The sequence below is a fragment of the Streptococcus sp. HMSC10A01 genome (assembly GCF_001807785.1).
GTDB lineage: Bacteria > Bacillota > Bacilli > Lactobacillales > Streptococcaceae > Streptococcus > Streptococcus gordonii.
The window spans coordinates 1-57671 of the sequence record NZ_KV790969.1 but is presented as its reverse complement, the minus strand read 5'-3'; the positions used below and the strand labels follow the sequence as shown (position 1 = coordinate 57671).

58 protein-coding genes, 2 pseudogenes and 1 riboswitch (1 of these 61 running past the window's edge) are annotated in these 57671 nt (G+C 39.3%); of the genes and pseudogenes, 11 read left to right on the top strand and 49 right to left on the bottom strand.

Translation table 11 applies throughout. The features are described from left to right. The 6 genes from ffh to xerS all read left to right on the top strand — a co-directional run. Window positions 1-1158: the 3' portion of a signal recognition particle protein gene (gene ffh / locus HMPREF3108_RS04945; RefSeq protein WP_070493549.1), read on the top strand. The gene continues 417 nt to the left of window position 1, outside the view; 1158 of the gene's 1575 nt are visible here — the last part of the coding sequence; the start codon falls outside the window, past its left edge; the stop codon is at window positions 1156-1158. 86 nt (window positions 1159-1244) lie between these two features. Then, complete coding sequence (locus HMPREF3108_RS04940) at window positions 1245-2549, top strand: PTS transporter subunit EIIC (RefSeq protein ID WP_070493546.1); 1305 nt, start codon at window positions 1245-1247, stop codon at window positions 2547-2549. Further along, the gene (locus HMPREF3108_RS04935) at window positions 2533-3381 is read left to right on the top strand and encodes an alpha/beta hydrolase (protein ID WP_070493543.1); all 849 of its coding nucleotides are present in this window, start codon (window positions 2533-2535) and stop codon (window positions 3379-3381) included. Before HMPREF3108_RS04940 ends, HMPREF3108_RS04935 begins: the two co-directional genes overlap by 17 nt. 21 nt (window positions 3382-3402) lie before the next feature. Next, window positions 3403-4218 carry an alpha/beta hydrolase gene (locus HMPREF3108_RS04930; RefSeq protein ID WP_070493540.1) on the top strand — a complete coding sequence of 272 codons (816 nt, stop codon included), beginning with the start codon at window positions 3403-3405 and terminating at the stop codon, window positions 4216-4218. Window positions 4219-4313: 95 nt separating this feature from the next. Then, window positions 4314-4757 carry a MepB family protein gene (locus tag HMPREF3108_RS04925; RefSeq protein ID WP_070493537.1) on the top strand — a complete coding sequence of 148 codons (444 nt, stop codon included), beginning with the start codon at window positions 4314-4316 and terminating at the stop codon, window positions 4755-4757. Between the two features lie 176 nt (window positions 4758-4933). Then, the gene (gene xerS, locus HMPREF3108_RS04920; RefSeq protein ID WP_070493534.1) at window positions 4934-6004 is read left to right on the top strand and encodes a tyrosine recombinase XerS; all 1071 of its coding nucleotides are present in this window, start codon (window positions 4934-4936) and stop codon (window positions 6002-6004) included. Window positions 6005-6091: 87 nt separating this feature from the next. On the opposite strand, the pseudogene HMPREF3108_RS10660 reads toward xerS, so the two are convergent. Continuing rightward, window positions 6092-6382, bottom strand: a pseudogene (locus HMPREF3108_RS10660) (hypothetical protein); the annotation flags it as partial. Between the two features lies 1 nt (window position 6383). On the opposite strand from HMPREF3108_RS10660, the pseudogene HMPREF3108_RS10475 reads away from it, so the two are divergent. Further along, window positions 6384-6850, top strand: a pseudogene (locus tag HMPREF3108_RS10475) (transposase); the annotation flags it as partial. A 100-nt stretch (window positions 6851-6950) separates the two neighbouring features. Here the strand turns inward: HMPREF3108_RS10475 and HMPREF3108_RS04910 are convergent. The 26 genes from HMPREF3108_RS04910 to HMPREF3108_RS04785 all read right to left on the bottom strand — a co-directional run bounded on the left by HMPREF3108_RS04910 (window position 6951) and on the right by HMPREF3108_RS04785 (window position 32186). Next, complete coding sequence (locus HMPREF3108_RS04910; RefSeq protein ID WP_070493531.1) at window positions 6951-7802, bottom strand: alpha/beta fold hydrolase; 852 nt, start codon at window positions 7800-7802, stop codon at window positions 6951-6953. Window positions 7803-8097: 295 nt separating this feature from the next. Beyond that, on the bottom strand, window positions 8098-8277 hold the full coding sequence (locus HMPREF3108_RS04905) for a hypothetical protein (RefSeq protein ID WP_176744516.1): 180 nt from the start codon (window positions 8275-8277) through the stop codon (window positions 8098-8100). Window positions 8278-8458: 181 nt separating this feature from the next. Further along, complete coding sequence (locus HMPREF3108_RS04900) at window positions 8459-9448, bottom strand: lipoate--protein ligase (RefSeq protein ID WP_070493525.1); 990 nt, start codon at window positions 9446-9448, stop codon at window positions 8459-8461. Between the two features lie 66 nt (window positions 9449-9514). Beyond that, entirely contained in the window at window positions 9515-11218 is a 1704-nt protein-coding gene (gene lpdA / locus HMPREF3108_RS04895; protein WP_061595747.1) for a dihydrolipoyl dehydrogenase, read from the bottom strand. 78 nt (window positions 11219-11296) lie between these two features. Beyond that, a complete protein-coding gene (locus tag HMPREF3108_RS04890) occupies window positions 11297-12340 on the bottom strand; it encodes a dihydrolipoamide acetyltransferase (protein WP_061595748.1) in 1044 nt (347 codons plus the stop codon). Window positions 12341-13011: 671 nt separating this feature from the next. Beyond that, window positions 13012-14004 (bottom strand): alpha-ketoacid dehydrogenase subunit beta, encoded by a 993-nt coding sequence (locus HMPREF3108_RS04885; RefSeq protein ID WP_000448714.1) that lies wholly within the window; start codon window positions 14002-14004, stop codon window positions 13012-13014. A gap of 16 nt (window positions 14005-14020) precedes the next feature. Next, complete coding sequence (locus HMPREF3108_RS04880) at window positions 14021-14989, bottom strand: thiamine pyrophosphate-dependent dehydrogenase E1 component subunit alpha (RefSeq protein WP_070493521.1); 969 nt, start codon at window positions 14987-14989, stop codon at window positions 14021-14023. A 216-nt stretch (window positions 14990-15205) separates the two neighbouring features. Then, entirely contained in the window at window positions 15206-16372 is a 1167-nt protein-coding gene (locus HMPREF3108_RS04875; protein WP_070493518.1) for an ATP-grasp domain-containing protein, read from the bottom strand. A gap of 12 nt (window positions 16373-16384) precedes the next feature. Further along, window positions 16385-17125: an esterase family protein gene (locus tag HMPREF3108_RS04870; RefSeq protein WP_070493701.1), complete on the bottom strand. Its 741-nt coding sequence runs from the start codon at window positions 17123-17125 to the stop codon at window positions 16385-16387. 49 nt (window positions 17126-17174) lie between these two features. Then, a complete protein-coding gene (locus tag HMPREF3108_RS04865) occupies window positions 17175-17999 on the bottom strand; it encodes an alpha/beta hydrolase (RefSeq protein ID WP_060553604.1) in 825 nt (274 codons plus the stop codon). Window positions 18000-18092: 93 nt separating this feature from the next. Next, on the bottom strand, window positions 18093-18890 hold the full coding sequence (locus HMPREF3108_RS04860) for a formate/nitrite transporter family protein (RefSeq protein ID WP_070493515.1): 798 nt from the start codon (window positions 18888-18890) through the stop codon (window positions 18093-18095). Window positions 18891-19017: 127 nt separating this feature from the next. Further along, window positions 19018-19707, bottom strand: coding sequence for a glucosaminidase domain-containing protein (locus HMPREF3108_RS04855; RefSeq protein ID WP_061600435.1), 690 nt, complete (start codon window positions 19705-19707; stop codon window positions 19018-19020). Between the two features lie 133 nt (window positions 19708-19840). Next, window positions 19841-20434 carry a ribosome biogenesis GTP-binding protein YihA/YsxC gene (gene yihA / locus HMPREF3108_RS04850; RefSeq protein WP_061600437.1) on the bottom strand — a complete coding sequence of 198 codons (594 nt, stop codon included), beginning with the start codon at window positions 20432-20434 and terminating at the stop codon, window positions 19841-19843. Window positions 20435-20443: 9 nt separating this feature from the next. Beyond that, window positions 20444-21673, bottom strand: coding sequence for an ATP-dependent Clp protease ATP-binding subunit ClpX (gene clpX, locus HMPREF3108_RS04845; protein WP_008808666.1), 1230 nt, complete (start codon window positions 21671-21673; stop codon window positions 20444-20446). A gap of 208 nt (window positions 21674-21881) precedes the next feature. Next, window positions 21882-22394, bottom strand: a complete 513-nt coding sequence (locus HMPREF3108_RS04840) for a dihydrofolate reductase (RefSeq protein ID WP_045774031.1) — start codon at window positions 22392-22394, stop codon at window positions 21882-21884. A gap of 145 nt (window positions 22395-22539) precedes the next feature. Beyond that, window positions 22540-23040 carry a hypothetical protein gene (locus tag HMPREF3108_RS04835; RefSeq protein WP_045774032.1) on the bottom strand — a complete coding sequence of 167 codons (501 nt, stop codon included), beginning with the start codon at window positions 23038-23040 and terminating at the stop codon, window positions 22540-22542. 130 nt (window positions 23041-23170) lie between these two features. Then, window positions 23171-24010 (bottom strand): thymidylate synthase, encoded by an 840-nt coding sequence (locus tag HMPREF3108_RS04830; protein ID WP_045774033.1) that lies wholly within the window; start codon window positions 24008-24010, stop codon window positions 23171-23173. Between the two features lie 95 nt (window positions 24011-24105). Beyond that, window positions 24106-25065: an ROK family glucokinase gene (locus HMPREF3108_RS04825; RefSeq protein ID WP_061600439.1), complete on the bottom strand. Its 960-nt coding sequence runs from the start codon at window positions 25063-25065 to the stop codon at window positions 24106-24108. Window positions 25066-25240: 175 nt separating this feature from the next. Then, window positions 25241-26086: an alpha/beta hydrolase gene (locus tag HMPREF3108_RS04820; protein ID WP_048779989.1), complete on the bottom strand. Its 846-nt coding sequence runs from the start codon at window positions 26084-26086 to the stop codon at window positions 25241-25243. A 111-nt stretch (window positions 26087-26197) separates the two neighbouring features. Beyond that, window positions 26198-26800 carry a lysozyme family protein gene (locus tag HMPREF3108_RS04815; protein ID WP_048779992.1) on the bottom strand — a complete coding sequence of 201 codons (603 nt, stop codon included), beginning with the start codon at window positions 26798-26800 and terminating at the stop codon, window positions 26198-26200. Beyond that, complete coding sequence (locus HMPREF3108_RS04810) at window positions 26800-27774, bottom strand: nucleoid-associated protein (RefSeq protein WP_048779994.1); 975 nt, start codon at window positions 27772-27774, stop codon at window positions 26800-26802. The genes HMPREF3108_RS04815 and HMPREF3108_RS04810 overlap by 1 nt, the downstream gene beginning before the upstream one ends. A gap of 1 nt (window position 27775) precedes the next feature. Then, complete coding sequence (gene glyA, locus HMPREF3108_RS04805; RefSeq protein WP_048779997.1) at window positions 27776-29038, bottom strand: serine hydroxymethyltransferase; 1263 nt, start codon at window positions 29036-29038, stop codon at window positions 27776-27778. Window positions 29039-29085: 47 nt separating this feature from the next. After that, window positions 29086-29676 (bottom strand): L-threonylcarbamoyladenylate synthase, encoded by a 591-nt coding sequence (locus HMPREF3108_RS04800; RefSeq protein WP_048780000.1) that lies wholly within the window; start codon window positions 29674-29676, stop codon window positions 29086-29088. Then, window positions 29669-30499: a peptide chain release factor N(5)-glutamine methyltransferase gene (gene prmC, locus HMPREF3108_RS04795; RefSeq protein WP_048780003.1), complete on the bottom strand. Its 831-nt coding sequence runs from the start codon at window positions 30497-30499 to the stop codon at window positions 29669-29671. Before prmC ends, HMPREF3108_RS04800 begins: the two co-directional genes overlap by 8 nt. Continuing rightward, window positions 30499-31578, bottom strand: coding sequence for a peptide chain release factor 1 (gene prfA / locus HMPREF3108_RS04790; RefSeq protein ID WP_048780006.1), 1080 nt, complete (start codon window positions 31576-31578; stop codon window positions 30499-30501). Before prfA ends, prmC begins: the two co-directional genes overlap by 1 nt. A 32-nt stretch (window positions 31579-31610) precedes the next feature. Then, window positions 31611-32186 (bottom strand): thymidine kinase, encoded by a 576-nt coding sequence (locus HMPREF3108_RS04785; RefSeq protein ID WP_070493512.1) that lies wholly within the window; start codon window positions 32184-32186, stop codon window positions 31611-31613. A 121-nt stretch (window positions 32187-32307) separates the two neighbouring features. Between HMPREF3108_RS04785 and HMPREF3108_RS04780 the strand changes: the two genes are divergently transcribed. Continuing rightward, complete coding sequence (locus HMPREF3108_RS04780; RefSeq protein ID WP_001117401.1) at window positions 32308-32490, top strand: 4-oxalocrotonate tautomerase; 183 nt, start codon at window positions 32308-32310, stop codon at window positions 32488-32490. A 112-nt stretch (window positions 32491-32602) separates the two neighbouring features. Here HMPREF3108_RS04780 and HMPREF3108_RS04775 read toward each other — a convergent pair whose 3' ends face one another. The 11 genes from HMPREF3108_RS04775 to nox form a co-directional block, all read right to left on the bottom strand. Beyond that, on the bottom strand, window positions 32603-33868 hold the full coding sequence (locus tag HMPREF3108_RS04775; RefSeq protein ID WP_037622361.1) for a nucleobase:cation symporter-2 family protein: 1266 nt from the start codon (window positions 33866-33868) through the stop codon (window positions 32603-32605). Between the two features lies 1 nt (window position 33869). Beyond that, a complete protein-coding gene (locus tag HMPREF3108_RS04770; RefSeq protein WP_012000562.1) occupies window positions 33870-34451 on the bottom strand; it encodes a xanthine phosphoribosyltransferase in 582 nt (193 codons plus the stop codon). 84 nt (window positions 34452-34535) lie between these two features. Next, window positions 34536-34633, bottom strand: a riboswitch (purine riboswitch). Continuing rightward, window positions 34632-35615, bottom strand: a complete 984-nt coding sequence (locus HMPREF3108_RS04765; protein WP_048780009.1) for a GMP reductase — start codon at window positions 35613-35615, stop codon at window positions 34632-34634. Its footprint overlaps the riboswitch before it by 2 nt. A 184-nt stretch (window positions 35616-35799) precedes the next feature. Beyond that, entirely contained in the window at window positions 35800-37137 is a 1338-nt protein-coding gene (locus tag HMPREF3108_RS04760; protein WP_048780011.1) for an MATE family efflux transporter, read from the bottom strand. A 70-nt stretch (window positions 37138-37207) separates the two neighbouring features. Then, window positions 37208-37399 (bottom strand): twin-arginine translocase TatA/TatE family subunit, encoded by a 192-nt coding sequence (locus tag HMPREF3108_RS04755; protein WP_008808649.1) that lies wholly within the window; start codon window positions 37397-37399, stop codon window positions 37208-37210. Continuing rightward, window positions 37399-38115, bottom strand: a complete 717-nt coding sequence (gene tatC, locus HMPREF3108_RS04750; RefSeq protein WP_070493509.1) for a twin-arginine translocase subunit TatC — start codon at window positions 38113-38115, stop codon at window positions 37399-37401. The genes HMPREF3108_RS04755 and tatC overlap by 1 nt, the downstream gene beginning before the upstream one ends. Continuing rightward, window positions 38105-39799: an FTR1 family iron permease gene (locus HMPREF3108_RS04745; protein ID WP_070493507.1), complete on the bottom strand. Its 1695-nt coding sequence runs from the start codon at window positions 39797-39799 to the stop codon at window positions 38105-38107. The genes tatC and HMPREF3108_RS04745 overlap by 11 nt, the downstream gene beginning before the upstream one ends. Then, the gene (gene efeB, locus HMPREF3108_RS04740) at window positions 39777-40985 is read right to left on the bottom strand and encodes an iron uptake transporter deferrochelatase/peroxidase subunit (RefSeq protein ID WP_070493505.1); all 1209 of its coding nucleotides are present in this window, start codon (window positions 40983-40985) and stop codon (window positions 39777-39779) included. The genes HMPREF3108_RS04745 and efeB overlap by 23 nt, the downstream gene beginning before the upstream one ends. Before the next feature lie 4 nt (window positions 40986-40989). After that, window positions 40990-41865 (bottom strand): iron uptake system protein EfeO, encoded by an 876-nt coding sequence (gene efeO / locus HMPREF3108_RS04735; protein WP_070493503.1) that lies wholly within the window; start codon window positions 41863-41865, stop codon window positions 40990-40992. Between the two features lie 134 nt (window positions 41866-41999). Beyond that, complete coding sequence (locus HMPREF3108_RS04730; protein WP_061596668.1) at window positions 42000-43550, bottom strand: ClC family H(+)/Cl(-) exchange transporter; 1551 nt, start codon at window positions 43548-43550, stop codon at window positions 42000-42002. 114 nt (window positions 43551-43664) lie between these two features. Beyond that, window positions 43665-45041 (bottom strand): H2O-forming NADH oxidase, encoded by a 1377-nt coding sequence (nox, locus tag HMPREF3108_RS04725; RefSeq protein ID WP_008808643.1) that lies wholly within the window; start codon window positions 45039-45041, stop codon window positions 43665-43667. A 277-nt stretch (window positions 45042-45318) separates the two neighbouring features. Here nox and HMPREF3108_RS04720 point away from each other — a divergent pair, with 277 nt between their 5' ends. The 3 genes from HMPREF3108_RS04720 to HMPREF3108_RS04710 are packed head-to-tail and all read left to right on the top strand — an operon-like array spanning window position 45319 to window position 48132. Next, window positions 45319-46248 carry an FAD:protein FMN transferase gene (locus HMPREF3108_RS04720; RefSeq protein WP_176744517.1) on the top strand — a complete coding sequence of 310 codons (930 nt, stop codon included), beginning with the start codon at window positions 45319-45321 and terminating at the stop codon, window positions 46246-46248. A 19-nt stretch (window positions 46249-46267) separates the two neighbouring features. Beyond that, window positions 46268-46873 (top strand): NADPH-dependent FMN reductase, encoded by a 606-nt coding sequence (locus HMPREF3108_RS04715; RefSeq protein ID WP_008808641.1) that lies wholly within the window; start codon window positions 46268-46270, stop codon window positions 46871-46873. 17 nt (window positions 46874-46890) lie between these two features. Then, entirely contained in the window at window positions 46891-48132 is a 1242-nt protein-coding gene (locus HMPREF3108_RS04710) for an NAD(P)H-dependent oxidoreductase (RefSeq protein WP_045774054.1), read from the top strand. A 45-nt stretch (window positions 48133-48177) separates the two neighbouring features. Here HMPREF3108_RS04710 and sdbB read toward each other — a convergent pair whose 3' ends face one another. The 11 genes from sdbB to HMPREF3108_RS04655 all read right to left on the bottom strand — a co-directional run. Beyond that, window positions 48178-48735: a thiol-disulfide oxidoreductase-associated lipoprotein SdbB gene (gene sdbB, locus HMPREF3108_RS04705; protein WP_045774055.1), complete on the bottom strand. Its 558-nt coding sequence runs from the start codon at window positions 48733-48735 to the stop codon at window positions 48178-48180. Between the two features lie 77 nt (window positions 48736-48812). Further along, window positions 48813-49523, bottom strand: coding sequence for a thiol-disulfide oxidoreductase-associated membrane protein CcdA2 (gene ccdA2, locus HMPREF3108_RS04700; RefSeq protein ID WP_012000576.1), 711 nt, complete (start codon window positions 49521-49523; stop codon window positions 48813-48815). Window positions 49524-49802: 279 nt separating this feature from the next. Continuing rightward, the gene (locus HMPREF3108_RS04695) at window positions 49803-51506 is read right to left on the bottom strand and encodes a cache domain-containing sensor histidine kinase (RefSeq protein WP_070493494.1); all 1704 of its coding nucleotides are present in this window, start codon (window positions 51504-51506) and stop codon (window positions 49803-49805) included. Continuing rightward, a complete protein-coding gene (locus HMPREF3108_RS04690) occupies window positions 51503-52237 on the bottom strand; it encodes a response regulator transcription factor (protein WP_070493491.1) in 735 nt (244 codons plus the stop codon). The genes HMPREF3108_RS04695 and HMPREF3108_RS04690 overlap by 4 nt, the downstream gene beginning before the upstream one ends. A gap of 59 nt (window positions 52238-52296) precedes the next feature. Beyond that, window positions 52297-53403 carry a peptide-methionine (R)-S-oxide reductase MsrB gene (msrB, locus tag HMPREF3108_RS04685; protein WP_061596676.1) on the bottom strand — a complete coding sequence of 369 codons (1107 nt, stop codon included), beginning with the start codon at window positions 53401-53403 and terminating at the stop codon, window positions 52297-52299. Window positions 53404-53418: 15 nt separating this feature from the next. Further along, window positions 53419-53982 carry a TlpA family protein disulfide reductase gene (locus tag HMPREF3108_RS04680; protein WP_048780030.1) on the bottom strand — a complete coding sequence of 188 codons (564 nt, stop codon included), beginning with the start codon at window positions 53980-53982 and terminating at the stop codon, window positions 53419-53421. 68 nt (window positions 53983-54050) lie between these two features. Continuing rightward, window positions 54051-54374 (bottom strand): hypothetical protein, encoded by a 324-nt coding sequence (locus tag HMPREF3108_RS04675; RefSeq protein WP_045635336.1) that lies wholly within the window; start codon window positions 54372-54374, stop codon window positions 54051-54053. Window positions 54375-54401: 27 nt separating this feature from the next. Further along, the gene (ccdA2, locus tag HMPREF3108_RS04670) at window positions 54402-55112 is read right to left on the bottom strand and encodes a thiol-disulfide oxidoreductase-associated membrane protein CcdA2 (protein ID WP_012000582.1); all 711 of its coding nucleotides are present in this window, start codon (window positions 55110-55112) and stop codon (window positions 54402-54404) included. Between the two features lie 142 nt (window positions 55113-55254). Further along, complete coding sequence (locus HMPREF3108_RS04665) at window positions 55255-56289, bottom strand: sensor histidine kinase (protein ID WP_048780033.1); 1035 nt, start codon at window positions 56287-56289, stop codon at window positions 55255-55257. Continuing rightward, window positions 56286-56984 carry a response regulator transcription factor gene (locus tag HMPREF3108_RS04660; RefSeq protein WP_048780035.1) on the bottom strand — a complete coding sequence of 233 codons (699 nt, stop codon included), beginning with the start codon at window positions 56982-56984 and terminating at the stop codon, window positions 56286-56288. Before HMPREF3108_RS04660 ends, HMPREF3108_RS04665 begins: the two co-directional genes overlap by 4 nt. An 80-nt stretch (window positions 56985-57064) precedes the next feature. Then, window positions 57065-57671: SSURE domain-containing protein (locus HMPREF3108_RS04655; RefSeq protein WP_141738449.1), on the bottom strand; the 607-nt coding region annotated here is incomplete at its 5' end.

Here is a 57671-nt window from a genome sequence, read left to right as displayed (position 1 = left end):
ATTTACCGGCCAGCGGCTATTGATCAGCTAAAAACACTGGGAGAGCAAATTGATGTACCTGTTTTTGCTTTGGGTACAGAAGTTCCAGCTGTTGAGATTGTCCGTCAAGGTTTGGAGCAAGCCAAGGCCAACCACAACGACTATGTCCTGATTGATACGGCTGGTCGCCTTCAGATTGACGAAAAACTCATGCAGGAGCTGTCAGATGTCAAAGCGCTGGCTAATCCCAATGAAATCCTCTTGGTTGTTGATGCCATGATTGGTCAGGAAGCAGCTAATGTCGCTCGTGAATTTAACAGCCAACTGGAAGTGACTGGGGTTATCCTGACTAAGATTGATGGTGATACCCGTGGTGGTGCAGCTCTATCTGTCCGTCAGATTACTGGTAAACCTATTAAATTTACTGGTACTGGTGAAAAAATCACTGATATCGAAACCTTCCATCCAGACCGCATGTCCAGCCGGATTTTGGGCATGGGAGACATGCTGACTCTGATCGAAAAGGCCTCTCAAGAATACGATGAGAAAAAATCGCTTGAAATGGCTGAAAAGATGCGGGAAAATACCTTTGATTTCAATGATTTCATTGATCAATTAGACCAAGTGCAAGGCATGGGTCCCATGGAAGATTTGATCAAAATGCTACCTGGTATGGCTAGTAACCCTGCTCTTAAAAACTTTAAGGTCGATGAAAGAGAAATTGCCCGCAAGCGTGCCATTGTATCTTCAATGACACCTGAAGAACGTGAAAATCCTGATTTATTGACACCTAGCCGTCGTCGTCGAATTGCCAATGGCTCAGGAAACAGCTTTGTAGACGTCAATAAATTTATCAAAGATTTCAATCAGTCTAAACAATTGATGCAAGGTGTTCTCTCTGGTGACATGAGCAAGATGATGAAGCAAATGGGACTCAATCCAAACAATATGCCTAAAAACATGCCAGGAGGCGGTGCAATGCCAGATATGTCAGCACTTCAAGATATGATGGGTCAAGGCGGCATGCCGGATATGTCAGCTTTGGGAGGAGCTGGTATGCCAGATATGAGCCAAATGTTTGGTGGTGGCCTAAAAGGGAAGGCCGGAGAGTTTCTGATGCGTCGAAGTATGAACAAAATGGCTAAGCAAATGAAAAAGAATAAGAAGAAGCGGAAATAAAGCGATAATATTAAGGCTAAGGGGATTCATGTTTATTGTCAATTCTATCTTAGCCTTTTGTTTTCGGATGAAAGGCAACATATTTTATGAAAAATCATATCATTAATAATATCATTCGCTTTCGTAGAATGGGTATTGTTCAAATAGGGCAGAAAACTCTTGTTTCTTTATTTCCCTTCATTATCCTTGGATCCATTACACGAATTATTGGAGATTCTGTATTCTCTTCGACAGGCTACATCAACATGCTCCTTAGCATTTCCTCTTGGCTTCCGCATTTTCAAACCATTGGACTTTTCCTAACAAATTTTTCTTCTCTTTTAGGAGGAGCAGTGGGACTCTTAACAGCTTATTTTAGTGCAAAATATACTGCAGCTTTTTATGGTAAGAGTACTGGAACTACTGGAATCACAGCATTCTTTTTCAATCTAATTCTCTATTCCAGAGAATTTTTCACTGCACCGCTTAATCACGGCGCACTAACTAGGGTTCATTTCCCAGTGGCTACGAATCTCATTTTTGCTATCTTTATTGGTTATCTTGTTGGGAAAATATTTGACTGGACTGCCTCAGAAAGTGATGAGAAAATCGTGGATGAACAGTTTAATTCCCAACCAAAGAGTATTCGACCAATTTTCTACTCTCTCGCCTTAGCTGTATGTTTAAATTTCCTCCTGGCTTTAGCTAATTACTACAATCTATTTACATTCATCAATCAATTTTTTAGCTCTCTTGTAACCAGTAAGAGCAATCTTATTGCAACTTTTATAAACGCTATCTTCCTTTCTTTATCTGCTTGGTTCGGAAATAGCGTGTCTTTTGCAAATCAGCAATTTACAGATGATCCATTTGCTACAAGCAATTTAAACTATGTTCTGACCAATAAGACTAGCGTTAACATTCCCTATCCCTATACTCAAACAACGCTCTACCAAGGATTCGGCGGTTTTGCTGGAGTCGGGGCTCTGTTGGCTTTGGTCATCGCTATTTTACTGGTTGCTAAAAATCAAAGAAATAAGCAGGTTAGCCTTCTGAGCTTGTTTCCTGCTCTCTTCAATAACGGTGCCTCTATGATGGTTGGGGTTCCAATCATGCTGAATGTGATTTATTTAATTCCATTTATTTTAACCCCCTTGATTAATATGCTTTTTGCTTATGGGGCTCTAGCCTTGAAACTCATGCCTCCAGTTGTTTATCCAGTTCCTGACGGTACACCAAGTGTACTTTACGCATTTATCGGATCTGGAGGAAGTTTAAGAGCTTTTGCTTTGGGTATACTTGTCTTCATCATTGATGTCCTGATCTATATTCCTTTTGTGAAACTCAACAATAGAATCCAGGAAGACTTACTAAAAGAAGAAGGAGGAGGAGCAGATGTCAAAAAAGATTAAAATCAGCTTAGTCCTAGCCTTTGCCTTTATTTTGGTCTTAGCCATTCCTTCATACTCTTGGACTAGACAAAACATCAAGGCTATTGAAAAATTTCACAATTCAAAATTATCTCCCATCATCATGATTCCAGGTAGTTCCGCAACTGAAAACCGCTTTGATGGCTTAGTTAAAAAGCTAAATCAGACAAAAAAAGGAGTCAAACACAGCCTTTTAAAGGTAAAGGTTTGGAATGACGGACGGATTACGTATAGTGGCTCTATCTCGTCAAAAGATAATGAACCAGTTATCGTTGTAGGATTTGAAAACAACGCTGATGGCTATAATAATATTAAAAAGCAAGCTAAGATGTTTCACGCAGCCTTTGCTGATCTGCAAAGCAAGTATAGTTTTAACAATTTCAAAGCTTTCGCTCATTCTAATGGTGGATTGATATATACAGCTTTTATAGAAAATTACCTCAATGAATACGATGTAGATTTAAAGACTTTGATGACTGTAGGAACGCCTTATAACTTTAATGAAACGAATATCAATAACAAATCAGAAATGCTGGCTGATTTTATTAAGAATAAAAAAAATATCCCGTCCACTTTGATTATGCACTCAGTTGCCGGAACCATTACTTATGATTCAGACGAATTAGTACCAGATGCCAGCGTCTCTGCCGGTAAATACATCTACCAAAATCAAGCTAAAAGCTATACGGAGATCACCGTTACAGGAGAAGATGCTCAGCATTCTGACCTCCCCACCAATGACGAAGTTGTTTCCCTAGTGAACCAGTATATCGTTAATTCTCAAAAAGAAGAGCAAAAACAAGCTCCTAAATAAGAAAATATAGCCAATAAAAATATGAAAAATAGTCTTACAAAAATACTCCAAAAATTCTTAAAAAATTTTTTAGCCATCTTGAACAATTTTTTCGATAAATTTCCTAAAAAAGACATAGATCATCTGCCAACCAGCAAGGTAAAAATCAGCCCGATCATCATGATTCCGGGTAGTTCTGCAACGGAAAATCCCTTTAATCGAATGGTTAAAAAGCTCAACCGCAATCTGCATTCACATCATAGCCTTGTTCGTATCAAAGTCTGGAATGATGGACACATGACTTACCGAGGTCATTTACGTAAAAAAGACAAACAGCCAATCTTTGTAGTTGGCTTTCAAAATAATCGTGATGGATATGAAAATATCAAGCAGCAGGCGGCAATGTTTGACACTGCTTTAATAGTCTTAAGAGAGAAGTATTCTTTTAACAGTTTTAAGGCGCTAGGGCATTCTAACGGTGGTCTAGTTTTTACAGTATTTCTGCAGCAATACCTGGCCAACCATTCTGGGTTAGAGATGGAAAAACTCCTGACTATTGGTAGTCCTTATAATCTGAATAAGAAAAACATCAATCATCGAGTTGAGATGTTAGATGACTTCATATCTAACCAAGAAAATCTACCTAAGAAGTTGCAACATTTGTCAATTATGGGAATCTTTTTCCGAGACGGTGACGGAATTGTCCATAAAAGCAGTGTAGAGGCTGGGAGCTTGATTTATAAAGGAAAGATTGCTTCACACAGAGAAGTAGTCATCGTAGGGAAAGATGCTCATCATTCCTCCCTGCCGCAGAACGAACAGGTGATTGATTTAATTAAAGAGTTTTTATTTCTGTAATATTTTACATAATTTTAATTAAGTAAAATATTTGCAAGCAATACTCAAGAATTATCTGTGAGGAAAAAATTTAGATTAAGAAAGACAATAAAACAATGAAAATGATCGACATTCTTCATAGATATTACGGTGACTTTGATCTGATAAATGAAAAATGGAATGAAGACTATGAAAGCATTTTGATTAAGCCAAAGGATGATCAAGAATATAAAAGATGCCGTTTGGCAAAGAAAACACCTAAAAAAGAAGGCTACTTTACAGTCTTTTGGAAAAAAGACCAAAACAACAAGAATATCCCTTATACAGATGAGGACTTGGGTGATGAACTGCTTATTGTCGTGATAGACAGCTGTCATTGCGGTTTATTTATCATTCCCAAAGAGGTGGCTATCAGTAAAAAAATTCTTTCTACAAAGAATTTTAAAGGAAAGATGGCTATGCGGCTTTATCCGTCCTGGTGCAGCAATTTAAATAAAACAGCTCAGGCAACACAAAAATGGCAACTGGATTATTTCCAAAAAATCAAATTAGAAGAATAAGTTTTGCTAAAACAAGACAGAATGTAGTTTCTCAATTCTGCCTTGTTTTTATTATCTGTTTTTGTAATAAAGTGGACTATATATGCCCTCTTACATCTTTCCGAAAAACTATAATTTTCTTGAAAAATATATCTAGATATGCTATACTACTAGTATAGAAAGATTTGGAGAAAAACATGAAACGCGAGATCTTATTAGAACGGATTGATAAACTCAAACAAGCCATGCCCTGGTACGTTTTGGAATACTATCAATCAAAACTGGCTGTTCCATACAGTTTTACAACCTTGTACGAATACTTAAAGGAATACGATCGATTTTTTACCTGGGTTTTGGAATCTGGAATATCGGATGCTGACACCATGGCCGAGATCCCCTTAGACGTTCTGGAGCACATGACCAAAAAAGACATGGAATCCTTTATTCTTTACCTACGTGAACGTCCTCTGCTCAATGCCAATACAACCCAAAACGGTGTTTCTCAGACAACTATAAACCGGACTCTTTCAGCTTTGTCCAGCCTCTACAAATATTTGACTGAGGAAGTGGAAAACGAGCAGGGTGAGCCCTACTTCTATCGAAATGTGATGAAAAAGGTTGCTACTAAGAAGAAAAAGGAAACTCTGGCTGCTCGTGCAGAGAATATTAAGCAGAAGCTCTTTTTAGGTGATGAGACGGAAGAATTTCTCCAGTATATCGATACAGAGTATCCTAAGAAGCTTTCTAATCGTGCTCTGTCTTCTTTTAACAAGAACAAAGAACGAGATTTAGCCATTATTGCCTTACTGCTAGCCTCTGGTATTCGTCTGTCTGAAGCGGTCAATCTAGATCTGAAAGACATTAATCTAAAGATGATGGTCATTGAAGTGACAAGAAAAGGTGGGAAAAGAGACTCTGTCAACGTTGCTGCCTTTGCAAAGCCTTATTTAGAAGAGTATCTGAGCATTCGGAGTAAGCGATATAAGGCCGAAAAGACTGATACAGCCTTCTTTTTGACTGAATACCGTGGCACTCCTAATCGAATCGATGCTTCCAGTGTCGAAAAAATGGTGGCTAAGTATTCTGAGGACTTCAAGGTGCGAGTGACGCCTCACAAACTCCGCCACACACTTGCTACACGTTTATACGATGCAACCAAATCTCAAGTTCTCGTCAGTCATCAGCTAGGACATGCTAGCACTCAGGTAACAGACCTCTACACCCACATTGTCAACGACGAACAAAAGAATGCTTTGGATAAATTATAATATTACATAATTTAAAATATGTAACAATAGAGACAGCCATAACAACAAAAGAGCGAAAAATCTAGTTTTGATGCTTCGCTCTTTTTCTTATAAAAATCCAATCCAATAGTTCCGATGTGGCTCGACAATCAGTGGTTTGCTCCAGAAGTGCTTGAGATGTTCTAGGTTTGCTGCTGTGACTGGTCGATTTTTGGTGTTGTACTTTTCAGCGCTTTCTCTAGTTAGGAAACATTTGACCGCTTCGTAGGAGCCTTCTGCTGTCTCCCCATTCAATCCTTCGAAGCTAATTTCATCGCCTGGCTGAGGATTGTCCGTGAATAGTTTTCCGATAAAGTAAACCGTCTTACTCTTCATCAGATCGTAAGCCTTGATGTTCTCTTATAGGGCACTCAAACGCTACTGGAAACTCATTCAACAGGATAGCCGTAAACTCAGCCATAAACGTTTTTATCGTCCAACTTTTCGCATGCACTTGACCAGCGGAGAGATTCTAGAAAAACTTCTCTCTTGCTCTCAAGAACTCTGAGAACACTATAAACTCTACCAACTCCTGCTTTTTCATTTTCAAGAGAAAAAAACTGAGCATTTCTTTGGACTCATTGAAGATACCATTTCTTATGTAAATCCTATTTTTCAAACTGTTTTTAAGACCTTCTTGAAAAACAAGGATCAGATCCTAAACGCACTGGAACTGCCCTACTCAAACGCAAAACTAGAAACTACTAACAACCTCATCAAAGTCATCGAGCGAAACGCTTTCGGAACTTTGACAATTTTAAAACTAGAATCCTCATCGCTTTGAACATCAAAAAAGAGAGGGCTGATTTAGTCCTCTCCAGATTATAACTTTTCATCAACCCATTACAGTTGACAAAGAGCCCGAAAAAGAGGGATAAGTTGCAGATAAGTGAAAACCTCTAAAGTTGGAAAACTTTAGAGGTTCATGCTAAGGTTGAAAATGCTGGTGCAAGATAGCAAAGTAATCCTGCGGATTATGAAGAAATGGGAAGTGGCCGCTGTTTTTAATCGTAAAGACTTGGGCGCTAGGGTAGCGGCTGATGACAAAATGTCCACTGGCGCCAAAAATATCATTGTCACCAAAGGTCACGGTGATAGGAAAAGGAGGATGTTCTAGGCGGGGCAAGAGAGGGTAGGCAGTGATTTCCTTTCTCGTTTGATTGCTTGCCTGGACTGAAACATTGCTCATGTCTAGTTTCACATCATGAAAGGCTGGATAGTCGGCATTGTAATTACGGACTACTTGGCGAAAGAGAGCCTGCGAAGCCTTGGAACTACCGAGACCGCCAAGCAGAGTGTTGAGCCCCATTTTCGTCCACTCAAGAAAAGTGCAGTGTTTTCGATTGTAGCGCATCATCTCCTTTTCCATTTCTTGCCACTGGGAGCCTGTCCCTGTTCCTGACGAGGAAAGCAAGAGACTAAGGAGGCGGTCGGGATTTTTATTGGCGTAGATTTGCGCGTACAGACCGCCCCAGGAATGTCCAAAAAGGTGAAATTTTTCTAGTCCGAATTGGTTGGCGATTGTGTTAATGTCTGCTATATGGGCTTCTATGCTATAATCACCGCTCAGGCAGGGAGATTTTCTGGTTCCCCGCTGGTGAAAGGTGATGATTTGGAAGTTTTCTTCAAACTCTGGCGCAAACCAAAGAAAGTCGTCAGGTGCTCCCGGTCCACCGTGTAGCAAGATAATCGTTTCCTTGTCGGGATTGGGGTAGCAGATGGTGTAGAGCTGGTCGGAGCCATTTCGGATCATCGTTTCGATTTTTTGAGAATGAGTCATCGTTTTCCTTTCTTTTAATAGAGCGTCCACCACTGATAAAGAAACCAGTAGAGGAGATTGAGTATTGTAATAAGCGAAGCGCTGCTGGTTAAGTAGGTCAAGACCTTTTTACTCTTGCTCACTTGGAATTTGACGCGCATGAAAAATGGGGCAATCAAGCTAATCAGAAGGCTAGCACCTATTGCCACAAAGCCCATAGAAAACCAAACACGGTCGCTTTGTGAGCTACTAAGTTTTAGGACGCTTTGGATAAAGAAGAAAAGTAGCAGCATGGTAGACAAAATAAGCCCACAAGTCAGGTGTTGCCAGAGCGACCAAGCAAAGGGAGCAGACTGGCTGTTTTTTCGTGTTTTTGGTAGTAATTTTCAATCTTCTGACCGATTTGGTCGTAAGGCGTGCCTGACGGCAACTTTTGCTCATCAGCTTGGACTTGCGCCGCTCTAAAAGCGAGCAAGGCACAGCTTACTAACGCCACAGCGTTTTTCAAAAATGATGGTTTCATGATATCCTCCTTAAGATGTATTTTCCCCTTTGCACCCTTATCCTAACAAATGGACAATAGCAAATCTACCCCTTTTCGGTAAGTGGTAAGATTTCCTAAGTAAGTGGTAGAAAAACCAAACTCTTCGAGAGCTTGGTTTTCTTTATGTCATATTTTAACCGACAATAGCTTCGGCAATTTCTTGTCTGCTGATTCCAGCGAAGTAGCGGCTGATATCAATCGTTTCAAGAGCTTCAAGGACATCTTCTCGTTCGTATTTAACACCACGTAACACATCTTCTACTGCTGCTACGTCTTCAATACCAAAGAAGTCTCCATAGATTTTAATATCCTGAATCTTGGATTCAACAACATTGGCAAAGATTTCTACCTTACCGCTGGTAAACTTGGTGCCTCGACGCACATTATATTCAGGCGATTTACCATAGTTCCAGTCCCAAGTTCCAAATTTGCTATCTCTGATTTTCTTGATTTCTTCCAATTCTTTCTCAGAGAAGACATATTCTGTCATTTCTGGATATTCTTTCTTCATATAGTCCAGAAGCAGGTCGCGGAATTCTTCGACAGTAATCTTTTCTGGCAATTCATTGACAATATTTGTCACGCGTGCACGGACGGATTTAACTCCTTTTGATTCGAATTTGTCTTTAGAGACTTTAAGTGCATTTGCCAAGACAGACAAATCAACATCAAAGAGCAGGCAACCGTGGTGCATGATACGGCCATTGATATATGCCTGCGCATTACCACAGAACTTCTTTCCGTCAATCTCCAGGTCATTACGGCCAGTGAATTCAGCTTTTACTCCAAGCTCTGCCAAGGTATTGATAACTGGTGTAGAGAAGCTCTTGAAGTCAAAGGCACGATCTTCGCTTTCCTTAGAGATAATGGTGTAATTTAGGTTGTTTAAATCGTGATAAACAGCTCCGCCTCCACTGATACGACGCACAACTTCAATGCCATGCTCACGAACATAATCACGGTTGATTTCTTCGATGGTATTTTGGTGACGCCCCACGATGATAGAAGGTTTGTTAATCCAGAGCAGGAAAATTTCATCCTCATTTAAGAGGTGTTTGAAAGCATATTCTTCCAGAGCAATATTAAAAGCTGTGTCATTTGAGTAGTTAACAATGTATTTCATAAGCTTCCTCTTTATACGATAGAGACTGGAACAATGATTTATGCCCAGTCTAATCTATCTTTTAAATTATTTTTTCTTAGGTGAGTGAACTGCCAATCCCAGTACATCAGCAAATGCTTCGTACATAACTTCTGAGAAGGTTGGGTGACCGTGAATAGTCTTAAGCATTTCTTCTACGGTGATTTCCATTTCGATGATGGTTGATGCTTCATTGATCAATTCTGCAGCTGCAGGACCGATGATATGAACACCGAGCACTTCACCGTACTTCTTGTCAGCAATGACTTTAACGAAGCCTTGAGCTGCATCCGAAGCAATGGCACGGCCATTAGCAGCAAAGTTGAACTTACCAATCGCTACATCGTATTTTTCACGAGCTTGCTCTTCTGTCAAACCAACTGCTGCTACTTCTGGCAGGGTGTAGATAGCTGCAGGCGTCAGATTGAGTTTAGCAACATGGTGATTACCTTTCAGAGCATTTTCAGCAGCAACTTCACCCATACGGAAGGCTGCATGAGCCAGCATCTTAGTACCATTGATATCTCCTGGCGCGTAAATACCCGGAACAGAAGTCTCCATATACTCATTGACCTTAATGCGGCCGCGATCCAATTCGAACTCGACCTCACCGATGCCTTCTAGGTCTGGCACGCGTCCGATAGAAAGCAGGGCCTTATCTGCTAGAATATCTTCTTTTCCTTCAACCTTGATACGGAGTTTTCCGTTTTCTTCGATGATTTCTTCCAACTTAGTTTCAGTTAGAATTGTCATGCCCTTGCGCTCCAGAATGAGGCGAAGGTTTTTAGAAACTTCCGCATCCATAGCAGGTACAATACGGTCCATCATTTCGATAACAGTGACTTTTGATCCAAATGTCATGAAGGCTTGTCCAAGCTCAATACCGACAACACCACCACCGATAATTACCAGATTTTCAGGCACTTCGTTCATTTCCAGAATATCATCGCTGGTCATAACAAGAGATGACTCCATACCAGGAACATTGATCTTGCTGACTTTTGAACCACCAGCAAGGATAATCTTCTTCGTTTCTAGCAGCTCGCTGCCGTTTACAAGAACATTCTTGTCTTTAGTAATGGTACCAATTCCTTTATGAACATCTACGCCATAGCTGCGAAGAAGGCCAGCAACACCGCCAACAAGGGTATTTACGACCTTGTTTTTAGTTTCAAGGACCTTGTCCATGTCTACTGAGAAGCTTGGATTTTCGATAATGATACCGCGGTTAGCAGCGTGACCAAGGTTTTCAATGATTTCAGCATTGTGCAGGTAAGTCTTAGTAGGGATACAGCCACGGTTCAGGCAGGTCCCACCGAGCTCAGACTTCTCAACCAAGGCAATCTTACCGCCTAACTGAGCGGCTTTGATGGCTGAGACATAACCAGCAGGACCGCCGCCAATCACAACGATATCAAAGGCATCATCGCTCTTGCCATCGTCGTTTGAGGCACTAACTGTAGGCGCTGGGCTAGCTTCTGGCGCTGCTGTTCCAGCTGTTGGAATGTTTTCGCCTTCTTCTCCTAAATAACCAATGACTTCCGTTACTGGAACAGTTTCTCCGTCACCTTTGAGAATGGCAATCAGGTAGCCGTCTTCCTCAGCTTCCAATTCCATGCTGACCTTGTCAGTCATGATTTCCAGAAGGATTTCCCCTTCTTTGACAAATTCGCCGACTTTCTTATTCCATTGGACAATTTGCCCTTCGGTCATATCTACGCCGGCTTTTGGCATAATTACTTCTAAAGCCATCTTTATTTCCTTTTCTAATTTCGTTTTTCACTTGCTGAGCGCTTCTTTGCTTTTGAGAATAGCAAAGAAAATAAAATCTTATACCAACATCGAAATTGGATCTTCAATCAAAGCCTTCAAATCCTTCATAAACTTAGCTCCAGCCATTCCGTCAACAACACGGTGGTCAATGGTCAAGCCCAGACTCATAATTGGCCGGATAACAATTTCGCCATTAACAACGACAGGTTTCTCAACTGTTGAGCTAACTCCGAGAATAGCTGAGTTTGGTTGGTTGATAATTGGCCCAAAGGACTGAACACCAAACATACCCAAGTTACTGATTGTAAATGTTGAATTTTGCAATTCACTTGGAGCCAATTTACCATCTAAGGTACGACCAATCACATTCTTAAAGGCTACAACCAACTCTGACAAGCTCATTTTTTCAGCATTATAGACAACAGGTGTCATCAATCCGTTATCCATACCAACTGCCATCGCAAGGTTGACATAGTTGTGAGTGATAATGGTCTTGCCATCTTCTGTCAATGAAGCGTTGATGTAAGGATGTTTCATCAATGTTTTCACAACAGCGAGTGAAAGAAGGTCTGTTACAGTAGTCTTCTTACCAGTTGCTTCCATAATTGGCTCAAGAACCTTCTTACGAAGAGCCAGCATTTCAGTCATATCAACTTCATAGTTGAGTGTGAAAGTTGGCGCAGTTAGGTAAGATTCAACCATACGTTGCGCGATAACCTTACGCATTGGTGTCATTGGAATACGCTCAATCTCACCATAAGGAGTGACATTATCAGGCACTTCTTCCTCTTTTTCGATTTGAGCAGGAGACTTGATGGTGTCGTTTTCGATATTTTCAGGAAGCAAGGCCAAAACATCCTTCTTCATTATCTTACCACGATGACCAGTTCCTTGAATTTCCTGCCAAGCAATGTTATGTTCGAGGGCAATTCGTTTTGCAAGTGGCGAAATGCGAACCACATTTGTGTCTTTATAAGTTTCCACGTCTTCTTTGTGGACACGACCGTTTGCACCTGAGCCAGAAACATCGTAGAGGTTGATCCCTAGATCATCCGCTAACTTTCTAGCCGCAGGAGTCGCTCTTAGCTTGTCATCAGCCATGACCTCTCCAATTCTAATTATGATACTAAGGGCGTTAAAAGTCAAAGTGAAAATAGGAAACTTGACGAAGAAACTTTAGTTTCTAGGAAAGTTTATCTTTTTCAGGCAGACTTTAGCCCGTGTTCGAATATAAGATATTAAGGACGCAGAGGGCAATGAAAAAATAGGAAATTGACGATGTGTTCGATAAACACAAAGAAATCTATCTTTTTTTCGCAGACCTCCGTCCGAATTCAATTACATGATACTAAGGGCGTAAAAAGTCAAAGCGAAAATAGGAAACTTGACAAAGAAACTTCAGTTTCTAGGAAAGTTTATCTTTTTCAGGCAGACTTTAGCCCGTGTTCGAATATAAGATATTAAGGACGCAGAGGACAATGAAAAAATAGGAGATTGACGCTGTGTTCCATGAACACAAGAAAATCTATCTTTTTTTCGCAGTCCTCCGTCCGAATTCAACTCTACAAGCAACTTGGGTACAACACGTATCTCAAGTTGCTACGGTTGCCGCTATTAGGCGGTCAACCTAGTAGACTTACTAAGTTTTTTGTCGAATATTATCGATTCGTCAAAAACTGTCGCAACTTTACAAACAACTTAGATACAAAACATATCTCAAGTTATTAAAGTTAAAAATCTCTAGACTTTTACATAATTTAACTTATGCAATTCTATTCTTTGTTATAAGTTTTACGGATGGCATCTTTAATGCTTTCAACTGTTGGTATCATTGCATTTTCTAGGTTTTGCGCGTAAGGCATTGGCACATCTTCTCCTGCGCAACGGCGGATTGGTGCATCTAGATAGTCAAACGCTTCTGACTCTGAAATAATAGCTGAAATCTCTCCGATATAGCCACTTGTTTTGTGGGCGTCGTTGACAAGCACAACCTTACCAGTCTTCTTCACTGAGTTAATGATGATATCCTTATCAAGCGGAACTAGGGTACGTGGGTCCACAATTTCAACTGAAATGCCTTCTTCAGCTAATTCTTCAGCGGCTTGAACCACACGACGAAGCATTTTACCGTAAGTAACGACTGTTACATCCGTTCCTTCGCGTTTGATTTCGCCAACTCCAAGTGGGATTGTGTAGTCTGGATCAACTGGCACTTCCCCTTTTTGGTTAAATTCTGATTTGTATTCAAGAATGATAACAGGGTTGTTATCACGGATAGAAGACTTAAGCAGTCCTTTCATATCCGCAGGTGTACCTGGAGCTACAACCTTAAGTCCAGGAATGTGAGTGAACCAAGACTCTAGAGACTGAGAGTGCTGGGCTGCAGAACCAACTCCGTTACCAGCTGCACATCGAACAGTCATTGGAACCTGACCCTTACCACCAAACATATAACGTGTTTTAGCGGCTTGGTTGACGATGTTGTCCATGGCAATAACCGAGAAATCCATGAAGGTCATATCGACGATTGGACGGAGTCCTGTCATGGCTGCTCCTGCTGCTGCTCCCGAAATGGCAGCTTCAGAAATCGGACAGTCACGGACGCGTTCTGGACCAAATTCTTCAAGCATTCCAACAGAAGTTCCGAAGTCTCCTCCGAAGACACCGACGTCTTCTCCCATCAGGAACACATTTTCATCGCGACGCATTTCCTCAGACATAGCAAGGATAATGGTGTCACGGAACGACATTGTTTTTGTTTCCATTTTTATCTCTTTCTCCTTAGTCTGCGTAAATATCTTCAAAGGCCGATTCAAGTGGTGGGAATGGACTTTCTTCTGCAAATTTAACAGAAGCTTCTACTGCTTCCTTAACTTGAGCTTGGATTTCTTCCAATTCTTCAGCGCTTGCAATATTATTTTCAATGAGGTACTTGCGAAGGCTTTCGATTGGGTCTTTTTGTTTCCACAATTCTACTTCTTCACGCGTACGATATTTACCAGGGTCAGATGACGAGTGACCAAGCCAGCGGTAAGTTACACTTTCAATCAAGACAGGACCATTGCCACCACGAACATGATCAACAGCTTTCTTAAATCCTTCATAGACATCGATAACATTGTTTCCATCTTCGATAAACATTCCTGGGATTCCGTAAGCAGCACTACGGTGATGGATATGCTCCACATTGGTCATTTTCTTGATATCCGCAGAGATTCCATAACCATTGTTAATGCAATAGAAAATCACTGGTAGTTTCCAGATAGAGGCCATATTCACCGCTTCGTGGAAGACACCTTCATTGGTCGCACCATCTCCAAAGAAGCAGACAACAATCTTACCAGTCTTCTGCATTTGCTGAGTCAACGCTGCCCCAACTGCAATTCCCATACCGCCTCCGACGATACCATTGGCACCAAGGTTACCTGCATCAAGGTCAGCGATGTGCATAGACCCACCTTTTCCTTTACAAGTTCCAGTGTACTTCCCAAGGATTTCAGCCATCATTCCATTGAGGTCGATCCCTTTGGCAATAGCTTGTCCGTGCCCACGGTGGTTGGATGTGATCAGGTCATCTGCATTTAAAGCTAGCATGGCTCCAACATTAGCCGCTTCCTCCCCGACAGAAAAATGAGTCATACCGGGAACTTTTCCTTTTTTTACTAGTTGTGCAATTTTTAAGTCCATACGACGGATTTCTTCCATCTTACGGAACATCTCTAATAGGAGAGATTTGTCTAAAGTTGCCATATTATTGCCTTTCTAAGCTACAATTTACTATTATATTTTAAACGATTATGAAAACCCTGTCAAAATTTATGCTTTTTGTCATTTCACAAAGAAAAACCAGTCTATCCGTTGAATAGACCGGTTTTAGAACTTTAAACAAAAATTTCACAATCTTTTTATGCTAGATTAGTTTTTAGCAATTTTAAACTGTTAAATAATAGAAAGACATAATCTAGCTTAGTCTGCTTTTTTGGCGAAATCTTCAATCATTTGCTCCATTTGATCACGACTAGGAGTGGTCAACATATAAAGATAGTCACCTTGCAGCTCTGCAAAGGCAGCTGGCATATCTTTTTTTACCTTGAAGTTATCTCTATATTTCTCCAGCAAATCTGCTTCAGCATATGCATAATTAGTTGAAGCACGACGTGAAGTAGCTAGACAGAACTGTGGTTCCATGTGTGTAGCTGGGAAAGGCTCTCCTGCTACAATAGCCGCATATCCTTTGTAAAGATCAATTGAATGAGCAAAATTATAAACATCAATTGTAAAACCACCCGCAGGACGGTTATTGTACTCAATTGCCACATAATCATCCCCATCACGGAAGAACTCAATATGGAAAAAACGCTCTTTCATACCGAAGACTTTAACAATTGCTTCTCCGTAAGCACGGAGCTTGGGATCCATATCCTTGAGGACGTAGTAGGAATTATCCATCTTATAGATCATCAAATCTAAAGGTGTATGGGCATAGTCGAAGGTAGTTGAAAAGACAATATTACCATCTTTATCTACCAAACCATCAAATGTACAAATCTCACCTGACTGAACAAACTTTTCAAAGAAATAAACTGTTTCTTGATTCCATTCTGATTTGAAATGTTCTACGTCTTCTTTCGTCTCTAATTTAAAAGTCGCTGCTGCTCCTACACCATTATCTGGTTTAGCTATCAAAGGTAAACCAAGTTTATTAACAGCTAAGTCAACTCCTGAAATGGTCTTGACAACCTGTCCAGGCACAACAGGAACACCAGCCTTTTTAAAGAGTTTTTTCATTTCAGACTTAAATTTTGTTTTCTTCAAATCTTTTGGCTTAGCTCCAAAGACATTAAATTGTTCACGAAGCTGAGCGTCCTGCTCCAACCAATATTCATTATGAGATTCAATCCGATCAATAGGCCCATGCTTATAGAAGAGAAAGGCAACAGCTCTTTTTACTTCGTCAAGATTTTCGAGATTTTCAACACGGAAATATTCTGTCAGAGCATCTTTTAAAGGTTGATCTAATTGGTCATACGGTTCCTGGCCAATTCCCAAAACATTTATACCTTGATTAGCTAATTCAATTGTGAACTGTTGAAAATTTTGAGGATAATAAGGGGAAATAACGATATAATTCATAAATGACCTCCATTAAAGGTTGAGTTCGTTAAGGAAATATGGCATTTGCTTACGCCACCAGACCCAATCATGAGCCACATCGTGGCCCCATTCAGCAAACCAAGCAGGAATCTGTTTATAATCAAAGGCTTTTTTCAGAGTGTAAAATGATGGCAATCCATCCGCCTCCCAAGCTCCATGCCCAGTGCAAACAATGATATCTGCCTGTCGATAACGATCAATAAACCAGCTATCATTTTGATTCCAAATATAGTCAGCTGGAGAATTCTGATAAACTGCTTCATCATTCCCATAATCACCTAAAAAATATCGTGCATCATAGACACCACTAAGAGCAATTACTTTATTAAAAACATCGGGATGTTGAAGAAAGAAATTCATAGCATGATAACCACCCATTGAACAGCCTGTCGTCATCATAGGATCAAACCAGCCCGTTTTATGTTTAATAAAAGGAATGGCTTCTTGGATGACATAGTGTTCATAAGCACGATGCATCTCTGCTCTATCGTGCGGGCTCTTCCAATCTGCTAACCAACTTTCACTATCAACACTGCTCAAAGTAAAAAATTGTACTTTACCAGCTTCTATAAAACCAGAGCAAGCATCAATCATGCCAAAGTCTGCATATTCATTATGACTTCCACCAGAAGAGGCAAAGACGAGAACAGGAAGACCAGAATGCCCATAGCGATTAACATACATTTCTCGATTAAGATTTCCACTCCAATGACTTAAAAATTCAACATGCATAATAGACTCCTTTCTTTGATACATTAAGATCATTTCCTATAGACTGTATTTACCACTGCTCACTTAAAAAACGAAGGCAATCAAGTAAATGTTCTGACCAAGCAATCTCGTTATGTTCGGCACCAGCCTGAATTTTTAAAACAAGATTGTCAATATCTATACCAGCAACTAAGAGCTGACGATAGTATTTAACAGATGAATCAATATAAGCTTGTTTTATATTACCAGCCATCAAGGTTTTATCCGTATCATCTGCCTCATCGGTTCCAACATAAATAAAGACCCGTTGATTCAGTTTAAGTGATTGACGCTTGATATAGCGATCAAAATCTTCTTGATGAAGCCAATTAGCGGATGAAAAAACACCGAGACAACCAATTTGGTCTTCATATTCAACACCCATAAACTGAGTAATATTGCCACCTAAAGAGCTCCCGATCATAGCCGTATGTTTGAAATCTGATTTGGTTCGATAATTTTCGTCAATAAAAGGTTTGACGACATCCATAACGAACTCAGCGTACTCACTTCCCTTGCCACCAAAAGAAACACCTGGAATATTCATTTCTTTATACTTCCACGCCGAGTATTCATTCATTCGATTGACTCCATCATTATCAATTGCGACGACAATCATTTTTTCTAAATCAGGATTGCGTTTGATAATTGGAATAATCTTCCAGGAATGACCGCTGAAAGACTCTTTACTATAAAGAACATTTTGTCCATCATGAAAATAAACAACAGGATAACTTTTTTCAAGATCCTCTGAGTAATTTTTCGGCAATAAGACTCGAACTCTACGTTTTGTCTGGCTATATGGGACAAGAAGTTCATGAGTTTTCATATCTAGGTAAAAATAAGATTTGTTCATTATCTGAAAACTTTCTATTTCCAATAAATTTTATCTATTATAACACAAAAAAAGAAAAAAAGTCAGGTTTTCCTGAACTTTTTTTAATTATATCTAATCAACGTACGTTTCTTCGTCTTTGTTCATCCAAGCATATGGAAGACCAATCAACAGACCACCACCAATTACATTACCAATAAATGTAATGCTGAAATGTCTTAAAACATTGAAAACATCAAATCCTTGGACCTGACTAGCAATCTTATTAAAAGCAATCAATGAGAAAGAGGCAAAGTTTGCAGCCAAGTGTTCGTTAGTCAAAAACACGAACATATATATAGCTGAAATGACGATCCACATTTTTGCTGTAGAACTCTTAATCAATAAGAATGATAAAATAGCAACATTTACAAAAATGTTAGCCACAATAGCTTCAAATAAAACTACACTATTACCTCGGCTAAGCTTGTTTGCAACAACTGTCCCAACGAAGCCATCCGGTGTCAATCCAGCATAAGCCACTGTTTGGTTGAAAATCCAACCAATAATTGCCGCTCCAACAAGATTAAAGAAAGTACAGTACAGTAAAATCAGCAAGGCTTTATAAAACTTGATTTTTTTCAAAAAAGTTCCTGCAGTCAAGTACATCATGTTTGATGTTGTTAACTCAGCGTTTAAGAAGAGGATATATACCAATCCCCAAGCAAATATGAACGGAAACAGGAGGCGTCCAGAGCCTGGTACTATCTTGTTAATAACGTCTGCAGCAATTGCTCCTGCAGCAGTACTTAATGTTAAGAAAGCCCCAGCGTACATAGAACAAACAGCATACTTTGCCTTACTACTATCAAATAAGGCCTCTTTCTTCTGACAAGCAAATGCAACTTTTGTGATAAATGACGATTCTGCCATACTAATTTCCCCTTAAAAAATATTACGACCATTATATCATAAAATGAAGAATTACGAAATCGTTTTCTTAAATTTTAAGAGAAAAAAGAATTAGGATCTTTTCCTAACTCTTTTCCTACTTTTTCGTTTAACGATTCGCCCAAGCGACGTCTTCGTCCAATATTTCTTGACTAGTATACTGCTGACGATAAATATTATAAACAAGATCGCCACTGTATGCTTGCTGATAACTGGGAGTATCATATTGAGTCAAGTTATACTTTTCAATAATATAATTTAATTTTGCATTATAACTTGAATCCGTTGCATAAACACCAGTTAAAGCCGCTGTTGCATCTTGATAGCTAGTTGTGTTACTCTTCCATGCATTGGCATAATAACCTTGGCGAAGAATTGCTACATAATCTTGTAATGATTCATAATAACTTGGGTAAGAACGGAATTCTGCATCAATATTATAAGCATTACCTTGACCATCATCTTCCCAAGTAAGCATTGTAGCAGACTGGCCACCGTAGTGTCCTTTTACACCAAAGAGGTTGTAGTGAGGCGCTGAAGCTAAGCCTGAGCGACCTGAATTACTTTCAAGAATAGCTTGGGCGATCATTACAGAAGCGTATAAATCATTCTCCTGACCCAATTGACGAGCTGATTCAGCTATCTGAGAAATAAATACTTCAGTTGGATTATAGTATTGAACTGTTTGTTCTTCGTTAGCATCAACTGACTTTGTATTGTTTGCTAGTAAAGCACTAATCATAATAGCAGACATAAATAGTGTCATCACTGCTAAAAGTGCACTCATTTTCTTCTTCATAGTCTTAACTCCTAAAAAATACTACAATAATTGTAGCATAATAAATAATGACATAAAATGCGAATTGGTTACAATTTCATGACAGTTTTACTTTTTCTTAGTAAAAAAACAGAAGTTTCCTTCTGTTTTTTTGTTATTTATTAACTTTTTCTAAGATTGCATCCCAAGATGCATCTATACCAGTTTTATCTACTGATGAAAAGAGAATAAATGTATCGGCTGGGTCAAAATTTAGTTTTTTCTTGATGGCCGATTCATGTTTGTTCCATTTTCCACGAGGAATTTTATCTGCTTTTGTTGCTACTAGAATCACTGGAATTTCATAGTACTTCAAAAATTCATACATTTGAACATCATCCGCACTTGGTTCGTGTCGTAAATCAACTAAACTGACTACAGCTCGCAGATTCTCTCTGCTGGTCAGGTATTCTTCAATCATTCTTCCCCATTTAGCACGTTCAGTCTTTGAAACCTTAGCATAACCATAGCCTGGAACATCAACAAACCGAAGTTTATCATCAATATTGAAGAAGTTTAATAATTGAGTTTTCCCAGGTTTCCCAGATGTACGCGCTAAATTTTTACGATTAAGCATCGTATTAATAAAACTTGATTTACCGACGTTAGATCTACCAGCAAGAGCGATTTCTGGAATATCATCTTGAGGATAGTGAGATTTATTAGCCGCACTCAGCAAAATTTCTGCATTATGTGTGTTAATTTCCATATTCTGACCTCAAGCAGTCTCTAAAATTGGTTTATCCGTACCATCAACAGCTTCTTTAGTGATTCGGACAAGTTTCACATTTTCTTTACTTGGAACTTCAAACATAACATCCATCATGGTTTCTTCGATGATAGAACGTAGACCACGGGCCCCAGTTTTGCGCTCAATGGCCTTGTTCGCGATTTCCTGTAAAGCATCATCATCAAACTCTAGTTTAACATCATCGTAAGACAAGAGAGCCTGGTATTGTTTAACCAAAGCATTCTTAGGCTCGCGAAGAATACGAACCAAGTCGTCTACAGTCAGTTGTTCCAGAGCAGCAAAAACAGGCAAACGACCAATTAATTCAGGGATAATCCCAAATTTTTGAATATCTTCAGCAATAATAGCTTGCATGTAGGACTCGTTTTCATCGATAGCTTTGTTATTTTGACCAAAACCAATAATTTTCTCGCCCAAACGTTGTTTTACAATTTCTTCAATCCCATCAAAGGCACCACCAACGATGAAAAGAATATTTTTGGTATCAACCTGAATCATCTCTTGCTGCGGATGTTTGCGACCTCCTTGAGGCGGAACACTTGCTACAGTACCCTCAATAATTTTTAAGAGAGCCTGCTGTACTCCTTCACCTGATACATCGCGCGTGATAGAAACATTTTCACTCTTTTTAGCGATCTTATCAATCTCATCTACGTATATGATTCCGCGTTCTGCACGTTCGATATTGAAATCAGCTGCCTGCAAAAGTTTTAAAAGAATATTTTCTACATCTTCTCCGACATAACCAGCCTCTGTTAAAGCTGTCGCATCAGCAATCGCAAACGGTACATTTAAACTTCTAGCCAAGGTCTGAGCAAGAAAAGTTTTTCCAGAACCCGTTGGACCGATCATTAAGATATTTGATTTTTGCAATTCAACATCATCTTCTTCGCGACTGTCATGAAAATTAATACGCTTGTAGTGATTATATACCGCTACAGCCAGCGCTCTTTTAGCACGTTCTTGACCGATGACATAATGGTTTAGAATATGCAATAATTCTTGAGGTTTTGGAACCTCTGACAAGTCAGCTAAGACTTCTTCGGCTAATTCTTCACGGATAATTTCTTGTGCTAATTCTACACACTCATTACAAATAAAAGCGTTATTACCCGCAATAATCTTTTGAACCTCATCTTGGTTCTTCCCACAAAATGAACAATATACCATCATCTCTTCATTACGATTTGTAGGCATAATACTAGTCTCCCTTTAATATATATTCGTCAAATTAAAATAAAGTCATATAAAAAGCGTGAATACTATTCACTAAATTTGTAAAGGCATTAAGCAAAAATAAAATGGACAAACCATACCGCCTTTTTCTAAAAGTTTGTACGGAACAAACAAGGCAAATGGCGCACAAAAAGGCCGTAAAAACCCCAAAAACACTTCTTTCCACTTTTTATGAACCCTTTCTTTCTAGAACTTTCACGGTAAAATCATAGGCATTCTTGTCATCTTTAGGATGAAATTGGCTATTGACTTCTCTAAATGCTGTTAAGTCAAAATCCTTTGGAAAATAAGTATCACCCTCAAAACTAGCATGAATTTCAGTTTTAATAATTTCATCTAAGTGATGCTGAAATAAGGAAAAAATTTGACCACCGCCAATGATATAAAGATTTTTTTCCTGTTCCTGATACCATTTTAAAACAGAAGGTAAGTCATGAAAAATTAAGACAGATTCATTTTCAACAGTATAATTCGGATCCTTAGTCAGAATAAGACTTGTCCGGTTTGGTAAAACACGCTGATCCATACCATCGAAAGTCACTCTTCCCATTAATATAGCATGACCGGAAGTAATTTCTTTAAAATGCTTTAACTCTGCTGGCAAATGCCAAGGTAGGGATTGATTTTTTCCAATCAGTCCATTTTGATCTTGTGCCCAAATCGCCGCAATCTTTTTAGTCATTTCATAATCCTTTTAATTGATATTTCTATTCTATCAAAAAATATAAAAAAAGACTTGATTGGACTACCACTTCTCTTCATTTATTTCCAACTGAAAACAGATAAAAATTCGATAACCTCAATGGTTATCGAATTAAACTTCGGATTTAAGATTTATTTTTTTTAGCCTTCATGAATAGAATGTAAACTACCAAAAGAGCTAAAACTCCAAATGCAGAAATATATAATACTGTAGAATCTGATTTTTTATGTTCAACAGAAGCAGTCTCCGTCTCCGTATTATCAGTATTAGGATCTACATCACAAGCATCTCTCTTTTTTGACTTTTCCTCTGTAGCAGTCTCTTCACCACTTGTTTGATTTTGCTTATTTTTAGGTCCCTTTCCATGGCAGCGAAGAGCAAGAGAATGCCGTTTCTCTCTTAAAGTCTTCTTGTGGTTTCGAGATTCAATCTGTTTCGAACCATCAAGCACTTCAACTGAAGATTGCTCTCTCTTCTCTACTCTCCAGTGATTTAAGCGAGCTTGATCATCAGCTTTGACTTCTGCTACTTGGAAGAATAAGACAAGAATTGCAAGCAAAGCGATAGATAATACAAGACCCCAAGATTGTTTTGGTCTATGCATCTTTAAAAAACCAGCTATCATATTAGCACCTCCAAAGGTAAGCGTTTGCAACAGTTATATCTATTGTCATTATACCACTTTATATCTTTCCTGCAATTATCTGCTACGAAAGAAAAATCCCACCGAAAAACTTCGGTAGGAATTATTGAAATTAAATTGCTAAATCAAATTTGAGCTGAGGTTTAACTGGATCATAGTCTAATAACTCAAAATCTTCTGCTTTGATATCAAAGAAATTGGTCCCATCTGGCACATTTAAAACGAGTCTAGGCTGACAGTCGCTAGGTTCTCGACGCAACAGCTCCTCCGCCTGTTCAAACTGGTTGTCATAGATGTGTAAGTTATTAATAAAGTAAAAGAACTTGCCGACCTTCCAGCCAAAATGCTTGGCAATCATCATCTGCAGAGCCACATACTGCATAGCATTGATGTGATGAGCAACCAACATATCATTTGACCTCTGAGTCAGAGTCGCATCCAGATAAATGTCTCCATCCACACGACGAACGTCAAACATTGTTTGGAAAGCACACGGGAGCAAGCCGTCTGTTTCTTCAAAAGCTTCATAATCCCATAGAGAAATGATGTTGCGACGATTCCATGGATTAGCTTCTAGTTGTTGGAGAATTTTATTGATAATATCATGCTTCTTGACAACCGCTCCGTAACGCTGACCAATGGTACCCGTATCGCCAACTTCCCAGTCATTCCAATAGTGAACATTGTACTTATCGTTGAGCAATTCCAGACTATTAGACTGGTCTTGATAAATCCAGAGTACTTCCTTGATGGCAGACTTAATGGCAATAGGGCGCAGAGTCGTGATCGGGAATTCTCCTTTGCTCAAATCGTACTCAGCAAAAGAACCAGTGATGTATTTGGAGTTAGCCACATTTCCATCCTTGTATCGTGGACGGGCATTTTCAGAGAATACTCCCTCTTTTAATATTCTTCTAATATTTTCTTTAAAAATCGTATCAGCTTTTGTCATTAGATCTCCTTCAACAGTAAACAACTTTTAGTATAACAAACTTCCCATAAAAACTCTCCCACAGAGTCTGCAGGAGAATAAAATGAATTTTTAAATTATTGAAGAACCAAAGATGCTGCACCGATAACACCAGCATCATTTCCTAGAGTTGCCAAAGCTAACTTTGTTGATGTACGAACCTGAGGGAAGGTATTTTCGTCATAAACCTTTTGAATTCCCTCTAACAAGAAAGGTCCAGCAGCTGATACACCGCCACCGATAACAATCGTAGATGGATTAAGGATTGATCCAATATTCGCGCAAGCAATTCCTAGGTAACGAGAGAAGTTTCTATAAACGATAAGGGCTAACTCATCTTCTTCTTTTGCTAAATCAAAAACTGTTTTAGCTGTGACTTCTTCTCCATTATCGATGAGTTTCTTTAATTCAGCATCGCCAGCATACTCATCAGCATACCGACGAGTTAAATTGACAATACCTGTCGCAGACGCAACGGTTTCCAAACAGCCCTTCTTTCCGCAAGTACATGGAATTGGCTGATCAAAATCAACAGTAATATGCCCAAGCTCTCCTGCTGCACCGGCAACGCCATGAAGAAGTTTACCTTCAGCGATAATACCGCCACCTACACCAGTTCCTAAGGTCATAAAAACAACATCAGGCTGATTTTCTCCAGCTCCCATCCAGCGTTCCCCCAATGCTGCGACATTCGCATCATTGTCGATGAAGAATGGAATTCCAGTAGCTTTTTCAATTTTTTCTTTTACGGGTTGCAAGGTTTTCCAGTTTAGGTTATAGGCACCAATAACAGTACCTTTTTCACGGTCTACCACTCCAGGAGAACCCATTCCGATTCCCAAGAAATGATCTGCAGTTAGCTGAAGCAAGTCCAAACGATGAAGAATAGATTCAATCATATCATCAACGATATGGCTTCCTTCATCTAAAATATTTGTTTTTATAGACCATTTTTCTTGAATTTGTCCTTCTTGAGTTAAAATTGCAAATTTGATGGAGGTACCACCAAGGTCAATACCAATGATTTTTTTAGACATTGTCCTCTCCTCTGATTCTTTTATTCCACCCCATTATATCAGATTTTTTTAAAGAGGAAAAGGTTTGCATGAAGAAAATATAAAAAGAGTCCTTAAAGACTCATTTTTAGTGTTAAACTTTCTGTGCTTTTATCTTATTCCTTTAGCAAGAAAACTATTTGGAGCTAAAATTCTCTCATTTTCTCCACAAGAAGTCTATTAAAAGCTGGTCTACTTCAGAGTTCTCGTGCAATCTGCTATGCTGGCCTCCATGCCCTGATATTTTGACTTCCTTATAGGATTTAGCATGATTGATTAGCAAATATTTTAGCGCTTTTGATGAAATGTTTAGGACTGATCCATCTGTATTTCCACCAATATCACCATAGATATTCAGAACATCTATTTGTTTATCAGGAAAAACCTCTCTTAATCCAGTAAGTTTTTGATATTGTTCATTCATTGCAGAAGGCTGTCCTGTTTGAGGATCTAAGGTCAAGTTTGATGGAAGGTTCCAATTCTCTAGACCAGCTACATGATTCGCCAAATTAACCTGCTTAATCAATTTGGGTAGATTTTCTTCGCTTCCATATTCTAAAAGATAATAAAGAATGGACATATTCCCCATAGAATGCCCCACCATCTTCATTTCTTGAAATCCATAAGTTTGCTTAAGTTTTTCGACTACTGCTTTAGCATATGCTGCATCTTGTAGATAGTCAGGATTTCGGTTGTCCTCATATTGAACCATGACAATTGGATTGATTGCACCTTTTGGAATACGACCTCTTAAAGTGACCTGCCCCTTTCTGTCAACATTCGCTTGAATAATTGTTTTTGTTACACCAGCCTTCCGAGCTGATTCCGTCATATGCCTTTCCGCATTAGCACTGGAGCCATAACCGTGAAAGAACAAGGTTGGGGTGGTAGATTGAACATACTCATTTGATCGAAGTTTTATATTTCTATTATTCATAAAAAATACGGATGAAAGAATAATAGGGATGACTAACAAAAGGAGAATAAGATATTTCTTTTTCATAAGAGTCCTCCATCTTAATTTTGTACAAAATTATATCATGTATTAATGATGGTTACAAGCAAATGAATTACTGTTTTATATACATAAAAAAAGAAGCTTGATTGCTTCTTTCTAAAACCATTTTAAGAGGCGCATGATGTGCATATTCATCTTGACCTGACGGGAATAATAATAATTACCGCCGTTGATATAGAGCTCTGGACCGTGGAAAATTGAAATCAAGTTATAGTAGCCATAGGTCTTGCCGGTTACATTTCCTAAACTTGGTGCGACTACTTCTTTAGAATATTTCTTGGCTAGCTCCAGCGTATTTTCACCACCGTTTTTAGCGACGTAGTCGATATAGGCTTGACCGAAATTATAGGCTTGTACTGCTGTCCAAACATCCACCTTTTTCTGGCTGGCTAACTCTAAGTTATCAGATAAGGTCTGAACTCCCTGGCGAATACTTTCTTTGTTGTCCGTGATGGCATTAGTCTGACCAGTCGCGCTTTCACTGGACTGCATGACATCGGTGTCTTTTCCCTTGGTCTCTGTATAAATCATGGCCAGTACCAATTCTTCATTGGCTGCTGTGTCATGCTCGTCCAGCACCTCTCTGACTAGAGTTCGATACTTCATAACCTGCTTGACATCATGATGAACCTGATAAATCTTGTAGCCGGCAAAGAGCACGAAAAGGACTAGAATCAGTCTTCTTAAAAATTTAAACATTATTTATTTTGGATATCCTCGATGTTCTTAATCAAAATAGAATAGGTGCCATTATCGTTCTGGATAAATTCTACTGACTCTGCGTCCTGATAGATATTATTTGGAACGATGAGCTCAATTCCATTTGAAAGGGAGAGTTTCTGATTTTCGAACTTTTTCTTCTGGCGACTACTGTCAATCTCATCAAACTTGACTGGCTCAGGAATAGCTTCCTTGACTTGGTCAATAAAACTAAGTCGAGCTGTTAGATTGTTATCAAAAAGATCGTCAGCCAATTTTTCAGGTGACAGTTCGTCATTTTCTTCCAGATTTTTGAAAATACTGGATTTGACCTTAGACTGGAACTGAAAATCATCTTTATTAAAACTTTCGGCAACTTTTTGAGCAGTCTTCTCAAACGCTTTGATTGATTTCTTGGCTGAGATTGTCGGATTGACCTGCAAGAGATTGTCTGACATGTAATTGAGAAAAGCACCGTTGTACTTGATGCGTTTTTCAATCAGATGGTACTTGCGAGATTTGAGATTGATGACCAAAGCCTCGTCCGCACCCGTACCAAAGCCAGGCAGATTATTCTGCGTCAGCTTGATAGGATTGTCCACCTCGTCACCTAAGTGAGTCAGAGTTTCCCGCAGAGCAATCCGCAGAAAAGCGAAGTGCTCCACACCTTCTTTGTCAAACTGGACAAAAATCAGATCGTTGGTTTTCTGGTTTTCACTGACTGAAAACTCTTCCTGCCAGAGCTTAGCGACTGTTACTGATGTTTCCAATAAGTCATCTGAAATCTTGGCTAAAAAGATGTTTTCCGGATCGAAAACACCTGTTTTAGCATCGTCAGAGTAGACCCGCTCAATCTTCTTGCGCAGGTATTCTTCAATCTTGGGAGTGATGTTGAGAAACTTATCCGCCAGTATCAGTTCGGTATCAGCTGGGCTGAATTGATGAATAATCGCTTTCTTTATGTAAATATCCATCTTAGTTCAAGCCCTCATAGAGTGGAAAAGCGTCCGTCAATTCGCGAACTTCTGCCCGCACCTGATTCAGCACCGCTTCGTTTTCGGCGTTTTCCAGAGCCTTGATAATAAGCTCTGCTACCTTGATACTTTCTGTTACACCAAAGCCTCGAGCTGCAATAGCTGCTGTACCGATACGAATTCCGCTAGTCTTAAATGGTGACAAAGTTTCGTATGGGATGGAGTTTTTATTAAGGGTAATATTGACTTCATCCAAGAGATTTTGAGCGACTTTCCCATTTTCTACAACCTTAGTGACATCGACTAAGAAAAGATGATTTTCAGTTCCATCAGAAATCACACGGAACTTGTCATGCTGACGGAAGACTTGCGCCATAGCTTGGGCATTATCCAAAATTTGTTGAGCATAAACCTTGAAAGCTGGATCCAGCACTTCTTTAAAGGCAACAGCTTTAGCTGCAATGACATGCTCCAATGGTCCACCTTGAATGCCTGGGAAGATAGCTGAGTTGATTTTCTTAGCCAAGTCTTCATCGTTTGTCAAAATCAATCCACCGCGAGGTCCTCGTAAGGTCTTGTGGGTCGTTGTCGTTGTGATATCTGCATAAGGTACAGGGCTTGGATGGAGACCTGCAGCGACCAAGCCAGCGATGTGAGCCATATCAACCATGAGCTTAGCCCCTACCGCATCAGCGATTTCACGGAATTTTGAGAAGTCAATGATATGAGAGTAAGCTGAAGCTCCCGCCACAATCAGCTTAGGCTGAACCTCTTTGGCTTGCTGGAGGATGGCATCAAAGTCCAGTAATTCTGTTTCGGGATCTACGCTATAAGATACAAAATTGTAGGTTTGCCCAGAGAAGCTGACTGATGCACCGTGTGTCAAGTGACCACCTGCAGACAAATCCATACCCATAACTGTATCACCTGGCTCAATCAAAGCCATATAAGCTGCGCAATTTGCCTGGCTGCCTGAGTGAGGTTGCACATTGGCAAACTTAGCACCAAAAATTTCCTTGGCACGTTCAATTGCAAGACTCTCAATCACATCCACTACATCTGTACCACCATAGTAACGGCGACCTGGGTAGCCTTCAGCATACTTATTGGTCAAAATAGAACCTTGAGCAGCCATGACAGCTTTAGAAACGACATTTTCTGAAGCAATCAGCTCAATATTATGCTGCTGACGTTCTTCTTCTTTTGCAACTGCTTCCCAAATCTCTGGGTCAAATGCTTTGTAGTCTTTTTGGTCAAAAATCATAAGGTGTCTCCCTTCTTTTGCGAAAATAGGACCTTAGGTCCTAAAAGTTAAAAGTTTATACCACTTACTCGGGCGAGAATATCCTCACGAGTAATCGCTCCCTGGCGTAAAATATGTGCCTTTTCTCCAGATAAGTCCAGGATGGTTGAATCCTGACCTGTCAGAGCAGCATCATCTTCTACTCCCGAGACTTGCTCTTGGAAATCCATCACAATCTGTTGAAAAGAAGTTCCACTAACTTTTCCAGAAAGATTGGCGGATGGACCAATCAAGGGACCGTACTTGCGAATCAAGTCCAAGGTAACCAGATGTTTAGGAATCCGAAATCCTACAGTATCCATACCTGTGTTTATCCAAGTCGGCACTTGGTCATTGGCTTGAAGGATAATAGTCAGTGGCCCAGGCAGAAAGGCTTGGTAGAGTTGATCTAGATAAGTGGGCTGGTTCTTAGAAAAAGCATAAATCTCTTCTAAGCTAGCCACATTAAGATTAAGAGCCTTGTCGCGAGGTCTTCGTTTTAATTCGTAGACTCGCTCAACCGCCTCTTCATTCAAAGCCTGTGCAAAGAGGCCATAAACAGTTTCTGTCGGCAGAACGACCGCTCCGCCTGCCGTTAGAATATTTTCTATCTTATCCATCGTCCATCGTCACCATTCTATCTTTGCCAAATTGATCTTTCAGAACTCGGATTCTTTTTTGAGGGAAGTTTTTTTCCAGCAACTCCGCGACGCCTTCTCCTTGTTTGTAACCAATTTCCAGATAAATTTTTCCTTTTTCTGTTAGATAGGCCCCTGCCTGCTCGGCTATTTTCCGATAGACGGCATAGCCATCCTCTTCTGCGAAAAGGGCCATGTGAGGCTCTGAGGTCAGAACATTGAGTCCAACTTCGTCTTTATCTGCTTCTGCAATATAGGGCGGGTTGGAGACTATGATGTCAAATTTTCCTTGTATTGCATCCAAGCAATCAGATTGGACAAAAGTGAGGTTGAGTCCGCAAGACTGAGCATTTTCTGCTGCCAAGGAAAGAGCATCTTTTGACAGATCAGAAGCAGTAATCTTCCAGTCTGGACGGCTGTTTGCTAGTGCAAGAGCAATGGCTCCGCTACCTGTTCCAATATCCAAGACAGATAGAGGTGTTTCGGGATTTTCTGACAAAATCAGCTCCACCAGCTCCTCCGTCTCAGGCCTTGGAATCAACACCCGCTCATCAACTTTGAGATTCAGACCGTGAAAATCACTGCTACCAATAATATATTGGGCAGGTTTGTGAACAAGTAGCTGCTCTTGAATTGCTTTTAGCTGCTCACGTTCTTCCTGGCTGACTTCTGTCCGAAGTTTGAGAACAAAGTCGGTAAAGGAGAGCTCATTGAGAGCCCGATAAACGAAAGACAGGCTTTCTGCTTCTTCTCCCGCTGCTACCAGCTCCTGCTCTAGCTCAGCCAAATATTGAGCCAATGTCATTATTTATTCAGCTCTTCTAGTTTTTGCGTTTGGTCATAGAAAACCAAAGCATCAACGACTTCATCCAGTTTGCCAGCTAAAATCGTGTCCAGCTTTTGCAGAGTCAAACCAATACGATGGTCTGTTACTCGGTTTTGCGGGAAATTATAGGTTCGAATCCGCTCTGAGCGATCACCAGTACCAATTGTAGACTTGCGTTCTGCATCCTGCTCATCTTGAGCAATTTGAGCAAAGTGGTCTGCCACACGAGCTCGGATGATTTTCATCGCCTTATCTCTGTTCTTCTGCTGGGTCCGCTCTTCCTGCATTTCAACTTTGATGTTGGTCGGCAGGTGGACAATACGAACCGCAGTCGCAACCTTATTGACATTCTGTCCACCAGCACCTGAGGCATGGTAGATGTCAACGCGCAGATCTTTAGGATCAATGTCGTATTCTACTTCTTCAATTTCTGGCATAACCAAGACAGTTGCCGTAGAAGTATGAACGCGACCTTGGCTTTCGGTCACTGGAACCCGCTGCACTCGATGAGCTCCCGATTCATATTTAAGCTTTGAGTAGACCGACTGACCCGAGACCATAGCGACTACTTCCTTGATTCCACCTACACCATTATAAGAGGCTTCCATGACTTCGAAGCGCCACCCTTGGCTTTCAGCATATTTTTGATACATCTGCAAGAGGTCTCCTGCGAATAACTGCGCTTCGTCTCCTCCTGCAGCTCCGCGAATTTCAAGGATAATATTCTTATCGTCGTTTGGATCTTTAGGTAAAAGAAGAATTTTAAGCTTTTCCTCGTATTCTTCTTTTTCAGCCTTGGCATCCTTAAGCTCTTGTTTAGCCATTTCTTCTAAGTCCGCATCACCACCAGATTCTTTGATCATTTCTTCAGCGTCGACGATGTTTTGAAGGACTTGCTTGTATTCGCGGTAAGCTGTCACCGTGTCACGAGTGGAAGCCTCTTCTTTTGAAAGTTCCATAAAACGCTTAGTATCAGAAACCACATCTGGGTCACTCAATAATTCTCCTAACTCTTCGTAGCGATCTTCAACCGCCTGTAACTGTTCATAAATATTCATAGATTTTTCATCATCTCCTTTATTTCAATCATTCAATTATTAATGTCTGGCTTAAAATAATGCTTGCGACAGACTGGGATATAAGTTTCATTGCCACCGATTTGAATCTGTTCACCGTCATACACTGGTTTGCCGTGATCTGTTCGTAAAACCATAGTCGCTTTTCGTGAACAGTATTGGCAGATAGTCTTGATTTCCTCTATCTTATCAGCCAAGAGCAAGAGGTGTTTAGAGCCTTCAAAGAGTTCATTGCGAAAATCATTTTTAAGGCCAAAGGCCATAACAGGAACATCTAGCTCATCTACTACTCTAGCCAAATCATAAACATGGTGGCGTTTTAAAAACTGAGCCTCATCAATTAAAATACAGTAAGGTTTTTCTGGTGAATTTTTGATATAGCCCAAAATATCTGTATCGTCTTCAACTGCCATCGCCTGGCGTTTCATACCAATTCGGCTTGATACATACCCAACACCGTCTCGAGTGTCAACCGCGCTGGTCATAATCACAACACCCTTGCCCTGTTCTTCGTAGTTATGAGCAACTTTTAAGATCTCAATAGTCTTTCCTGAGTTCATTGTGCCGTATTTATAATATAATTGAGCCATAATCTCTAACTTTTTCTTCTTCCATTCTATAAGTTAATCCATTTAATTGTACCATAATTGGACAAGCATTAAAACCTAAATTGTGATAAAATAATGTTAAGAAAATAAAGGAGGCAATCTAATGCCATTTGTTAGAATTGATTTATTTGAAGGTCGTACGCTCGAACAAAAGAAAGCTCTTGCTAAGGAAGTGACCGAGGCTGTTGTCAGAAATACTGGTGCTCCTCAATCTGCAGTCCATGTCATCATTAACGATATGCCTGAAGGAACCTATTTCCCACAAGGTGAAATGCGTACCAAATAATCTATAACCGCTGCTCAAGCGGTTTTTTATTTGAAAAAGGCCGTAAATGTACTGACCCCAAAAGTTAGATATTAGAAATCTAACTTTTGGGGGGCAGTTCAAAAACAGCCTCTTATTTATTTTTTCGATTTAAAACAGCGTTTAAAATAATTGCTATAAGACTGGCCATGACAATGCCGTTTGAAAAGAACATCTGTAAACTAGAAGGCAGACTGTTAAAAAGGCTACTTCCGTTTAAACCAACCCCAGCCGAAATAGAAACTGCTGCAATTAAAAAATTATGTTCGTTGTGCTCGAAATCAACACGAGCCAAGATTTGCATCCCTTGAATTGAAACAAAGCCAAACATGACTAACATTGCTCCACCCAAAACAGGATTAGGAATAATTTGAGCTAGAGCACCAAATTTTGGTACAAGTCCCAAAAGAACTAGGAATCCTGCTGCATAGTAGATTGGCAAACGAGTCTTAATTCCAGACAACTTGACCAAACCAACGTTTTGAGAAAAACCTGTATAAGGGAAGGTATTGAAGATACCACCAAGCAAGACCGCTAGACCTTCAGCCCTGTAACCATTACGCAGGCGTTTGCTATCAATCGGATCTTTGGTAAGATCAGACAAGGCCAAGTAAACTCCTGTTGACTCTACCATAGAAACTGTAGCAATAATACACATCATGGCAATCGAAGAAAATTCAAACTTGGGAGCACCAAAGTAGAAAGGTGTAGGAATATGAACAATTGGAGCTTGAGAAACAGGAGTAAGATCTACTAGACCCATACAACCCGCAATAAAAGTTCCAATAACCAGACCAATCAAGATAGAAATAGATTTGACAAAGCCTTTTGTAAAGATATTAATTAGTAAAATAATGAGCACAGTAACAGCTGCTAAGATTAAACTTTGAGCAGTTGGTTTCTCAACATTATTTCCCATATTACCAATCGCAACCGGAATGAGGGTTAATCCGATAGTTGTAATGACAGACCCTGTCACAACCGACGGGAAAAGATCAGCAACCTTTGAGAAAACACCAGAAATCAAAACGACATAGATACCTGACACAATGAGGGCACCAAACATGGCACCACTTCCGTGACTTTGTCCAATCATAATTAATGGAGCCACAGACTGGAAGGCTACTCCTAAAACGACAGGTAAACCAATACCAAAGTATTTATTTAACTGTAGCTGGAGAAAGGTTGCCACCCCACACATAAAGATATCTGTCGAAATTAAATAAGTCAGTTGTTCAGCAGAATATCCTAAAGCTCCAGCAATCATGATTGGAACCAAAATCGATCCCGAATACATAGCCAATAAATGCTGTAAGCCCAGAACGGCTGCTTGCGAATGTTTTTCTTCTTTGTATTCCATCTTATGCATCTGCCTTTCCAAATACAACTTTTCCATTTTCAAACTTTTCAATCCGAGCTAGAGAAACAACTCTTTGCCCGTCATCTTCCAATAATTTTCTTCCAGATTGAAAAGACTTTTCGATGACAATTCCAATAGCTTCTACACTTGCTCCTGCTTGGCGAATGATTTCAACCAAACCTTTAGCTGCCTGTCCATTGGCTAAAAAGTCATCAATCACTAAGACCTTATCCGAAGGACTCAAGAATTTTCCGGCAATCGAAACCGTTGAAGTCACTTGCTTTGTGAATGAGTATACTTCTGCAGTTAAAATCCCCTCAGTCATGGTAATATTTTTAGCCTTTTTAGCAAAAATCATTGGAACTCCTAATGCCTCAGCAGTATAGACAGCTGGGGCGATTCCAGATGCTTCAATCGTCACGACCTTTGTAATTCCTGACTCATGGAATATATCAGCAAATACCTGGCCGATTTCTTTCATCAAAGTAAAATCAACCTGGTGAGTCAAGAAAGAATCTACCTTAAGAATATTTTCTCCTAAAACATTTCCGTCGCGGAGGATTCGTTCTTCTAATTTTTTCATTATATCTCCTTTTCAAAACAAAATAAGGACCTGCTTAAAGCAAGTCCTCATACAACGACAGTAACCTGTTACAAAAGTAACAGGAAACTTGTAAGACTCACTTATTGTTAGATGTTTGGCATCTTGTAGAGACCTTGCCCCAATCATTAGCAAGATAAATAAGCTTTTCTTTATTATAATTTAATGTGCATCGCCATTCCAAATAGAATTTTTAACGATAACATAATCCACTCTGGTCAAACTATGCAGATCACGACCACCTGCATAAGAAATCGAACTTTGCAAGTCCTGCTCCATCTCAGTCAAAGTATCCTGCAAATGACCTTTGGCAGGCAATAGAATTTTTTTACCTTCAACATTTTTATAGGCACCCTTTTGGTACTCAGACGCGGATCCATAATACTCTTTGAATTTATCACCATCGATTTCAATAGTCTCGCCTGGGCTTTCAATATGACCTGCAAAGAGCGATCCAATCATAACCATACTAGCCCCAAAGCGAATAGACTTGGCAATATCTCCATGTGTCCGAATCCCACCATCAGCAATAATCGGCTTGCGCGCAACCTTAGAACACCATCTCAAAGCTGATAATTGCCAACCACCTGTGCCAAAACCAGTCTTTACTTTGGTAATACATACCTTACCTGGTCCAATCCCGACTTTTGTCGCATCCGCACCAGCATTTTCCAATTCACGAACCGCTTCAGGTGTACCAACATTACCAGCAATGACAAAGGTCTCAGGCAGTTCTTTTTTGATATGATGGATCATTTTAATTACACTGTCAGAATGACCATGAGCAATATCAATGGTGATATATTCAGGTGCATCTCCTTTCAGACTGCTGACAAAATCATATTCATAATCTTTAACGCCAACCGAAATAGAAGCAATCAATCCTTTTTCATGCATTTGTTTAACAAATGGCTTACGCCCTTCTTCATCAAAACGATGCATAATATAAAAATATCCACCTCGAGCAAGCTCTTCCGCTACAGCTTCATCAATAATCGTCTGCATATTAGATGGTACAACCGGCAAGCGGAAGATGTGATTACCAAACTTCACACGTGTATCTGCCTCTGCTCGACTTTTAACCACACATTTTGCTGGAATGAGTTGGATATCTTCATAATCAAAAACTTGAAAATCATTTAGCATAGAGCTTTCCTCGCAATAATCTGTATTTTGACCTTCCTATGCAATTCGCATCGCTACGTCTTTCTTGACGTTTCCTAATGAAGTTTACCACAAAAATAAGATTTAGCAAAATTATAAAGCTATTTTGCCAATAAACGTTCGGAAATAGCCTGTAAATATCAAATAAAAGAATTATTACATTTTATTAGGATTTCTTTTCGACTTGCTTCAAACGAATTTGATAAAGAATGCCAGTGACAATCAAGCTGGCAATTAAGCCAATCCAGTAGCCATATGGGCCAAATTTACAAATATTATCTAAAAATAATCCAAGCGGAAGAGCTACTCCCCAATAGCCAATAAGCCCAAGGTAAAATGGTACTGTCGTATCCTTGTAGCCCCGAAGAATACCTTGTAGGGGAGCTGCAAAAGTATCTGCAAGTTGAAAGAATAGGCTATAAGTTAAGAAGATGGAAGTTAGAGCGATAAACTCTGGATCTGTACCGTAAAGAGAAGCAACCTGATTTCGAAGTAAATAGAGAAATACAAGCGTAAATCCTGAAATAAGCAAAGCCGTAACCCTTCCTAAGCGACAGTATTTTTTCACATCATCATAGCGTTTTGCACCAATTTCATAAGAAACCACAATCGCCATTGCCGAAGAAATCCCAGCAGGAAAGGCATACATAAGATTTGAAAAGTTCATGGCCGATTGATGGCTAGCAATCACCATTGATGGAAACTTGGCCATGATAACTCCTACAACGGAAAAAATGACAACTTCAGCAAAAACAATTCCACCAATTGGTAAACCCAGACGTAATCCCTTCTTTATTCCCTCAGCTACCACTTTTTGTCTTTTCCAAAGTTTATATGATTTAACCTTTGGATGTTTAATTAAAATCAATATTGAAATGAATAAGAGGACCCAGTAAGCTATAGATGTTCCAAGACCAGCTCCTGCACCTCCCATTTCTGGAAAACCGAATGCACCATAGATTAAGGCGTAATTAAAGCCAGCATTTAAAGGCAAAAGTAAAAGCATCAAGTACATGGAGAGGCGAGTTAACCCAAGTGCATCTAAAAGTGAGCGTACAACACTAAAGAGTAAAAGCGGTATGATGCCAAGAGATAAGTACATAAGATAATGTTTAGCCACTACTGCTACTTGGTTTTCCAAAGACAAACTGTCTAAAATTAAAGGAGCTCCAAAGAGAACCAACAAAAAAAGAACAATGGATAAGCCAAGCGACAGATAGATAAATTGATAAAAATCTGAGGCAATCTTTTTCTCATCGCCTTTTCCCAAATGATGCCCAACAATCGGCACCAAAGCCGATACAATCCCAGTTAAAAAAGAGAAAAAAGGACTCCACAGACTTGTAGCCATAGACACACCAGCAAGATGTAGAGTATCATACTGTCCAGTCATGGTTGTATCTACGAATGACGCTGAATAATTTGCCAGCTGGTATATCAAGACGGGAATAAAAATCGAAAGAAATAACTTCAAGCGCTGGCTAAAATGATAGGTCTGATGCATAAAAATCTCCTCTAACCTTCTTTTCTCTAACTATACTATAAGAAAGGATGATAGTCAAAAAGAAAAAGGGTCACTCCCCTTTTTCTTTCTTTTCTTGCGAATCTGCATCTTTTTCATTATTGTTCATAGCATTTTTAAACTCTGAAAACATTTTTCCGATTGACTGTCCAAGCTCCGGCAAACGCTTGGGACCAAAAATTAGCAAGGCTCCTAATACAATAATAATAAGACCTGGCGCTCCAATATCTCTTAAAATGCCCATTATTCACTCCTCTTTTCTTTCTTTTTGTATATATAATAGCTGAGCAACAGACTGACTTCATAAAGTAAAATCAAGGGAACTGTCATAGCTAAATCGCTGATAAAGTCAGCAGGTGTTAAAATAACTGCTAAGACTAATAAAATAAAGTAAGCATACCTTCTATATTGTACCAAAAATTGTGGTTTGAGCAAACCAAGCGACGTAAAAAATGATACTAGAACTGGCAGTTCAAACAAGAAACCAAGTGGAATCGTTGTATGAAAGAGAAAGGCCAGATAATTTGGGGCGGTAAGCTGTGTCTCAAACAAGCCCTCTCCCAGTGAAAGCAGGACTTGTAAAATAGCTGGACTAACAAAATAAAAACCAAAAGCTAATCCCAAAACAAAACAGATAAAGGTCGCCGGTATGTAGGCAAAAATCGCTTTCGATTCCCTTGAAGTCAGAGCCGGCCTAACGAACTGCCAAATTTGATAAACCATAAAAGGCAGGGTTATACTAAAAGCTAGCAAGCTAGACAAGCTGACGTAAATCCAAAGAATATCATTCGGTCCTAAGACAAGCAACTTCTTTTCAAATCCACTGGTCAACCAGCTATAAATATCACCTGCGTAGATAAAACTAAGTAAGAATACTAAGAGAAAGCAAGCTAAAGTCAAAATAAAGCGTCTACGAAACTCTGTCAAATGTTCTACGATAGTTTGTTTTTTATGATCCATGGCTACTCTCACGATTCTTCCATGTAATGATAAGTACAATAACTACAAATATCAATTGACAAGTTACAACTTCCAGACTTGGATAAATTCCAGCCCAATCAATCGACGGGAAACCATTCATCAGATGACTTGGTAAAATATTAGTTAGCTGGAGAGCATGGATACTAACCCCCAGCATTTTAAATGCCAGAGCATAAATGAGCCAAGTCAGAATCAAGAAAATTCGATGTGGTTTGAAATAAGCAGAAGCTTTATTCATAACTAAAGCAAGAACAAACAAAACAAGAAGTGCCAGTCCTATCCCTAGAAAAAAGGCTGCCTTATCAATCCTAGGATAGATTCCCGCATAAAACAGAATCGTCTCTGCCCCTTCTCGAAACACAGCAAGAAAACTAAGTGCAAACATAGAAATGAAACTGCCAGTAGCTGTGACAGCCTTCATCTGGCTTTCCATAAAGTCATTCCACTTTTTAATTGAGGACTTGCTATGTAGCCAAATCCCGACCATAATCATCATCAAAACAGCAAAAATCCCGACTGCACCTTCGATAATCTCACGGTTAGAACCTGAGGATACTGCTGGGAAAAGGAATTGAAGCAAAACAGCAATCGCTAAGCTTGCCAAAATCCCCATAACTGCTCCTGTATAGACCCACTTTAGTCCTTTTTTCATCTTGGCTGCTTTTAGTGTCGTGACAAGAGCCATAACGATCAAGAGAGCCTCTACTCCTTCTCTCAAAAGAATGAGCATAGCATCAAAAAAGTTATAGGATGCACTCGTATCAATCTGCGACAAATCATTAATTAAGGCCTGTAGCTGATCTTGATATTTTTTTTCATTTCCCTTAACCATGATGACTGGTGTTTCACTCTCGACTCGAGTATAGAGAGTGGCGTTGCGCGTGCTAACGTCTCCTTCAATGCTTGGCCAGATAGTGATGAATTTTTTTATATTTGAGCTAGCTTCTTGAGTTTTTACAGCTTTAAATTCATCCAAGGCTTTTTCGAGCAACTGAATGCCGTCTTTTAAAGTAAGATTGCCTTCGGTTGTTGCAACCTCTTCGCCTTTTACAAAACTATCGATAGCAGTCTTTAAGTCATCAAAAGAAGATTGAACACTTGAAAAATCAACTGGCTCAGTCTCGATTGCACTACGTAAAAAAGAAATAGCCGTTTCAATCTTGCCATAGTGAGCTGTACTATTATCACGAACAACTCCTTCGTTCACCGTCCAAGTCGAGTTCATTTTTTTATAAGCTGAACGAGTTTGTTCAAGATTCTTTGCTGAAATAGCTGCCTGTAAATCTGCAAATCTTGACTCTAACCGACTAACTAACTTTTCTTTTTCAGCATTAAGATCGACTGGATGTTGCTCCTTATCAAACTTTAAGAGCTCAGACGAAATCTTGGTTAAGTTCTCCTTAGTCACCTCATTTATTGTCAATGCTTTGCTAACTTCTTTACCAGCTGGTGAATCGTGGTTCTCTAGTTGTTCAAATCCTTCCTTTATCTCAGCAACCAATTGCTTTGCCTTAGCCTGATTTCCTTGCTCTACAGCTCTTGTAGCATCCGTTACCTTTACAAAAAGCTGGCTAAATGTTTCTTCTGCAAAAACAGGTTTAGCGAAAAAAAGGAAGGCTATTGCCAAGATAATTAGGAGTTTATTCAAATAATTTTTGACCAAGGTACTCTCCTTTTTTCACACCAGCAAAGCAAGCAAAGAGGCCGCTACCAATATGTGTTACATATTCATTCATCTTGTCCTGAGCTCCAAGATTAGTCTGGACTTTTACAAAACTATCCGGATTCTTTTGGAAGGCAAGAAAAAGAAGACCTGTATCAAATTGACCTGTTTTATCGACGATTCCATCGGAATAAGAATAAGATCGACGATAGATTGGTTTGTTTACTTCTTTAGCTAAGCGAACGTGAGAATCGACCGGTAAGAGATCTAGATCAACCTCATCAAATTCATCTTTCTTACCAAACGGGGCCCCACTTTCTTTATAACGACCAAATGTATTTTCCTGCTCCTGTAGGTTTGTCCGATCCCAAGTCTCAAGAAACATTTGAATACGACGAACAGCCATATAAGTGCCACCTTTCATCCAGTCGTCACTATCAGTCCAGATTACTTTATCAAAATCCTTTTCTTTGGTCACATTGGCAGTTCCATCCTTAAAGCCAAAAAGATTTCTAGGTGTTGACATACGGTCTCCAATTGCTGCAAAACCTGACTGACTCCATTTCATGGTAACAGTATTTCTGGCCTTACGAACTAGATTTCTGACCGCATGAAAAGCTACTTGTTCATCATCAGCGCAAGCTTGGATTACAATGTCACCACCCGTGTACTTTTCTTGCAATTGCTCTTTTGGAAATGGGGGTAAGTCACGAAATTCTTTAGGACGCTTCTTTTCTAGGCCCATTTTTTTCAAAAAGTCAGCTGACACGCCAAAAGTAAGGGTCAAACGATAGGGATTTAGACCCACTGTTTCACCAGTGTCGCTAGGAGGAAAAAGGGCATTAGAACCATTTTTTTTGACCAATTCTCCATCCACCAATTTACTACTATAATCAGTCCAGTCCTTAAACATTTGAATAACTTCTTCTTTGTCGGTACTATGTAAATCAAGCACTACAAAATAGATATTTTTTTGCATTGGAGTCGTAATTCCTGCTTGATGCTCACCGTAAAAGCTGATTTCTTCACCACCATCGGAAATTTTCTTTTCTTCTTGTGCTTTATTAGCGAAAAAAGCAGAGGCACCAGAAACACCCAGTGCTAGACCAGCGCCTCCAATCCCTGCTTTTTTAAGAAATTCACGACGGTCCATCTTTTTTTCAAACCATTTTTCGTCGTTTGTCATATCATTACTTCCCGTTTAAAATGACTCCCATTTGGGACAGAGGTTCACCAAGTTTTGTAACTGCTTCAGCTAATTCTTTAGTGTCCTCTTTAGTTAAGTCTGTGTATAGCTTATAGTGCTGACTATCTGTCATATGTTTATCTAAGAGGCTATTAACATTTTTAAATTCTTTTTCTAAAGAAGCTACAAGCTTTTCGTCTTTATTCTTAATAAGTGGTTTAAAAAGTTGGAAAATTTTCTCTGCACCCTCAATATTCGCACGGAAATCGTACAAATCTGTATGAGAGTAGATTTCTTCTTCACCAGTAATCTTGCTTGTTGCAACTTCATTTAATAAGTCAACAGCACCAGTTAGCATCATATCAGGAGTAACTTCTACTGTTGCAACTTTCGCCTTCAATTCTTTAATGTCATTAACCAATTGATGAGCATAAGTTTCTGTTCCAGAAGTGGTATTTTGTTCCCACAAGATTTTTTCAATACGGTGGAAGCCTGACCATCCTTCTTCAGTCTTATTCTCGTCCATATAATCAGCTAAACGAAAATCAATTTTTACATCAGACTCTCCAAAACTTTCAGCAATCGGTTCTGATCGCTCATAGCTCATTCGAATAAGTGGATAAATTTTCTTTGCTTCGTCAAGTTTACCTTCCTTAAGAAGAGATTCGAATTTTTCAGTATCAGTCAACAACTGATCGATTTGTCCTTCCACGAAAGTCTTATATTCTGACGTAGCCTTATCTAAAGCCTTCTTATCATCAGATGATAAAGTCACTTTTGCTTCACTACTACTTGAAGAAGTTTTGCTTGTGTTCGTATTTGCAGAACAAGCTGTCATGAGAACAGCCGCTAAAAATAGGACAAGTCCAATTTTTTTCATGGTCTATCTCCTTTAATTTCTAAATAATGTTCAAGAAATTATATCAAAAATTTTCTCATTTTTCAACGAATTGTCAGATAATTTAATCCAAATAAAAATCCCTTGTCAATTTCAAAAAACAAGGGAAGTAAATCTTATAGTAATAAGTCTTTTATTTTTCCAATTTCACGTTGTTTTACGACCAAATAAATCGTATCGCCTAAGTAGAGTTTAGTACTTCCGTTAACTGTATTCTTCTTACCTTTATGAATATTCATAACAATCAGAATGTCTGGCGGAAGATTTAAATCCCTCACCTGCCTGTTCGAAATTTTTTCGGAAACAGGAATTTCTATTAAAGTAGTCTCTCCATCATCTCCTATGTTATCTGGAAGCATTCTTTCTAACATGGCTTCATAGACTGGTGCTCCACCTAGCAGATCCATTATGATATAGGCTGTTAAGGTAACGATTGCTATAGGCATTAGATTTCTGATATCGCCAACCATCTCAGTTACCAAGATCATGGCTGTCAAGGGAGCTTTTGATATCGCACCAAAATAACCACTCATGCCTAAAATGATAAAAATTGGAAATTGATTCCAACTAACAAGCCCAAATTGCACACAGATATTTCCAACAATCGCTCCTAGTAGGGATCCCAGAGCTAAGATCGGTAGAAAAATACCACCCGGCAAACCACTTCCATAAGAGACCATACTCCAAACAAATCGAATAAGAAAGAAAGCAATAAGGCTTGTAAGTAAATAATTTTGTGAATGCAAGGAGAGAATCAATTGATTACCTCCCCCTAAAATTTGAGGCAAAAAATAACCAAGAGGTATAATAAAGACAAATGCCACTGCCGGATAATAGTTCGGCGATAAATGTAAAATTTTACCAATTTTTTTATACAAGTCTGGCATATACAGGACAACTTTTTCGTAAACATAACCTGAAATTCCTAAGAAAAGTCCCATAAGTAGATAAATCCAGTATTGTTCTAATTGCATAGCTGGAATATTATCAGGCATATCTAAAACAGGCGTAAGTCCAAAGATCACCAGAGAAACAAAGTTCGCTACTAAACTAGCTACCAGAGTTGAGATCCAAAAAAGCTTTGAAAAGTGGCGATAGACTTCTTCGACCACAAACAATAAACCTGCTATCGGAGCATTGAAGGCAGCAGCCAGACCAGCTGCAGCTCCACTAGCAATCAAAACCCTTTCTTCAACGGGACTAAGCTTAAGCCATTTTGCTAGCCCTTTGCCTCCAACAGCCCCTAGTTGAATACTAGGTCCTTCCCTACCTAACATGAGACCACTTGAAATAGCTAAAAAGCCAGCAAGAAATTTTTTCCATAACACACTCCACCAGTCCAAGGACATGAGCCCCTTCAGCTCAGCCTCTACTTGAGGAATACCCGATCCTTTAATATTCTTTTCAGACTTCATTAGCCAAGCAACCAAAAACATAATAAGTAGGTAAAGGATTAAAATTATTACTAGAAAAATTAAATTTTCATGGCTTTTTTCATACAAGGATTGAATCCAATGAAAACTCTTCTCAATCATGAGGCGAAAAAGACCTACAATACCTCCAACAAACAAGCCCACTAAAATCCCACGAAAAACTTGAGAAATAATAGAACTATTTGCCGACTGAAACTCTCTTTCAGGAAGAGATTGAACTACTTTTTCTTCCATATCTTCTCCTACCCTTTTTAAAACTATTGTACCATATTTTAAAATGGACCTAAACTATTTTTAAAAGTGGAACTGACAAGCAAAAAGCTCCTCAAAAAAGGAGCTTTCTTCGTTTTATTCAGCTGAAAGTGCAGCCATAGTGATGTAATTATATGGCTTGTTGAAGTGTGGTAAGAAGAACAAGTCCATAAGAGCAAGCTTATCTATTGTTACTTGTTCTTGAATTGCTAATGAGAACATGTGGATACCCATTGAAATCGAGATATCACGAGAAACCATTTGTGCACCTAAAACAATACGAGTATCCTTGTCATAAACGATTTTCAATGCTACTTCATGGTTATCGTGCTTGATAAATTCTGGTTTTTGCAAGTCGTTGAAACCAGTTTCTACTGCATTATAACCTGCTGCTTTCGCTTTTTCAAGAGTTAAACCAGTTGACACCATATGAAGGCCGTAGATTGAAATACCATTTGAACCTTGAACACCGATTCCTTCCAATTCATGTCCACAAGCATTGTGTGCACCCACGATACCAGAACGAACAGCATTTGATGCTAAAGCAATGTAGCTTGTTTCTTGACGAGCATTGTCGTAAATCGTTGCACAGTCACCAATAGCAAATACACCTGGGATTGAAGTTTCCTGTTTCTTATCTACAAGGAAAGCTCCGTTTCGGAACAATTCAATCTTTCCTGCTCCCAATTCTGTATTTGGACGGAAACCAACAGCAAGAACAACCATATCTACATCAAATGTTTCTTTATCAGTTACTAAGCGTTCAACCTTACCATCACCTTCAACTGCCTGTACAGTTTGACCAAGCGCCAAGCGAATATTGTGGTCTTCCAAATTCTTAGCCATCATTTGAGTAAAGTCTTTATCATAGTATCCATTCAAGACAGTATCTACGATGTCAACCAAAATAACTTCTTTTCCGAGACGCTCAAAAGCTTCAGCAAGTTCAACACCAATGTAACCACCACCAACTACAGCAACACGTTCAATATGCTTGCTCTTGTCTTGAAGTTTTTCAATAACTTCTTCTGCATTTTGGTATAGTTTTACAAATTGAAGATTTTCAAGAGTTGCTTTGAATTCACGATTTCCTTCAACAATTTCAGCACCTTTGATTGGAGGAATGATTGGAGTAGAACCTGTTGCAAAAATTAACTTTTCATAAGATTCAACATGTTCTTTACCATCTACTAATGCTGTAACTTCTTTTTTATCATAATCAATTGAAAGAACCGGAGCATTCATGTGAACTGTTGCGCCTTTTGCTTCTAACTTTTCTTTATCAGAGTAGAATAGGCCTTCAGCTCCATCGATTTGTTTTCCAATCCAAAGAGCCATACCACAACCAAGGAAAGAAATGTTTGAATTTTGATCAAAAACTACAATTTCATTTTCTGAACCATAATTATCAAGCATAGTATTAATACATGCTGTACCTGCGTGGTTAGCACCTACTACAACAATTTTACTCATAGAATAAATCCACCTTTAAAATTTAGTTTACCAGAGTATTATACCATTATTCTGTTAGCGGTTTCAACAAAAATGCTCAATATTTTTCATTTTTCTAAAAATCATATGAAAACACCTATTTACAGTCGTTCTTAAAAATCAGATTAATAGTAGGTATGGATGCAAGGAAAGCTACTTATTTTTTCTGAAAATATATAAAATTCATTTGTGAAAACGTTGTCTTTTTGATATACTAATAAGGTAGATTATGAACTATTTAGGAAAGGTTGTGATAAAAGTGGATCTCACTTCTAGATCCATTCGTTTAATGGGATCAACAATTAGCATTTCTGTTTTACATGAAAATGCTGACTTTCTTCTAGATGAGGTTTTTTCCTTATTAAAAATATATGAAAATCGTTTCAGTGCTAATGATGATAACTCAGAACTAATGCAGGTCAACCACGCTGCTGGAAAAGAGCCGATCTGTGTTCATCCTGATTTGTTCGAGCTAATAGAACTAGGAAAAAAACACAGTCTTATTCCAGGCAGTCATCTAAATATCACTATTGGACCCCTTATCCAAACTTGGCGTATTGGTTTTAAAGATGCCAGAGTTCCGAGTGATTCTGAGATTGAAAAGGTTCTTTCCTTGACCAATCCCGAAAATATTGAATTAGATCCAATATCCCGTTCAGTATTTTTGAAACAGTCTGGGATGAAGATTGACCTTGGTGCCCTCGCTAAAGGATATATCGCTGATAAAATCTCCCATTTCCTAAAAGAAAAAGGTGTCACTTCTGCTCTCATTAATCTTGGAGGGAATATCCTGACTATTGGTCAGAACCAACAAAATAATCGTTTATGGCGCATCGGAATTCAGAATCCAAAACTAGCTCGCGGAAACAACTTAGCCTTGCTGTCCATCCAAGACCAGTCTGTTGTTACTTCCGGGATTTATGAAAGAAAACTGAAAGCAAACGGCAAAGTCTATCATCATATTTTCGATCGAAACACTGGCTATCCAATTGATAATCAGTTAGCCAGTCTCACCATTGTTTCAGATAAATCAGTTGATGGAGAAATATGGACAACACGCTTATTTGGTGACAGCCCTAGTTCTATCTTAGAAAAAGTTGAGCAAGAAAATGGAATCGAAGCCTTCGTTATTACAGAAGATAATCAAATTTTTTATTCATCTGGTCTTACCCCAGAAATTATATCCTAAATCCAGAAAGGAACCTACTATGTTAAAACTTATCGCAATTGTTGGAACAAATTCTAAACGTTCCACAAACCGGCAACTTCTTCAATATATGTCTAAGCACTTTGCTGACAAGGCTGAAATCGAGCTGGTAGAAATTAAAGATATCCCAATGTTTAATAAACCTGCTGATAGAAGCGTGCCTGAGTTAGTATCAGAAATTGCCGAGAAAATCGATGCAGCAGACGGTGTACTCATTGGAACACCTGAGTACGACCACTCTATTCCAGCTGTACTCATGAATGCTCTAGCTTGGCTTTCTTATGGCATCTATCCCTTGCTGAACAAGCCGGTCATGATTACTGGTGCTTCTTATGGTACTCTTGGTTCCTCTCGTGCCCAGTTACAGCTCCGTCAAATTTTGAACGCTCCAGAAATCAAGGCAAATGTACTTCCAGATGAGTTCTTGCTCTCACATTCTCTTCAAGCTTTTGACCCAAGCGGGGATTTGGTGGATCTTGATGTTGTCAAAAAATTGGATGCTATCTTTGATGACTTCCGTATCTTTGTCAAAATCACTGACAAATTGCGCAACGCTCAAGAATTGCTTCGCAAAGATGCTGAAGAATTTGACTGGGAAAAATTGTAAGATAGGAGACTGAAAGAATGAAATTTGTTGGAATTGTAGGATCAAACTACGAACAATCATATAACCGAAAATTATTGGAATTCATCCGTCGCCAGTTCAAAATTAAATTTGAATTGGAAGTCTTAGAAATCGATGAAGTCCCAATGTTTAACCAGGATGAAAAATGGGATGAAAGCTTCCAATTGCGTTATTTGTATAACAAAATCACACGTGCAGACGGCGTCATCATCGCAACTCCTGAGCACAATCATACTATCAGCGCTCCTTTGAAAAGTGTCTTAGAATGGCTCTCTTACGAGGTTCATCCGTTCGAAAACAAGCCTGTTATGATCGTAGGGGCTTCTTACTACGACCAAGGGACTTCACGTGCCCAAGTTCACCTGCGTAAAATCTTAGACGCTCCAGGTGTAAATGCTTATACTTTACCTGGTAATGAATTTCTTCTAGGAAAAGCAAAAGAAGCCTTTGATAACAACGGTAATATCACTAACGAAGGAACTGTGAATTTCCTTGAATCATGCTTAGATAACTTTATCAAATATGTAGAGGTGGTTTCAAAATTGAAAAAACCAAAACCAATTGAACCTGAAGACTTAGATTGTGGAAAACCAATCGCTACAACGATTACAGAAGTTGATCCGGATGATCCAGAATGGGTAGAAAAAGTTGCAGAAATCACTGGCGCTGTTTCTGGAGATACTTATGTCAAACTTGACCATGGTATCTTGACTGTTAACCAGATTGATATGTTCTTGAAAGCTATGCCGTTTGAATTGACATACGCTGACGATAACAACCAATTCCTCTACTACAACAACGCTCACCAAGATCCAGACACCATGTTTGCCAAACGCGTGCCACCTCAATCAGGTAGTCGTATGTCAACCGTTCATGGTTCTCTTCCACCAGCACGTATGAAGAATGTGGAGTGGGTTATCGGAACACTTCGCAACGGAAACCAAGAATACGTCCGAACTATTGTTCCTGGTTCTCCTGCAGGTGTTATCAACACCCACAACTACCAAGCAATGTACTATCCTGATGGATCATACGCTGGTATCAATGAAATTGTCTTTAATTTCCAACCATGGCTCGACTGGTACTTAAAAGAAACTGGTCAACGTTTGGTTGGAGGTAGCGGACCATTTGCTCCTGCTGGTGGTCATGGAGATGCCGATGCTACTTCTGGTGCTTCTGATGCTGGCGGTCACGGAGATGGTGGAGGGGGTGCCGATGCCTCTTCTGGCGCAAGTGCTTAAGTAAAAAAAGAATGGAAATTTTATCCATTCTTTTTTATATTCTAGTTACTTCATTTCTTTAAAGGCAGCTTCAGCATCTTCATTACTAATAGCTCCAAATTGGATTTTACCAATTTTTCCTTGACTATCAATCAAGATTTCTGTTGGAATACTTCTAATCTGATAGGCCTGGAAGGTAGTTGCTTGACTATCATATAAAACTGGAACATCTTTATAGCCCTGCTCTTCAAACCATTTAGGGAAGTCTGTTTCAGACTTTTCACCCTGGATTCCTGGGGCGATGACACTTAAAATTTCGAAATCGCGGTCTTTCTTTCCAGCCAATTCTATTAGTTCTGGCATACTTTTCTTACATGGTCCACACCAAGAAGCCCAGAATTTCAAGTAAACTTTTTTTCCTTTATAATCAGATAACTTAACAGTTTTTCCGTCCATAGACTTCAAAGTAAAGTCAGGAGCTTCCTGACCGACAGCTATCTGACCTACAGCATTCTGTGTAGCTTGATTGCTACTGCTTTTTGTTTCCATTCCCATCTCGTCAGAGCAAGCAGTTAAAAACACTGCAGCTAACAAACCAACACCAAAAGTTAAATATTTTTTCATCACTTTCTCCTTTTATTAGAAAATATCAAATCCCAAAACATCAAAAATTTTTTTCAATTTGTTTACGGCACTAACACTTATCCAAATAACCCCGACAAGGCGTTCAACTGCCCAAGCATGAGCAAGATCCCCATCAGAATAATAATAGCACCCCCGATTTTTTTCAGAAGCCCCATATAAGGTTTAATTTTATTAAAATACTGCATAACAAAACTTGAAGCCAGAGCTAGAATAAGGAAAGGTAAGGCCATACCCAAGGTATAAATCAAGGTCAGAATAGCTCCCTGAAAAGCACCATTCCCTCCTGAAGCAGCCAGCGCTAAGACTGAACTTAGAATAGGACCAATACACGGAGTCCAACCAAAACTAAAAGTAATTCCCAATACAAATGCTGAAAGAAACTCGTTACGTTTACTATCTTTCTTAAAGGCGACATTTTTTTGCATTTGCAAGGGTTTAATATTGATTAATTCCATTTGGTGGACACCAAGTAGAATAATGATGATCCCCATAACATAGCGGAACCAAGATGAATTAATAATTGCTCCTAAAAAACCCGCCCCAAATCCTAAAATGAAGAAAACACATGATATTCCCGCTATAAAACAAAGAGTCTTAACAAGTCCATACCAGGCGATTTCTCTGCCTAAAAATCGAACCGTTCTGGGCTTATCTTCTGAATCTAATAAGATTCCGATATACACCGGAAGTAAGGGAAAAATACAGGGAGAGAAAAATGACAGCACTCCCGCTAAAAAAACTGAAACTGAGAAAAGTAAGCTTTCCATCATCCATCCTTCTTTTTTATTATGTTACTTAACAGAGATGAGAAATGAATTTTCTCAATAACTCTACTAGTTTTTTATAAACAATTTAGAGCTTTATTACAAAGTTCAACTGTTCTATAAACCATTATAAATGAAAGCGGATTATTTTTCACAAATTTGCTACGGTATTTTTTTATCATTTTCGTTCTAGCAAAATGATGAATTTTATTTAGAAAGTTTTTAAACAGAAAAAGCCGGAAAAATTCTTTCCGACTATATGTCATTTTATTCAATAAACGACTATTTATCATTGGATAGTGGCAGATATATTTTGATCAGAGTAAAGATATCTTGCTCCGACTGAATCTCCATATGGTAGTCTTCTCCAAACTGCAATCTTAAGCGTTGATCAACATTTTTGAGACCAACCCCACCTATGCGAAGAAGAGTCTTTTCCTCTGAATTTTGGGGATCAAAGCCACGGCCGTTATCATAGATAGACAGTATCAGCTGCCCCTCTTCTTCTGCTGACGTCACCCGAATCACGCCTTGTCGGTCAATTTCTTTGATGCCATGGTAGATGGCATTTTCAACCAAAGGCTGAAGTACTAGCTTGGGCAGTTTATAATCAGCTATAGATTCATCCTCTTCAATCTCATATTGGAGCTTGTCACCATAGCGCTGCTTTTGGATAAAGAGATACTGACGAACGTGATCAATCTCATCTTTGAGAGCAATCTGTTCGTGTCCTTGATTGAGTGCCAAGCGGAAATACTGAGCGAGTGATTTTGTTACCTCAACAACACGCTTGCTATCATTAAACTCAGCCATCCAGACAATCGTATCTAAAGTATTATAAAGGAAATGAGGATTAATTTGAGCTGAGAGAGCTCGGAGCTCATAGCGACGAACATTTTGTTCTTCAGTCTTGACAGCTTCCATTAGTTGTTCGATTTGATCCAGCATTTTATTGAACTGCTGAGCCAAGTCAACCAACTCTGGAGAACCCTTAGCCTCCGCTCGCAAATTTGAGTCACCTGCCCCAATCTTCAGAATGACTGTTTGTAGATTCTGGAGAGGCTTAATCCACAAACGCAGAACAAACCAAATACCAATCAAGCACAACAGGAGTGCTAAAACGCCCATTCCCACAAAAGAATAAAGCATTTGTGACTGAAGCATCTGTAATTGCTCTAATGAGGCAACGCCAATTAAAGTCCAATCACTATCTGGAATATCAATCTGGTAAACAAAGGCCTGCTTCTGGTCTGCATAACCATCCTTGACTGAGATATAGGGCTGCATCGCTTTCATTTCCTGACTGGAGGAATAAACACTCTTCTTAGGATGATAGACAAATTCATGCTGGCTATTAACAATAAAGCTAAAGCCCTTCTTTCCTAGCTGAAGCTGATCCAGATAGGCTTTGAGACTCTTATAGCCGATATCCAGACGTAAAACACCGAGATTCTGCCCTGCTTCATCCACTACCTCCTGAGTGACAGAAACAACCCACTTCTCCTTCTCTGATGACAGAGACTCTTTGCGAGCAGGAGTCAAAACAGGCATGGCTCTGGTATGGACAGCTTCCTGATACCATTTTTCATTCATCATATCAGAAGATGTCTGCATGCTGATTTGAGAATCTGTCGAGACCACGCGCCCGTCCTTGGTAACTAATACTGCCGACACTAAATCTGGATCTGTTTCAATGATAGTTTTCATCAAAGTTTGAACAGGAGTTTCACTGCTTTCTTGATTCTGAGCAAACTTACGAATCGCTTCTTCCTTGCTCAGTGTGGAGGTGGTTTGTTTTAATTTCTGCAAATAGGAAGCAATGAACTGCCCGCTTTGCTCCATACTATTGCGCGTCGTTCTCTCTGTCAGCTGCCGAATGGTCCCTGAGCTAGTCTGATAATAAAGGCTTCCAACAAGTCCCAAGAGTACAAGAACCAGAAGAAAGATATAAACGATCAACTGGATAAGAAGCGGATAGCGTTTCATTTCTCCTCTCCTTTTTTAAACTGCCGAGGTGTCAGCCCGACCACCTGCTTGAAGCGCTGAGAAAAATAGTTCATATCTTCAAAACCTACCTGCTCTGCTATTTCATAAATCTTCAAATCTGTAGTCAAGAGTAAGAGTTTTGCTTTTTTCATCCGTTCTTGAATCAAATAATCTTGAAAGGGCAAGCCTAGTTCTTTTTTTATGAGAACACTTAGGTAGGATGGGCTAAATCCTAGTTGAAAAGCCAAACTTTTCAGACTTAATTCTGAATCAGACAGTTGTGCATGAATAGCTTCTTCCATCTCAGAGCGCTGTCCCTGATCGACCAAGTTTTGAATCTGGGCTTTTTTACGTTCCTTATCAAGTTTGGTCTGCACTTTGGCCAACATCTCCTCAACATCTGTCTTGGAAAAAGGCTTAAGAAGATAGTCATCTGCACCTAGTTTAATGGCTGTCCTAGCATAATCAAAGTCATCATAACCTGTCAGGAAAACAATATGACACTTAGGATCCTTTTCTCTGGCTAGCTTGGCTAGTTCAAGGCCATTCATCTGTGGCATATTGATATCGGTCAGCAGGATGTCAGCAGGATTTTCCTGAAATTTTTGCCAAGCTTCTCTTCCATTTTCAGCCTGGGCAATGACTTGCATACCAAACTGCTCATAGTTTACTAAGGACGCAATTCCCTGTCTTACCAGATATTCATCCTCTACAATCATAATTGAATACACAAGATTCAACTCCTTATTTTAGCTGGATTTATTATAGCAAATTTTATCAAAAAAAGCTCTTAAACATAATCCAAAAGGTAGCCGTAGCCCTTCTCCTCCATCTCAGCTTTTGGAATGAACTTGATTGACAAACTATTAATACAATAGCGCAAGCCACCCTTGTCCTTAGGACCGTCTGTGAAAACATGGCCCAGATGGGAATTCCCAACCCGACTGCGAACTTCAGTCCGTGTCATATTAAAGCTCTTGTCTTCTTTGTAAGTCGCAACATCTGGACTGATAGGACGTGTGAAACTCGGCCAACCGCAGCCTGAGTCAAACTTATCCTTTGATGAAAAGAGAGGCTCGCCTGTTACCACATCCACATAGATACCAGCATCGAACTTATCCCAATAGCGGTTAGAAAAGGCCCGCTCTGTATCATTCTTTTGTGTGACTGCGTATTCTTCAGGAGAGAGCTTGGACTTAATCTCTTCATCACTGGGCTTAGTATAACGATTAGCATCAATAACAGGGTAGGCGGCTTGATTAACATCAATATGGCAATATCCATTAGGATTCTTTTTTAGGTAATCCTGATGATAGTTTTCAGCCTTAACATAGTTTTTTAATGGTTCTTTCTCAACAGCTAGAGGTTTATCGTACTTCTTAGCCACTTCATCAAAAACTTGATTGATGGTATTCAAATCTGCTTCATCCTTATAGTAAACACCTGTCCGATATTGTGTACCTTGATCATTACCTTGTTTATTTTTAGAAGTTGGATCAATAATACGGAAATAATGAAGTAAGATTTCTTTGAGAGATATCTTTTTAACGTTATAGGTGATTTTTACCGTCTCAGCATGACCCGTTTGGGAAACTAATTCATATTTGGTCGTGTCACCCTTACCATTTGCATAGCCAGACTCAGCGTCAATGACACCTGGTACTCTAGAGAAATATTCTTCTACACCCCAGAAACAGCCACCTGCCAGATAGATTACCCGCTTATCAGCTTCTTTAACATCTTCTTTCTTTTTCTTTACTACTTCCGTCTTACTCATTGAAGCTTTCTTAATCTGTTCAAAAGATGACTGATTGCTATTTCCGGCAATCACATAGACTAGTCCAAAGCAGACAAACAAGCTAAGGATAACCAGAAAAATTTTCCATTTTCCTCCCATGTTTATGGCTCCTTTCTACTTGATTTCTTTCAATGTTTTCTCAATATCTTCCTTGCTCATGTAGCCAATGTGTGTCTTGGCAAGTGAACCGTCACTGCCTAAGAAGAGTGCAGATGGATAAGATCGAATACCGTATTCTTTCAGCAATTCTCCCTTGGTGTCCATGAGAACTGGGAAGTCTTTGTAGTCCAAAGACTTATACCATTTCTTAAAATCATCTGCTGACTTTTCTCCATTAAAGGTCGGAGATACCACTGATAAGACGACATAGTCCTTCCCTTCCTGCTCCTTAGCCAAGTCATTAGTATCTCCAAGAGTGGATAAACAGATAGAACACCAAGAAGCCCAAAATTTTAGATAGACTTTCTTACCTTTAAAATCAGATAACTTGTAAGTCTTTCCGTCCACACCCTGCAGACTAAAATCCTTGGCCATCTTGGTAGATTGACCAGAATCAGCTTTTGTTTCTATATTACTTTTAGCGCTTTTAGAAACTTCCGAGTTTGTCTTCTGATTTGAACAAGCACCCAATAAGCCTGCACAAAGCAAACCCAGAGTTAATACAGTAATTTTTTTCATAGCTTTCCATCCTCTCAAAATAAGGAGAAAGCCGACAGGTATGACGGCTTCTTCTCTTTCTAATGATCTTATTTGTCAGAAGACATTTCTGACGAATCCTTCATATCTGAATCACTTGACTTCATTTCGTCTTTCTTCATATCATCTTTCATGTCAGACTTACTATCAGACATCATAGAAGAGTCCTTCATATCATCCTTTTTCATCTTATCATCTGACATGCTAGAGTCTTTCATTTCGTCTTTTTTCATGTCATCTTTTTTCATCTCATCTTTTTTCATCATACTGCTGTCATCCATCTTCTTCATGTCAGAATCTGATTTTTGATTAGAGCAGGCTGCTAAAGTAAAGATAGTAAGTCCAGCAATTGTAAGTGAAGCAATTTTTTTCATGATATTTCTCCTTTAATTATATAATATTTATCCAAATAATGATGCTAAAGCGTTTAGATTCCCAAGCATCAACAAAATTCCCATAAGTATAATGAGAGCACCACCAATTTTCTTGAGCGTTCCCATATGTGGTTTAAGTTTAGAAAAGCGTTGTAATACCCATCCAGAAGCCATAGCCATTGCTAGAAAAGGAAGCGCTAATCCAAGTGTATAAACCAACATAAGCAAACCTCCCTGAAGAGCGCCGTTGCCTCCAGAAGCAGCGATAGCTAAAACAGAACTTAGGACAGGTCCTACACAAGGTGTCCAACCAAAGCTAAAGGTAATCCCCAAGAGAAAAGCATTAAGAAAGTCACTTCTTTTACTATTCTTTTTAAGTTGAATGCTCTTTTGCTTTTGCAGTTGTTGGATATTGATAAGTCCCATCTGGTGGATCCCCAGCAGAATAACAATCCCGCCCAGAACGTAGCGAAACCAAGGGGCATAGAGGACTTGCCCCAAAGCACCAGCCCCATATCCTAAAACCAAAAACACAGTAGACAAACCGCCTATAAAACAAAGCGTTTTAACCATACCATACCAGGAAACTTCCCTCCCAAAAATCCGAATCGTTTTCGGCTGATCCGAATCCAGCAGAATACCTACGTAAACTGGCATGAGTGGTAAGATACAAGGGGAGAAAAAGGAAAGAATTCCCGCCAGAAAAACTGAAATAAAGAACAAAAAACTTGTTGCCATTTCAAAAACCTCTCTATCAATTTCTGACTTTAGTATAAAATAAAAATCTCCCTAAAAATAGGGAGATCGATTTGAAAAAACTTGAATTTGATTTTATCTTTCCCACACCAAGATTTAAAAGCTCATACAATTTACTATGGATTTATTTCAAGTTTAAACGAACGGTAAATGTGCTTCCTAGTCCATATTGACTTTCAACCGTAATTTCTCCACCTAACTGATGAGCCAGTTCCTGAGCAATGGCAAGTCCTAAGCCATGGCCACCCGTCTTCATATTCCGAGAGGTTTCCACACGGTAAAGGCGTTTAAAAATCTTATCCAGATCCTCAGGAGCTATGCCCTGTCCTTCATCCTTCACACTGATTGTCAAATCCTGCTCTGTTAATTGCGCTACAACTTCTACTTTGGTCCCGGGATCCGAGTATTTAAAGGCATTGTTCAGCAAGTTGACTAAGATACGGGAAAGTTTGTCATATTGGCTCTTCATTTTCGCAGATTCAGGAGATACTTGAATGTAAATGTCTCGCTCTTCTTGTTCTATCAATAGTTGAAATTCACTCATGGCCTCGATCAATAACTGGTCTAAAAAGATGATTTCAGCTTCGTTATCTGAATCTGTTCGAGGCTGAGCATTAAGAGTCAGAACATCCAACTCCTCTACTAGTTTATTCAAACGTTCTGTCTGACGACCAATAGTCGTTAAATAATGAACCTGCTCCTCTTCCTTGATCACTCCATCTAGAATTCCCTCTACAGTCGCTTGTATAGAAGTAATGGGTGTTTTAATATCATGAGAAAGCTGGGCAATCATCATACTCTTCTCCTGCTCACTCTCATCAAGGGATGCAAAGGTTTCTTGTAAATTATGAGACATATCGTTAAAAGCTTGACCTAACTCCTGAAATTCAATAGGTCCTTTGGCTTCAATCTCTGTCCCAAAATCCTTACCGGCTATATCCTGGGATTGTTTTTTTAGATGTCGCAGGGAAGAAAAGACTGGCGATAATAGGAAGAGACTAACTGTTGCTCCAATAAAACTAGCAACCAAAGTCATTCCAACCAAGAAATAAATCTCACTTTGCGCAATCAACATCCGCTGCACTGCCCAAAATACAACTAAGATTGTTAATAGGGTAGAAATCAGATACCCCACTAGGATGTAACTTTTTAACTTCATTTTCCACCTCGTGGTCTTTCCATCTTATACCCTAGCCCCCAGACTGTTTTGATGGCAGGAGTGTTCCCTCTAGCACGCTTGGTCAATTCTTGTCTGAGGGCATGGATATGAACATTGAGTGTGTTGGTATCATCTACATAGTCTTCCTGCCACACCTTCTCATAAAGTTCTGTCTTTGAGAACACTCTCTCAGGATTACTGGCTAATATCCAGAGTAGTTCAAAGGATTTCACTGTTAATTCTAGAAATTGATCTCCAATACGAACCTCATGAGTCACATGATTCATAACTAAATCACCGAGCTCAATTTGTTCTGTCTCGTCCCCACGCTGAAGACGACGCAAGATGTTATTGACTCTTAAAACTAACTCTCGAGGGCTAAAGGGTTTCGCGATAAAATCATCTGCTCCCAAGCTCAATCCATAAATCCTGTCCTGCTCGCTGGTCTTAGCGGTTGTAAAAAGAAAAGGTTGATCAGGAGCTAAATACTGAACCTCACTGATAAAATCATAACCATCCATATTTGGCATCATGATATCTGTGATGATTAGGTCAACGGATTTTTTTTTGAAAAGTTCTAAACCTTCCAATCCATCATGAGCCACTAAAACTTGGTAACCAGCCTGCAAAAGATAACGTTTTTGGATATCTAGGATATCCACCTCATCATCAACAAGTAAAATTGTCTTTTCCATTTGACTATCTCCTGATAAAAACAGTGTTATACTGGCTTTAGTATAACACTATTTTTAGTAATTTTTAAATGATTTGAATCTTAATCTTTTTGTTTTTCTTTCAAACCTAGAAGTCCAAGAAGACCTGCCAAGGCTAGTCCAAAGAAGCCAATGGTAGCTGTGGCTGTTTGAGCTTCACCAGTATTTGGTAGCGTAGATTTATCAAACTTTTTCGCTGTATCAGCCATTGAGCTAGAACTTGGATGATTAACCTTCATATCTGACATATGTTGCTCCTCTATCGCCATATCCTTAACTTTACCAATAGAATCTGTTTCAGAAGGCTTCGTATTCATCTGATCTGGTTGAGATGGCATTGTCGCCATTTCTTTTTCACGAAGCTGAATCGTTACTTGACGAGTTGCGATAAGATTTGTCAAATCTGGTTTGCCATCTTTAGAACCATACACTTTGACAGTAGCTTGGTAAGTTTGAGTGCCATTAGCACGAAGTTGGTCGAGAAGGGCTTGACCTTCTTTGCCTGTCGTGTTACCATTCAAATCCACTTCGTAGAAATATTGTCCTTTAGCCAAGCCTTCAAGTGGTAAGAGGGCTGGGTTCTTTGCTGAACCATTATCTGACCATGGGGCTTTGTCTGAGGCTTTTAACAAGAGGCGAGTCAACATACCATCACCACCGAAAGCTTCA

Excerpts from the sequence above, each read along its gene's own strand:
- HMPREF3108_RS04940 (WP_070493546.1), top strand. The coding sequence starts at position 1,245 with ATGAAAAATCATATCATTAATAATATCATTCGCTTTCGTAGAATGGGT.
- HMPREF3108_RS04935 (WP_070493543.1), top strand. The coding sequence starts at position 2,533 with ATGTCAAAAAAGATTAAAATCAGCTTAGTCCTAGCCTTTGCCTTTATT.
- HMPREF3108_RS04930 (WP_070493540.1), top strand. The coding sequence starts at position 3,403 with ATGAAAAATAGTCTTACAAAAATACTCCAAAAATTCTTAAAAAATTTT.
- HMPREF3108_RS04925 (WP_070493537.1), top strand. The coding sequence starts at position 4,314 with ATGAAAATGATCGACATTCTTCATAGATATTACGGTGACTTTGATCTG.
- xerS (WP_070493534.1), top strand. The coding sequence starts at position 4,934 with ATGAAACGCGAGATCTTATTAGAACGGATTGATAAACTCAAACAAGCC.
- HMPREF3108_RS04910 (WP_070493531.1), bottom strand. The coding sequence starts at position 7,802 with ATGACTCATTCTCAAAAAATCGAAACGATGATCCGAAATGGCTCCGAC.
- HMPREF3108_RS04900 (WP_070493525.1), bottom strand. The coding sequence starts at position 9,448 with ATGAAATACATTGTTAACTACTCAAATGACACAGCTTTTAATATTGCT.
- lpdA (WP_061595747.1), bottom strand. The coding sequence starts at position 11,218 with ATGGCTTTAGAAGTAATTATGCCAAAAGCCGGCGTAGATATGACCGAA.
- HMPREF3108_RS04890 (WP_061595748.1), bottom strand. The coding sequence starts at position 12,340 with ATGGCTGATGACAAGCTAAGAGCGACTCCTGCGGCTAGAAAGTTAGCG.
- HMPREF3108_RS04885 (WP_000448714.1), bottom strand. The coding sequence starts at position 14,004 with ATGGAAACAAAAACAATGTCGTTCCGTGACACCATTATCCTTGCTATG.
- HMPREF3108_RS04880 (WP_070493521.1), bottom strand. The coding sequence starts at position 14,989 with ATGGCAACTTTAGACAAATCTCTCCTATTAGAGATGTTCCGTAAGATG.
- HMPREF3108_RS04875 (WP_070493518.1), bottom strand. The coding sequence starts at position 16,372 with ATGAATTATATCGTTATTTCCCCTTATTATCCTCAAAATTTTCAACAG.
- HMPREF3108_RS04870 (WP_070493701.1), bottom strand. The coding sequence starts at position 17,125 with ATGCATGTTGAATTTTTAAGTCATTGGAGTGGAAATCTTAATCGAGAA.
- HMPREF3108_RS04865 (WP_060553604.1), bottom strand. The coding sequence starts at position 17,999 with ATGAACAAATCTTATTTTTACCTAGATATGAAAACTCATGAACTTCTT.
- HMPREF3108_RS04860 (WP_070493515.1), bottom strand. The coding sequence starts at position 18,890 with ATGGCAGAATCGTCATTTATCACAAAAGTTGCATTTGCTTGTCAGAAG.
- HMPREF3108_RS04855 (WP_061600435.1), bottom strand. The coding sequence starts at position 19,707 with ATGAAGAAGAAAATGAGTGCACTTTTAGCAGTGATGACACTATTTATG.
- yihA (WP_061600437.1), bottom strand. The coding sequence starts at position 20,434 with ATGGAAATTAACACACATAATGCAGAAATTTTGCTGAGTGCGGCTAAT.
- clpX (WP_008808666.1), bottom strand. The coding sequence starts at position 21,673 with ATGCCTACAAATCGTAATGAAGAGATGATGGTATATTGTTCATTTTGT.
- HMPREF3108_RS04840 (WP_045774031.1), bottom strand. The coding sequence starts at position 22,394 with ATGACTAAAAAGATTGCGGCGATTTGGGCACAAGATCAAAATGGACTG.
- HMPREF3108_RS04835 (WP_045774032.1), bottom strand. The coding sequence starts at position 23,040 with ATGATAGCTGGTTTTTTAAAGATGCATAGACCAAAACAATCTTGGGGT.
- HMPREF3108_RS04830 (WP_045774033.1), bottom strand. The coding sequence starts at position 24,010 with ATGACAAAAGCTGATACGATTTTTAAAGAAAATATTAGAAGAATATTA.
- HMPREF3108_RS04825 (WP_061600439.1), bottom strand. The coding sequence starts at position 25,065 with ATGTCTAAAAAAATCATTGGTATTGACCTTGGTGGTACCTCCATCAAA.
- HMPREF3108_RS04820 (WP_048779989.1), bottom strand. The coding sequence starts at position 26,086 with ATGAAAAAGAAATATCTTATTCTCCTTTTGTTAGTCATCCCTATTATT.
- HMPREF3108_RS04815 (WP_048779992.1), bottom strand. The coding sequence starts at position 26,800 with ATGTTTAAATTTTTAAGAAGACTGATTCTAGTCCTTTTCGTGCTCTTT.
- HMPREF3108_RS04810 (WP_048779994.1), bottom strand. The coding sequence starts at position 27,774 with ATGGATATTTACATAAAGAAAGCGATTATTCATCAATTCAGCCCAGCT.
- glyA (WP_048779997.1), bottom strand. The coding sequence starts at position 29,038 with ATGATTTTTGACCAAAAAGACTACAAAGCATTTGACCCAGAGATTTGG.
- HMPREF3108_RS04800 (WP_048780000.1), bottom strand. The coding sequence starts at position 29,676 with ATGGATAAGATAGAAAATATTCTAACGGCAGGCGGAGCGGTCGTTCTG.
- prmC (WP_048780003.1), bottom strand. The coding sequence starts at position 30,499 with ATGACATTGGCTCAATATTTGGCTGAGCTAGAGCAGGAGCTGGTAGCA.
- prfA (WP_048780006.1), bottom strand. The coding sequence starts at position 31,578 with ATGAATATTTATGAACAGTTACAGGCGGTTGAAGATCGCTACGAAGAG.
- HMPREF3108_RS04785 (WP_070493512.1), bottom strand. The coding sequence starts at position 32,186 with ATGGCTCAATTATATTATAAATACGGCACAATGAACTCAGGAAAGACT.
- HMPREF3108_RS04780 (WP_001117401.1), top strand. The coding sequence starts at position 32,308 with ATGCCATTTGTTAGAATTGATTTATTTGAAGGTCGTACGCTCGAACAA.
- HMPREF3108_RS04775 (WP_037622361.1), bottom strand. The coding sequence starts at position 33,868 with ATGGAATACAAAGAAGAAAAACATTCGCAAGCAGCCGTTCTGGGCTTA.
- HMPREF3108_RS04770 (WP_012000562.1), bottom strand. The coding sequence starts at position 34,451 with ATGAAAAAATTAGAAGAACGAATCCTCCGCGACGGAAATGTTTTAGGA.
- HMPREF3108_RS04765 (WP_048780009.1), bottom strand. The coding sequence starts at position 35,615 with ATGCTAAATGATTTTCAAGTTTTTGATTATGAAGATATCCAACTCATT.
- HMPREF3108_RS04760 (WP_048780011.1), bottom strand. The coding sequence starts at position 37,137 with ATGCATCAGACCTATCATTTTAGCCAGCGCTTGAAGTTATTTCTTTCG.
- HMPREF3108_RS04755 (WP_008808649.1), bottom strand. The coding sequence starts at position 37,399 with ATGGGCATTTTAAGAGATATTGGAGCGCCAGGTCTTATTATTATTGTA.
- tatC (WP_070493509.1), bottom strand. The coding sequence starts at position 38,115 with ATGGATCATAAAAAACAAACTATCGTAGAACATTTGACAGAGTTTCGT.
- efeB (WP_070493505.1), bottom strand. The coding sequence starts at position 40,985 with ATGACAAACGACGAAAAATGGTTTGAAAAAAAGATGGACCGTCGTGAA.
- efeO (WP_070493503.1), bottom strand. The coding sequence starts at position 41,865 with ATGAAAAAAATTGGACTTGTCCTATTTTTAGCGGCTGTTCTCATGACA.
- HMPREF3108_RS04730 (WP_061596668.1), bottom strand. The coding sequence starts at position 43,550 with ATGGAAGAAAAAGTAGTTCAATCTCTTCCTGAAAGAGAGTTTCAGTCG.
- nox (WP_008808643.1), bottom strand. The coding sequence starts at position 45,041 with ATGAGTAAAATTGTTGTAGTAGGTGCTAACCACGCAGGTACAGCATGT.
- HMPREF3108_RS04715 (WP_008808641.1), top strand. The coding sequence starts at position 46,268 with ATGTTAAAACTTATCGCAATTGTTGGAACAAATTCTAAACGTTCCACA.
- HMPREF3108_RS04710 (WP_045774054.1), top strand. The coding sequence starts at position 46,891 with ATGAAATTTGTTGGAATTGTAGGATCAAACTACGAACAATCATATAAC.
- sdbB (WP_045774055.1), bottom strand. The coding sequence starts at position 48,735 with ATGAAAAAATATTTAACTTTTGGTGTTGGTTTGTTAGCTGCAGTGTTT.
- ccdA2 (WP_012000576.1), bottom strand. The coding sequence starts at position 49,523 with ATGGAAAGCTTACTTTTCTCAGTTTCAGTTTTTTTAGCGGGAGTGCTG.
- HMPREF3108_RS04695 (WP_070493494.1), bottom strand. The coding sequence starts at position 51,506 with ATGAAACGCTATCCGCTTCTTATCCAGTTGATCGTTTATATCTTTCTT.
- msrB (WP_061596676.1), bottom strand. The coding sequence starts at position 53,403 with ATGGGAGGAAAATGGAAAATTTTTCTGGTTATCCTTAGCTTGTTTGTC.
- HMPREF3108_RS04680 (WP_048780030.1), bottom strand. The coding sequence starts at position 53,982 with ATGAAAAAAATTACTGTATTAACTCTGGGTTTGCTTTGTGCAGGCTTA.
- HMPREF3108_RS04675 (WP_045635336.1), bottom strand. The coding sequence starts at position 54,374 with ATGAAAAAAATTGCTTCACTTACAATTGCTGGACTTACTATCTTTACT.
- ccdA2 (WP_012000582.1), bottom strand. The coding sequence starts at position 55,112 with ATGGCAACAAGTTTTTTGTTCTTTATTTCAGTTTTTCTGGCGGGAATT.
- HMPREF3108_RS04665 (WP_048780033.1), bottom strand. The coding sequence starts at position 56,289 with ATGAAGTTAAAAAGTTACATCCTAGTGGGGTATCTGATTTCTACCCTA.
- HMPREF3108_RS04660 (WP_048780035.1), bottom strand. The coding sequence starts at position 56,984 with ATGGAAAAGACAATTTTACTTGTTGATGATGAGGTGGATATCCTAGAT.